The following is a 57,671-nucleotide window of genomic DNA, read 5'->3' on the forward strand; positions in this document are numbered from 1 at the left end:
AGTCGCTTTTGTACTATAACGCACTTCTCCTCCTTTTTGGGCCAATGCGTCATGTAAATTCGTAATCGCTTGAACGCCACCTTCTACATATCCATGCAAAGTTGAAGTTGGCATTGTTTGTAAATGTTCGTACACACCACCAGTAGCTGGATGTGCTAAAATCAATTTCGCTCCATTCTCCATTAGCCAATCTACAACATGACCAGAGTTTTTAATAACCCTAGATAGTAAAGCTCCGTTCACTTGATAATTTCCCGTTGTTAAATACTGGTTATAATACCAAGCTGGGTCAACTGTTTTTCCTTGTTCTTTTTGTTGTGTTGAGTCCGTTCCAAATAATCCACCAGCCATTGTCCCTTGACCCATTGGACTTGCAGTCATTTCAACTACAACTACTTTTGCTCCTAATTCAGCTGCTCTCAGTGCTGCCGCAGTACCTGATGCTCCCCCACCAACAACGACAATTTGTGTAGAAATTTCTTCATCTTCTCCTGTTTTGATGACTTCAACTGCTTTTAACGCCTCAACATCGCCACCTGCTTTTGCAACAGCATCTGCTACAGCATCAATAATTGCATTACTTACTTGTGATGCACCTGAAACAACCTCTACACCTAAACTTTGTGACTCTAAAATGTTTGCTGGAATTTTTTCAATCGCACCATTCGCAATTCCGTCTGTCTCATGATGTTCAACCACTTGAATATCCACAATTTTTTCTTCATCTACGGTTACTTCAACTTTCACGACTCCACCATGCCCTTTTGCTTCACCTGTGTATGTTCCAGGTTGATAGGTCGCAGCTTTAACACTAACAACTGATAATGCATGGTTAACATTCGAATAGTTAAACGTTGTTACATTTGCCGCCAATACACTTGCTAAAACTAAACTTGATAGCATTAATCTTTTTTTCATTTCTACATCAAACTCCTTTGCTCATCTTTGAACAAATAAATGATAGAGCTAGGTGCTGCACTCAAGTCAAGATGATTTTTATCTAAATTCATAATATAATATGAGTAAGTATTTTATTTTTTTGAAATAGTTAGGAGTATTTTTAAACGATGAAAGAATTTCAAATTGGTCATTTCGCCAGCAATCTAGGAGTAACACCCGACTTATTAAAGCATTACGAAAAATTCGATTTAATCCAAAGCAAAAGAAACCAAAAGAATCTATATCGTTTCTACGCATTTTCTGACTCTCAAAAAATTTTTGATATTAAAACTTTACAAAATTTCGGCTTTTCACTTGCAGAAATCAAATCCATTCAAAATAATTCTATGCAAAACATCTTAAATATCTACGAACAAAAACGATTGTTAAACGATAACCAATTAACATTACAAACTCGTTTTCAACAAGAATTTAATCAACAAATTGATTGGTTACACAAAATTCAAGTAGATTCAAACTACTCAAATTGGTCTATTCAAACCATTGAGCCGTTTTATTTCATGCAACACACCAAAGGCAAGGCATTCACGATACAATCGGATGAACACCGACACGCTATTAAAGATTGGATTAATTTATTACCTATAACAAAATCCACTGCTAAATTTCACTATGATACACGTGTCACTCAATATGGTTTTTCATTAACAGAATCTGAAATTCAAGCTTTCAACTTACTTTGCGATAATTCGTATACGCAATTGATACCCGAACAAAGATGCTTTTTATACGATTTTGTCATTCAACCTACTCAACTGAAAAATGAAGATTATTTGACTCACATTTTAGCAGCACCAAAGCAATTGCTCGAATCGTTGAATCTAAGTTTAAATTCTGGATACATCCAAACCTTACTCGTCTTTCGAATTGAACAACAACGCTATAGCTTACAACGACTAATCGTTCCTATACACTAAACAAAGAAAACAGTGGGTTGAGGTACAATAAAGGATTACCCAACACCACTGTTTTTATATCATTAACTTTAACACAGCACCGAAATATTCAACACTGACTACAATGCATATTAATGTCCGTATTTATAAGCACCATAATAAAAAGCACTAACAAATATTGCACCACCTGTAACATTTCCACAAAACACTGGAACAAAGTTAATAAATAACTCTCCCCATGTCGCACCACCTTCGAAAATCGCCGCACCAATGACAAAGAAATTAGCGACACTATGCTGAAATCCAATTGCGACAAATGTCATAACAGGGAACCATGTCGCAAGAAATTTTCCTGCATCCGTCTTTGCACCGTAAGTCAACCATAACGCTAATCCCACAAACCAATTACAGCCAATACCGGAAATAAATGCTTGCATTGGAGTAGCAGCAATCTTTGCACCTGCAACGGCTAGCGTTTCATCTAAATAAACACCATTAGCTGTTAGCCCAACAACATGTCCAAAGAAATATGCCACAAACATTGCACCCACAAAATTAGCTGATGTAATGACAAATAAATTTTTTGCGTAATCAATTGGACGAATTTTCCCGTCAAATAATGCTGCCCCAACAGCCATCATATTGCCTGTTACTAATTCTCCTCCAGCCAACAAAATAACCATTAGCCCCACCGGAAATACACACGCACCAATAAATGAAGCAAAACTCCCCCACTCGTGCGCCACCGAAGAAATAACCCGTATATATGCGAGATACCCTAACGAAATCATAGCACCGCCAACAAAGCCTAATATTAATTTAGCATGCAATGCTTTTTGCGTCTTTTTATAGCCTATCTCAATTGTTTTTTCCAATATCTCTTCTGGTGTATACATTCTTATCACACTCCGTTAACTTTTTCACAATATTTATTATAAAAATAATATATTCCATTTTCAATAGCATTCCATAAAATTTTTCACAGAATATCGCAAACCTTCCAAAAATATGCCGAAAAATCCAAAATCCGTCCCCTAGAATCAAGTTAGCAAAAATACGGTATAACACCACCAATGTTATACCGTATTTTGCATTCAAATTTATTCTTTTACCAATAACGCCACACATTCAATACTCGTCGTTTGTGGGAATAAATCAACTGGCTGCACATATTGCAATTGATAACCTGCTTCTGCAAATAATTTACAATCTCGTGCACAAGTAGCTGGATTGCAACTAACATAAACAATGCGTTTAGGTGCTTGCTCAATCGCACTATCAACAAACTGTTTATCCAATCCTTTTCTTGGAGGGTCTACAACAATCACATCAAAATGAACTCCTGTTTCATTCCATTTTGGCAATACATCTTCTGCTTTTCCAACTTCAAAAGTAACATTTTCAACATAATTATACGCTGCATTTTTATTCGCCATTTCAATCGCTTGCGGCACCACTTCCATTGCATATACCCGCTTAGCTTGCTGTGCCAACGGCAAAGTAATCGTTCCAATGCCACAATAAGCATCTAGCACTGTTTCCTGCCCTGTTAAATCAGCTGCTCGAATAGCTTCTTTGTACAGCACTTCTGCTTGTGGTGTATTTACTTGATAGAAAGAATGTGCAGAAATAAAGTATGTATATCCTAGCATACGGTCTTGATAGTATTGTTCTCCCAACAATACTCGACTTTTATCTCCCATAATCACATTCGTTTTCTTATCTTGTCGATTCAATACAACTGACACAACTTCTGGTATTTGCACCATAATTTCTTTCGCAATTTCCAATTCATTTGGTAATGCAGCACCATTTACAACCAATATAACCATTACTTCGCCTGAAACATGTCCACGTTTCACGATAATATGCCGAACTTCTCCTGAATGATTTAATTCATTATATGCTGTAATTTTGAATTTTCTTAGGACATTCCGAATAAGTTGAATCGCTCGGTCAATTTCAGGGTGTTGTATATGAAAATTATTAACTGGAACAAGGTCATGTGTATTTTTTCTAAAAAAGCCGGTTTCTAATTTCCCATTAATCTCTCTCACTGGAATTTGCGCCTTATTACGATAGCCCCAAGGGTGTGCCATGCCTAATGTCATACGGACTGGCACTTGTTTAAATCCACCAATCTTACGAAATGTATTACGCACTGTTTCTTGCTTAAATGCCAATTGCAAGTCATAACTCATATGCTGTAAAGCCATTGTTCCAATCTGACGTCCGACCACATCAATCATCTCTTGACGGTCATAACTCGGATTTTTAATCTCAACTAAACGTACGAAACCAAAATTTTTACCAACTTTCATCACTTTAGCATGAACGATTTCGCCCGGAATTCCACCTTCCACAAAAAAAGCAAATCCTTCTACACGAACAACCCCTAAGCCTTCAGACGTCAAATCTTCTACCAAACCAACAATTTCTTGATTCTTTTTAAATAACTGTTTCATCTACTGTTCCTTCCAACCCATTTTCTCTTATTCAGCATACATTAAAATGCAAGAGATTACCAATATTACAATGCAAAAACAAATAAACAAAATTTACTCGCTTTTTTGACGCCGTTGTCAAATTTGACATTTTTATTTTCTTACGACATTTATCACGTCAAATTTACATCTACAAAGTAGAATCATACTTGTAAATTCAAATAAGAAAGGAGAAGTATTATGGAAGTCGAAGTAACAGTAACCGTTAAAATCAAAATTAAACCGTAATCTTTTTCCAAACTCAAAATAACAACTTACAACGAAAGGGGAGAAAGGTTTTGAATCTTTGGTTTATATCCATTGAAATCAAATGTCCATTTTTTCAGCATAAAATTATTTCCCACGCCTTAAAAATTCTATAATAGTGATAAGGCAAAAAGTCAGATGTTACTATAAATCAAATGAGAACGCCAGTAAATTAGCGTTTTTCATTTGATTTATAGCACTTTTTAAACTTTATTACATAACCTGACTTTCTAAATTCTATAGTGGAACGTTAATACACTCCCCATTCCACAAATAACAACCATTTTGATTAAAAGAATCAATAAACATCATATAGATGCCTAATACTAAAGTAGTTATATTACAACTCTGTCATCATCGAATTTAATTGACCGACAATCAATGTTGCACCAATTAACTCGAAAGACTTAATAATTGTTTGCATATTATCGTAAAAAATTTCTTCCCTATTATCTCTATAATTCAGATAATTAAAAAGAAATTCGGACATCATTTTATGAAGAATATTGGTTTGAGGACGAGTCGTTACATTTTTTATTTTTTCAATATAATAGTATGCTAAATGGAATTCCTTTTGATAAATACAAATTAAAATAAAATTAATTAGAATAGTTAAAATCAGTGCTTGCTTTTCAGAATTCATAATTTCTAAATCTTCTGTCAAAATATTACCTATCATCACTTGATTAGCATCAACACTATATATTATCATCACATTTGCATACAAAGTTAGCTTAAAGTCGTCCCAATTTTCAAGATTAAAAATCTTATTTTTTATTTCAATTTTATCTTGCTCAGAAATAGAATCTATATCTTGGTTAATTATTGCCATTACTATCTTTAACAAAAACATTAAAATTTGTTGTTCCTTATTCGGAAGTTTCGATACACAAATTTGATTTTTTAACCTATTTAAAGCATCAGTATCCATAGCATTATAAGCTTGCGTTATTTCTCGTACCCGTCTGTTAAATTCTAATACTTTATCATTTTTATGATACTTTTCATAAAATGACATCAATTTAATTCCATGTAAGTCCAAAATCTCAAACAAATCTTCAGCTGAAATGCGATGATATCCCTTTTCAACCTTAGAATAATAGGAAGTCGTTAAAACATTTGCTGCCATTTCTTGCTGCGTTAAACCTAAAGAACGCCGATAACTTCTTAAAACTTCTCCTATTTCCATACTCTCTCCTGTTCTAGCTCATTCAGATTAGTTTTTTGCACTTATACCCTTAAATTCAAAGAACCACCTAATTTATTAACCGTTTACAATCCATGAAACATCGACTTTAACTGTTCTACAACTGATGTTGCATCAATCAACTCGAATGAGGTAATGATATGCATCATATTTTCATAAAAAACAGTTTCCTTTTTCTCTTTATATTCTAAAAAATTATGATAAAACTCATTCATTAATTTGTGCACTACATTTATTTGTGGACGAGTCGTCACAGATTTTATCTTTTTGATATAATAACGTGCTAAATTATACTCTTTATTATAAAAACAAATCATTATAAAGTTTATTAAAATAGATAAAACCTTAGCTTGTTTAGCTGAACTCATCTTTTCCAAATCTTCTAATAAAATACTCCCTATCATCGACTGATTAGCTTCAATATCATATATAACCATTATATTGGCATATAAAGATAACTTATATTCGCTCCAATTTTCTAAATCAAAAATTTTATTTTTCATCTCGATTTTATCTTGTTCCGAAATGGAATCAAAATCTTGACTTATCATCGCACTAAATGCCTTTAATAAAAAACGCAATCGCTGTTGCTCATCTTTTGATAGTTTGCTCTGCAACAATTTGTTTTCTACATCATCTAATAAATTACTATCCAACTTATAATACGCTTGGAATAATTGATGCATCAGTCGATTATATTGCGATTCATTCTTATTTTCCTGATACTTTTCATAAAATGACATCAATTTAATTCCATGTAAGTCCAAAATCTCAAACAAATCTTCAGCTGAAATGCGATGATATCCCTTTTCAACCTTAGAATAATAGGAAGTCGTTAAAATATTTGCTGCCATTTCTTGCTGCGTTAAACCTAAAGAACGCCGATAACTTCTTAAAACTTCTCCTATTTCCATAATCTCTCTCCTATTCTGGCTCATTCAGATTGACTTTTGCACTTCGCATTAACTCTTCTTCATTTTGTCAAATATGACATTTTGGCCCTGTTTTTCAAAAGTATATATTATTATAAATTTAAAATCAACGAAATGAGGAATACGAATGAAACGGATATTTTTAACTTTTTGGCGTGAGTTTAGCAAAGTTTCTCTGATATTAATCATACTTAGTTTATGCCGGATTGCGTCTAGTTTTTTACAAGGGAATATACTTAATAATTTGGTCAATTTAAACTTCTCACAATTTACATATAGTATTTCCTTATTGTTCGCCACTTTTATCTTATTATTACTAACTACCTATATTCAAATTCGGTACCAAGCTACTACTACTCAAAAAATTGCGACAAAATTACGGACGAATATTATGGATTCTGTCACAAATGTTTCCTATTCAACTTATCACGAACGAACTAGTGGAACCTATGTATCTTGGCTTTCCAATGACATTCAGCAAATTGAAGACCGAGCCATCGAACCGAGTTACGACTTAATCGCTGGTATATTATCAACGAGTATCTCTATCATCGCACTTTTTACTATCCATTGGTCATTGATTGTACTAACTTTAACCGAGACAATCTTACTATTACAATTACCTAAACTATTTCACCAAGAATTAGGAGAAAAATCATTAGCTGTTAGCCAAGAAAATGAACAATTCATCTCAAAAGTTAGCGATTATTTTTCAGGTTATGACACCCTATATGCTTTTCAGCGACTACCGTATATCCGTAAGAAAGTACACGATGACTCCGTCTTACTCGGTAACACAAAACGTCATTATGCTAAATCTTACGGAAAAATCGCAATCGCAGGTGGGCTTGGTAATATTATCAGCCAAGTATCCATTATGGCTTTAACCGGTTATTTAGCTTATAACCAACATATTAGTATCGGTATGATTATTACAGCCGGGGGACTTGGTTCAACAATCTTTAATACCATAGGTACACTCAGCCAATATATTGCTACTATTCAAAGCGTTCAGCCAATCTTAGATAAATTCGATGCTTTAGAGGCTCAAAAACAAGAACGAATCGCAACTTCATCAATTGAAGAAACTCAAAACACGATTTTTGAATTGAAAGATTTAAACTTTGCTTACGACTCAAACAAAATACTTAATCAGCTCAATTTTACATTCGAAAAAAATAAAAAATATGCCATAATTGGAAAAAGTGGTAGTGGTAAATCCACTTTAGTCGACATATTAACCGGAAAAATCAGCAATTATTCCGGCTCTGTCCTATTTTTCAACCACGAAGTGAACACGCTATCCAACACTGATATTTTTAATAAGATTTTGTATATCGACCAAAATCCACATGTTTTCAACGACACTATTCGCAATAATTTGTGCCTTGGCGACACCTATTCAGACGAGCAATTGATTACGGCTCTCAAAACAGTTGATTTAGCTGATTTACTATCAACCTTACCGAATCATTTAGATACTTTAATTGGAGAAAATGGTACTACCCTATCCGGTGGTCAGTTACAACGCATTGCACTTGCCAGAGGAATACTGCGTAATCAAAACATTATCATTCTTGATGAAAGCACATCAAAATTAGATTCTAAAACTGCTCTCCAAATTGAAAAGCAGTTAATCGGCAATGACAATCTATCCATTATCATGATTTCGCATCATCTAGACGATACAATTATTCAATCACTTGACGGCATTCTTCAATTATAATACCTGCCACTTAAAAAAACTGTGCGTAACAACACTTCAGTTGCCACGCACAGTTTCCTTTTGTTCTATTTTCCTACCTTAAATTTCAATTTAAACGCAATATCAGTTGGTGATAATAAAGTCACTCGTAATTGAATGTCTGCAGACTGGGCAACAGCTTGTGCAATGGACAACCCCATACCACTTCCACCTGTTTCACGACTACGAGCAGTATCACGTCGATAAAATCGGTCAAATAACTGTTTACATTCACTCTCCGTCATCGGTTCGCATTCATTTCGAATCCACAATTCATGTGTATCTTGGTGATAAGACACTTCAATCGGCTGCGTGCCTACATGATATTTAACAGCATTCTCTAACAGAGAAGAAACTAATTGCCTTACACTTACTTCGTCCGTATATAAAGTAATGGATTCCGAAATATCTACAACAAGATTTTTTTCATTTTCTTCTATTAACGACTGCATATCTTGCACAATATCAGCAACCACTTCATTCAAATGAATCATTACTAGATTTAAAGTCGCTTTCCCTTCATCAAACCGGGCCAATAATAGCATTTGCTCAATAAGATTATTCAACCGTTTAATTTGATTACGATTACTGTGCGTCCATTCATTTTTAATACCGATCATTTCAAGTACATCATTGTTGGTCGACAACACAGCTAATGGTGTTTTAATTTCATGACTGGCATTGCTAATAAATTCTTTTTGTCGTTCAATATTATGAATCAATGGCTGAATCGCTTGTTTAGAGAAAAATAATAGCAACAAGTAAACAATCATTAACAATGAGATGAATATCAGTGACGACAAAATCGCAAAATGAATAATTGTTTCCAGTTCATGATACATATCGATATACGTTACAGCAATACGACCGTCTGTTAATTTCCGTTTAACAAAGCGATACGACCCTGACCAACCACGTTCTTTTTCTTGCTTTACAATTTTCGTGGCTAATATTTGTGCGTTCACTTCAAATACTTCATCATTCCAGCCAACTACCGTTTCAGATAATTTTCCGTCAGTATCATACACTACATAAAAATAATTCGTCATTTGACGTGTAGATTTTTCTGTACCTAATAAACTATTACCAAAGTTAAACCAATTTTCAAAATTAAAACTATCCCGACGATTCTGATTGTTGGACGCAGAACCTTCATAATTTGTATCCAGACCGGTCAAGCCTAATTGCCAATCCACAAAACTCATCACTCGTTGCTCTTCCAATTGAATATTTTGCATATAATTAAAGGCATTTAATAAAATAAACAAAATCATCATTACCAAAGAAAATGATCCCATGGAAACCAACATGAATCGTCGTTTCATTTGTTGAATCATGCGTCAACCTCTAGCTTGTAGCCTAATCCTCTTTGTGCACTTATTTTAACTTTAGATTCCAATTGTTGTAATTTTTTTCGTAAAGAAGAAATGTTCACCCAAACCACATTAATTTCTGCTTCTGATTCTAAGCCCCAAATACGATCCATTATCAATTCTTTAGATAATACTTGATTACTATTCAAAAAGAACATTTCCATTAATTGAAACTCACGATTATTTAACGAAATACTTTGCCCATTAGCTTGGAGTAGATAATTACTGCGATCCAAGGTCACATCGCCAACGGTTAAGGTATCCGATACATAAGTCGCTGGACGTCTTAACATTGAGCGAACTCGCGCTAACAATTCAGGCGTGTCAAAAGGTTTCGTAATATAATCATCAGCTCCAGAGTCTAATCCTGTCACTTTATCTTCTAATTGATTTTTAGCTGTTAATAATAATATCGGTGTTTGTGCACCACGTTTGCGTAAGGTATCTAATACTTCTAAACCCGATTTTTTCGGCATCATAATATCTAAAATCAAGCCGTCATACTCGGCACTTTCTGCATAAAACAGTGCATCTTCACCATTATGAACAACGTCTACTTCATAACTATGGTGTTTTAGTATCGCAGCTAATGCTCTTGCTAAATCCTTTTCGTCTTCTGCTAATAATAATCGCATTTGTATCCCCCCATTCTAGTCTCTTTCAAGATACGCGACCGAATTAAAATTTACCTAAAAATCCATACTTCTCATACTATGCAGATCAATTTGTCTTTGTTGATTCATTATATCAAATTTTGATATAGTGTGTACACAAGCGATGACAACTGTCCTGTCATTCTAATTAATCTATAAAATGGAAAGGATTAATAATATGAACCACCTAACCCATAGTATTCAACAAAAATATTTATCAGAAAAAAGTGGTCATGCATTTGACCATATATTGCGTGTCGCACATTTAGCACAAAAAATCGCCGAGAAAACCGATGACCTTGACTATTTATGGACACTCGCTTTGCTCCACGAAGAATTCGATGACAAATTGAATCAAACGCAGTCCCATAACACTTTCATTCAACAATTACAAGATTGGCAAGTTCCGGAAACATACTTCGATAATTTGCTACATGATTTGCCGACAATTGGTTTTAAAGGTGGCTTTACAGTTCCTGAACGATCACGTGCAGCTCAATTGGTGACAGATGCCGACATGTTAGATGCAATTGGAGCGATTGGTATTGCACGAACATTTCAGTATAATGGTCAAGTAAAACACTCTCCTTTTTATGACCCAAACTTAGCTGATGTCACATTGCATTCACTAGACGATTATCGAACAAAACAGCGCAATGCAATTGCACATTTTGACGAAAAATTATTACGCCTAAAATCGTTTATCCAAACTGAGAAAGCAAAAGTGATTGCCGAACAACGACACCAACGCACACTTCAATTTGTCAGCGACTTTTTCGATGAATTAGAAGAATCCGGAGTAGATGTCAGCTTACGATTCGATAAACAATATTACGAAAATTAAGGTGCTTAAGCAACACAAAAAATCAGTCCCAAACTTATTGCAGGACTGATTTTTTTCATACTTCCCAACGATGTTTTTGGATATCTACATGCTCTACATCTTTGAACGCAACTGCTTCTTCCAATAATAATCTTTTCTGATTAACAAAATGGGGTGCTAGTCGACCGGCTGCATTCACCACTCGATGACAAGGATAATCGCCATAATAATCCGACACACTTAATATCTTGCCAACCAAACGTGCATTTTTCGGACGATTAATGAGCGCTGCAATCTGACCATATGTCGCCACCTTACCCACTGGGATTTCAGCCACAACAGATAACACTTCATAAACTAACTCTTCCGTTAAAACTTTTGTTGCCATATTTTGTACGCACTATGGATTAACCAATTGAATTTTCACATTGCTACTACCCTTTAAGAGTTTCACTACTGGACATCTTGTCAAACTCGTTTCCAATATGGACGCTGCTTCTGCCTTATCTACATGTGGTATCTCCACATTCGCAACAACAAAAAATTGATAACCTGGATTATCTTGAGCTAAATCAATCGCAACCCTTACCACAGCTTGATGCTCATAACCACGACGTTTTTCTTCTGCCTCAATAGTTGCATTTAAACAAGTTGCTAATGCCAAACCTAATAATTGTTCCGGATTCGTACCCGGAATACTTTTCATCGGACTCGACACCGAAACCGTTAAGCCTCCCGGTTCATTAACATACGACACACCTTCAATACCATCTTGATTTATAACTTCTGTATGATAGAGTGATTGATACGTCATTTTCTTCACTTCCTTTTTTGTATAGTGTAACATAAATTAAGGAATAATAAACGTAATAACTGATGTGCTTCATGAAAGTTTCTCTAAAATCTCTCTTTCCAATCCCCTTTTATGATATAATTTACGCATTAGAAAGTTTGTAACATCATACAAGGAGTTGGTTATGATTATAGTCATTGGTGGCATGATTGGTGCTGGAAAAACAAGCGTAGCTAAAGTTATCGGCGAACAGTTGCATTCTGATGTTTTTTACGAAAATGTGGAAAACAATGATATTTTACCCTTATTTTATACAGCTACCCCTGAAGAACAAGAGGCAAAACGTTATCCATTTTTACTACAATTAGATTTTTTAAATAGTCGATTTTACGACATTAAACAAGCATTTCATCATCGTAACAATGTTTTAGACCGTTCTATTTATGAAGATTGGTATTTTTGTAAAGTCAATAATGATTTGGGACGTATTTCCGACATGGAGTTTAAAATATATGAAAAACTATTAAATAATATGTTAGAAGAACTTGATTCTCTTCCACAAAAAGCACCCGATTTAATGGTCTACTTACATGGTTCATTTGAAACGATTATGGAGCGTATTGGATTGCGTGGTCGAGAATTTGAACAAGATGAAAGTCTACGAAATTATTACTATAAGCTTTGGTTGGGTTATGATGATTGGGTTACGAATCACTATCATGCGTCACAAGTATTAACCATTGATATTGATAAATTAGATGTCGTCAATCGTCCAGAAGACATTCCTGTCTTAATGAAAATGGTCGAAGATAAATTGAAGTCGCTAGATGATACAGCTGAAATATAAAATAACAATTCAGCTACGAAACAACCAAATACCGAACCAAGATGCAAAAAGCAAGTCACTTCAATTCAACAAAGTGACTTGCTTTTATAAGTCTTTCTTACCCTATTGCTCGTGCAGCTGCAATCGCAGCTTCATAATCCGGATGCGTATTTACATTATCTAAGTACTCAACATAAGTAACCTTATTCTGTTCATCAGCCACAATTACTGCCCTTGCTAATAAATGCCACTCTTCCATTAAAGCTCCATATGCTTTGCCAAAATTATGGTCATAATAGTCCGATAACAGAATCGCATTTTCAATTCCAGCAGCACCACACCAACGTCTTTGTGCAAACGGCAAATCACATGATACTGTCAAAACTACCGCATTCTCCATATCCGATAAATCTTGATTAAATCTTCGTGTCTGCGTATCACAAATTCCTGTGTCAACAGACGGAATGATACTAATCACTTTTTTCTTCCCATTAAAATGTTGTAGTGTTCGCTCTTCAAATTCAGAAGTTACCAATTTAAAATCAGGTAAACTATCCCCAACTTGTAATGCTTTACCCACAATGGTTACTGGCTGCCCTTTAAACGTTGTCATAATAGAATCCCTACCTTTTTAACATTTGTCACTATTTTTATCATATCACTCGACACCTAGAAAGGATAGTATAAAAGCACTCTGCTATATTTGTCATTCATTCAAAATAGTGCTAGACTAAATATAGAAAGCATTAAAAAAATATTTTGGAGGGATTTATATGACAAACAAGCAGCGAAAAAATCATGGTATACAGTTGATACTATACATCATTCTATTTGTCATCTTAAACTTTGTTATCAATGGAATTGTTATCCACTTCTTTCATGCTTCAACTGCCGAAATCATAGCAAAATGGATCCACCATATATTTAACTAGCACTTAGAATTAAAAGCATAAACTCCACGAGACCTTTATAGGTAAAAGTCTCGTGGAGTTTGTTTAATCATTCATTATCAAACCATTCATCACAATTTCAACCAATTCAACTAAGGCTTCTCGATAGGTAAGACCACTGTCATCTAAAGAATCAGACGACATAAATGCCTCGAATGCAGCTGTTAATATCATTTTCAATACATTTATATTGATTGGTCTTATCGTTTCCTCATGAATCCCTTGTTCAATTAAAGCAAAAATTGGTTCCCAATCAGCTTCAAAATGCTGTTGTAAATTAAAATTAACCGACGGATACATCTTTTCTAAATTTTTCAGCTCTCTAAAATCAATCTTTTCAAATTCTTGTGGCATCGCAATTAAAACTGATTTCAATTTCTCTACCGTACTTAAACTACTTTCTAAAATCCGACATTTTGTCGCTTGAATTTTAGCGAATCCATATTCAACCACTGCATTAAAAATAGCTTCTTTCGAACTAAAATATTGATAAATGGTCTTTTTTGAAATTCTTAATCGACTCGCTAATTCATCTAATGTAAATTTAAAACCTTGTTCTTGAAACAATTGAATGGTTTGTTCAATTATTTGTTGTTCCAATGGTAACATTAACCTACACTCCTTCTACCTACCCCGACATATATATTCACTACACTGATACAACTACTTTTACATCGAAACTATACCCGTTTATGCAGTTTCGATTATATCAGCTCATATCCACCTATTCAATCCAATAATGATATTATCGTTTATAATAGAGCTTTATTGACAAAATATAGCAATTAGTCAACTATATATTTCATAAATTGAAAACGGTACATTACACTTTAAATCAAGCAATATCCAGACAAAGATTCTCTAAATAAATATAAAAAATAGTGCATATTACTTAAAATTCTATACAATTTATGTTATTTTATTAAGGTGCTACTTTTTATTTGAAAAAATTCTAATTAGAAAGGAAGGAATAATTTGGCAAAATTTTCAAAAAAAGATTTTATTAAACTTTTTATAATCACTTTCAAATTATCAGCAGTGACCTTTGGTGGTGGCTTCATTATTATTCCATTAATGAGACAAAAGTTTGTTGAAGAACTCCATTGGTTAGATGAAGATGAAATGTTGGATTTAACTGTTATTGCCCAATCTTCACCCGGCTCAATTTCTGTTAATGCTTCTATCTTAATTGGATATCGTGTAGCTGGAATGTTAGGTGCTTTAACTGCAGTACTGGGAACTGCCTTGCCTCCACTTATTATCATTTCGATTGTTTCCTTATTCTACCGAGCATTTCGTGATAATTTATATGTCCATTTAGTCATGAAAGGAATGTTACCTGCTGTCGCTGCCGTTATCTTCGATGTTGTCTTTCGAATGGGTAAAAATGTACTAAAAGATAGAGAAATCTTACCGATTATCGTGATGATATTGAGTTTTATCAGTGTGCATTATTTCCATGTTAACATTCTTCTTATCATTTTAATTTGTGCATTAATCGGCGGTTTGAATACCTTGTATCAGCAAAAACGGAAGGGGGATATTCAATCATGATTTACCTCAGACTTTTTTGGGCTTTTTTCAAAATTGGTTTATTTAGTATCGGTGGTGGCTATGCAGCTATGCCTCTCATTCAACATCAGACTATTGATGTCAACCATTGGCTGACCATGACGCAATTTGGGGATATTACAACCATTGCCGAAATGACCCCAGGCCCAATTTCACTCAACTCTGCAACATTTGTGGGAATCCAAGTCGCAGGTATCCCAGGGGCACTTATCGCTACTATTGGGTGTATTTTACCGTCCAGCATTATCGTCATGACTTTCGCTTTTTTATATTATCGCTATCGTGGATTTTCAATTGTCAATGGTATCTTACTTGGACTACGCCCTGCTGTTGTTGCCATGATTGCCTCGGCTGGTATCGCATTACTCAATATGGCACTATTTGGTCAACAAGATTTACCTCAATCTTTAAATCAATTTGATGTGCTTAATGCTTGTATCTTTATCGGAGCTTTACTATTATTACGTTTTACAAAACGCTCTCCAATTCACATTATGTTACTTGCAGGATTAGTGGGATTAGTATTGTCGTTGGTGTGATAGGTAATGAAAAGAGACTGAGAAAAGGTCATATATTACAACAAATAAACGTATATACTGCTATTCAATTAGCTTTGCCATTTTATTTGTTGCAATAATTAGACTTTTTTCAGTCTCTTTATCTAGTTTAACCTTATTCTATTGTTAATACACTCGAATGACGTTGCCTTCCGTAATACCATTTTCATTATAAGCATCTACTCTTACAAAGAATGGTTCGCCCTTAATCAAAGCACCAATTTTTTGAGTATGCTTTTCTGTTATCAAGTAGCTATTATATAATTTCTCTGGATGATTTCCAAATAAGATATTATATCCTAGAGCAGTATTATCGCTAGATGAATCTACATGGATTTCAACATCTAAATCACTTATTTTTTCCACTGTATATTGAGGAACCAAAGGTTGTATACCATTACCTTGTCCGAAAATTCTCAATCCAGATATAGCTGCTTTTTGTTCATAAGGCAATGCATTAATTGTTAGCTTTACATACCTTAATTGTAAACCATCTTCCTTTACAATAAAATCATGCGGCAAATCCGTTTTAGCATCCCATTTATCTTCAATTACAAAATAACTCACGCCATCTAAAGAGCCTTCCAGCTTCCATTGCGTACAATAATCCACTTCATCAATATATCTCGCTTGTGTTCCCATTCTAATTTCTCCAGGTACGGGAATATCCAAATTATCATCAGCAAAATTAATTTGCATTGCATTTACTGTCATTATCTCTCCTAAGTCCACCTGCAACCATTCACCTGATTGATTGGTCTTAGCTCTCCACCAAGTTTGAATATCTTCTTCAACTACGTTCTTAGGTTCTTTTCCATCTTCAAAACTTGATGCTGAAACTTGTTTACCTATATGCAAAGGGTACCATTCCGGTTTTTGCCAATTCGTAACTTTTCCATCTTCAACTAAAATCGGCCAATCCCCATATAATTGATTGCAAAATAGTTGTCCATTCTTATCATAACCAGCTGGCCATAGACCTACTCGCCGTTCAAAATTATGATTCATACTAATCCTCATTGTTGCAGCGTGCCACCAATTTCCATTTTTATCTTCTAAAGTAGACCCGTGTCCAGCACCTGGAATAAAGCCTCCTGGTTTATAGGAATAAATTGGTTGTTCAGCAATTTTATATGGACCTAATGGCGAATCTGCAATATAAACGCCATCCCCATAGCCATTATACTGCGTTCCAGGAAAAGCATATTGCATATAGTACTTATTATCATGCTTAGTTAACCAAGCCCCTTCAATAAAAGGTCGCTGCGAGAACATTCCTTTTATAGCAGTTTCATACAATTTCATCTGCTGTGGCATATTTTCTTTAGTAAATCCTTGACTAGAGATATACGCTTCGAATTTTTTTTCAACTAAATCATTCTCTAATGGGAATAAAGCATGGTCTTCTCCTATTCGTTCATAACCTTTTGTGAATGCATCTCCATCTAAGATAGCTACTTTCTCTGATATCGGCTTCATTGTCTCAGGGTCTAATTCACAACCCCAGATAGGTTCATCATTCGTACAACCCCAGAAAAAATATATTCTTCCATCATCATCTACAAACAAATTTGGATCCCAAAAGTCAAATGTTCCTTCTATTTTTTCATATGGACCTTCAATAATATCTTTCGTGCGGTAATAATCACAATTTTCTCCCTTTTTAGAAGCAGAAAAGTATACATACTCGCCCAACACTCGTACATCTGGTGCATAATCATATAATGGCAAGTAATCTGGCAATCTTTTTGCCTCCCAATTCACTAAATCTTCTGAGACCCATACGCTTAAATTCATCGATACAAACATATAATATAAACCATTATAATATATCAATGAGGGGTCGGCTGCTTCTCGATTAATTTGTAATTTCCCTACTCTTTGATCAAGATTAAATTGATATCGATAATTTATATTTAAAGGATTACAATAATATTGTTTTGTCATCAATTTCACTCCATTTCATTATAATTTTATGGACACCAGGATTTAATACCTCTGATTTTCCATTTGGTAATATGAATCTAGCCTTATTGTTTACTGGTATTTCGATATCAAAGATTAGCTTTTCATTCTCAAACTGCCAACCACTTTTCACCAAGCCAACAGGTGATGCATACGACGCCTTAGCCATTTCCAACAATTTATTTGGATTAGGTTGAATAACTATTTCATTTCCAGATATATTGATTCCACATACGCCCTTAAACAACCATCCGCTAATAGCACCATAAGCATAATGATTTAAAGATTCCTGCGGCTTTCCATTTTGATTAATTCCATCCCATGTTTCCCAAATAGTATTAGCACCTTTATTTATCGCATATAACCAACTTGGATAAGTATCTTGTAACAACAATTTATAAGCGGTATCATAATAACCATATTTAGTTAAAGCAGAACATAAATGCGGCGTCGATAAAAAGCCAGTATTTAAATGATAGTTATTTTCTATTATCATTTTATTTAATTCATTCGCTGCTTCTTGAAGCTTATCTTCTGGTAGCAAATTAAATTGAATGGCTCTTACATATTCATGCTGTCTATCAGATTTAATAATGCCATTGTTTGTAAAAGCATATCGATAGGCTTTTTTAGCATTTTCCGAAATTAACATATACTTATCAGCCTCTTCATTTCGCCCAAGAACTCCTGCTATTTCAGCCATTAAACGACCTGAATAAGCTAAATAGGCAGTTCCTATTGACTTCCGTGGATTCATCATCGCCTGTTGTGCAGTAATCCCTGGTTCACTCCATTCGCCATAATCCATTCCGTTAAGTACAGTATATTTCGAAAACTCACCGTCTAATTGTTCATCAGTAGTCATTTGTGCTCTTCCATATAAAAACGCATACCATTTCTGCATCATTGCATAATTTTCTTTTAATAACGAAATATCACCAGTACGCTTATACATTTCATAAGGCGTAATAATCACTGAATCACCCCACCCCACCGACATACATAACAACTCTGTTATATAACTTCCAAAACTATTTTTGGGGCTAATATTGGCAACTTTACCATCCTCATATTGGTTAACTTGACATTCCAATAACCATTTTCTAACTATAGGCAAACAGTCCATTAAATATAGTCCTGTTTCAATAAATAATCCGATGTCTCCTGTCCAACCTGCCCTTTCTCGAGTTGGACAATCAGTCGGTATATCACAAAAATTCCCTTTCATACTCCAAATGCTGTTTTGTACTAATTGATTAAGCTGCACATTAGAACTCTCAAAATGTCCTAAAGTTTCCATTTTAGAATAAACCGCAACAGCAGTAAATGTTGCATTTGTTAAATCAACATCCGTTTCAATCTTAGCATATTGAAATCCCATTATAGTAAACGACGGTTTGTAATAATTGTAGCCATTTTTACAGATTAATTCGATAATTTGTAATATGCCACCCTCTTTATGACGATCACGTTCTTGAAAATTTTCCTGTGTGAAATTACCATTTTCATCCAATGCCTCACCACACACTAACCTTATCACTTGACCTTCTTTTGCATCAATCTCAATTTCAGGATATCCAGCAATATTCTGTCCAAAATCAATAACTTTATCTCCATTTGGAGTCGTAATAATTTTCCCTACAAATCGTTCATTTTCGATAATCGGAACAGTATTCATACCTTTCAATTTTAGATAATTATTTTCAACTTTAACTTCATGCCAAGCTTCTATCTTACTTAATCTCGCATCGTATATTTCCCCATGCTGCATGTCATTTTGACGTATCGGTCCATTTTGACTGGCTTGTATATCTTGATTCGCTTCACAAATCACTTCCCCATTTGTTTCAACCCTGAACCAAACACCTATATCTTCACCAAAAATATTTCGATCTCCCGAAACACCCGATGTACTTCGATACCAACCGTCGCCTAAGGCAATTAGTAACTGATTATCTCCCTCTTTGAGATAGGAAGAAATATCATAAGTTTGTATGCTAACATGGTAATCAAATGAAGTAGTCCCCGGTGCTAATACCATATCTTCAATTCTTTCTCCATTTATCCAAACAACATACAGTCCTTTTGATGTTATGTATAACCGACTATCTCCTAATTGTTCTACCGTAAAACTTTTTTTCAAATAACTAGCCGGTTGATGTACTTGAAAGTCTCCTGTAATAGTTTGTTGTGGAAACGGCTGCACTGTATTATTTTCTGACTCTTCTGCCTTTTTTTTCCAATTTAAAAATGTATATCGATTAATTGAATCCTCTAGCGAATAATTTTCAATATTGAGTTTATCAATTTCTGGATTAATCCACTGTATAGTAAGATTTTGAGTATCTAATCCCGTTTCGAAAAAAGAAAAGTGACTCCATTCCCCTACTTTTAGTTCCTCATTCCACAGTCGTATTTTCCACGCAAAAACAGTTTTATGCGGTAAATACTCTTGGTATAAATACGACATATCAGAGGAATCTACTTTTCCACTATCCCAAAACAATTCATCCTTAATAAATATTTGAATTTGCCATGCTGTTTGAAATGAATCTTCTTCACAATTCCATGAAAAAAATATTGAATCTGCATCGATTCCAATTGGATTAATCATATGATTAGTTTTTAATCGGATTCCTTTCATTTTTATCTTCCTCTCCGATATATTTTATTGGTATGTAAATAATTTTAATTTTAGTAATTTATATTCATTAAAGCTCAAACGACTCGCCTCGTCTCCATTCAACCGCTTAGTAGGAATCCATCTATTTTTCATAAAGATTCCTTCTTCTAATGAAATAATATCTACATTAGGTTTATCCACATCATTCGAAGCAAAATGCAACATACATCCATTAGCAATAATATAAAAAGTTTCCTCATCTTCTTGCAGTATCAAACACACCCCATCTTTTCTATTAATAATAGGTATATTCATGAGAACATTAAAGATAATATCTCCAAATAACATTGCCCCATTGCTAATACTCTCTGCCGATACAACAGTTATATCATTAGAATTAAAACTTTCTGAACTCACCGCCTGTAATTCATTCGTTCCGTATTTACTAATTAACAGTGGCATCATATCATTAAGTGTTCTTGCCACCCATTGATATTCCAACACATTTTGTGGTTGCTTTAATAACGGATCACTTGTATCTACTCCAAATAAATAAGCAGATATATCATCAAATGGTTGCCCCATATCTTCAAAACCAAACGGAGCAAATCCCGCTGCATGGTAATGTCCAATTGTATATACTAATCTCGGAGCTGCATGCGAATGTGTAGCTGTCTCCGGTATAAATAGTGGATTATCCAATTTCAGATACGAATCACAAACTTCAATAAAATTAGGTACATAGATATCCGGAGCATAAACATCTATTGAGGGTGCTGCATATTTCCACACTTCCATCATTTTAGCAATAGGTCCTCCACTAGGATACACCCCTGCATCTTGCCCTTTATCTAGCCAGCAATTAACAATAAATGGTAAGGAATACTCCTTTTTACCAGCTGCTGCTACCTTTTCTACATAACTTGCGAATTGATACGCTGAAAATACTTCTCCTGCTACCTTGCCAAATATTTCTTCCCAAGTACCCACATTAGGGGCTTTTTCAACTATTTCCTTTATTGTTTTATCCATTGAAGCACTATTAGCCTTCATGTGTTTTATAAATTTCTCCGGAACAGTTTGTATAAATAATTCATCTGCCTTATCAGAATGTTCTCGATCACTTCCCTGCAAACCAACCTCATTCTCAACTTGAATTCCAATAACAGTTCCTATCTCACCGTCAATCTCTTTAATATGTGCCATAAATTTACTAAAGGCTTGTGCATCTGCCTTACATGTTTCTTCCCCCAGATAAGATAATGTGGTATAGGGCATATTATAAAATTGTTTTAATGATACTTTATTTTTTCCTTTTTCAACCTGAGCTCTAGGAAATCTTTCTAAATCTCTTTTTACCCATTCTGGAGCATACATAGATTGTGCATTTTTCCATGTGCCAAACCATAGAAATATTAAGTGCAGTTGATACTCTCTAGCTTGACTAATCAATGCATCAATTAAATCAAATTCGAATCTCCCTTCGATTGGTTCAATCAATTCCCAATATGCTGGTACAAGTACAGTATTCAAACCTAATGTTACCGCTTTTTCAAAAATAGATTCCATCGTTTCTGCACTTGATGCATTCGAATTGTGAGTTTCTCCTGAAATCGCTATAAATGGCTTATTATCAACTGTAAAAACAGTTCTTGTTTTATTCATATTACTCACCCCTTTTTAATTTTTTGGAAAATCCGATTAAGATGTTTTGCTGTTTCAGGATCAGTATCTCCACTTTGTTTCAACAAACTAATTAGGGTCATTCGTCCCATCATTCTTTGTAACGCTGGATTATCCTTAACTCTTTCCGCTACTTCTCCTCTACTAGCAGTATTCTGATTCATCATTGCATCAAGTACACTGCGAGCTTCAGGATGTTTCCTTATTTCTGCAAGTGTATCATTAACTGAATAAAATTCTGGGTCTATCTCTTCGTCATCAAACCAATTTAATACCGCTGCTTTTTTATTCAACACATAATCTAAATTGGGTTCCGATACCTTATTTATATTAATGCAATCAAAAAATTCACCTGATTTGGCCTCAATCACATGTTGGAAACTGATAGGGACTTCAAATGTATAGAAACATTGATTAGCTTTTCGCTCAAATAATTTTCCATCAACATATAAATCTACTGACTCCAAATTAGAATAAACTTTTATCTCCGTTATCTCTTCGACCCTGTCCTTATATCTTCTTCCGCAAATATGAACAAATGGTTCTTTACTCCATACTGACTTATACGCATAAAATGCGTCTTTTTTGACTTTTCTATCAAAAGTTACTAATCCTTTTTGATTTAAACCATGTTCTCCACCCTCATCTCTTCCATCCGCTGCAAAATCAAACATATTCCATACATATGTAGACCACAGCCAAGGTCTATCTTCAATCATATTAATCATATGCTCATGATAAATAGACTGATAACTTTCCGTATAATCCCCTTTTTCAGGCTTTGAAGATTGGAACTTAATATTTGCGTCAGCACCATACTCTGAGAAACCCATTGCTTTATCAGGGTATTTTTCGTGAAATTCATCGAAGAAAACGTTCGTATCTTCCAGTTCACCTAAATACCAGCCATAGTATAAATTATATGCATTGATATCTGGAATATCCAATATTGGACTATCTGTTTCTAGCATAAAAACATTTGCCATTGTAGTTGGACGTGTTTTGTCTAGCTCGTGACAAAGATTATTTAAAATCCGATGATTTTCCAATAATTCTTCATTTACTATACTCGCAGCCGTTATCTCATTAGAAAGTCCCCAACATACAATAGAAGGGTGATTATAATTTTGAACAACCAACTCTTGCATTTGAGAAAGGGTATTCGATACACCATTCTTCATATGCATAGTAATATAAGGGATTTCCGCCCAGACACACATTCCTTTTTCATCGCATAAATCATAAAATGATTGAGAATGCTGATAGTGTGCTAATCTGATTGAATTAGCCCCAATTTCAGTTATCAAATCCATATCGATAATTTCTTGCTCAATAGAGATAGCATTACCTATTCCTTTAAAATCTTGATGTCTCGACACTCCACGTAATGGATATGCTCGCCCATTTAACATAAATCCTTTCTGCGGATCAACTTCAAATTTTCTACATCCAAATTTTGTAGATATGGTTTCACCATTCTCTAACTTTGCCTCTAATTCGTACAAGAAAGGATCATTAATACCATCCCATAATCTTGCATTATTTAAAGTAATCTTACCCTCTGCTTTATCATTTTTTACATCTAACTCATATTCTTTATTCAAGAAAGAAACTATTATTTTCTCAGCATTTTTTGTCCAAGCCTCAATACTAATCTCAACAATTTTTCCCTCTAAATCTATTACTTTCGGTGTAACTTTCAATCCATTAGACCCAAAGTAATCTAAATCAAAGTGCATTTCCGGTACAATCACCAAATGAACGTCTCTATAAATTCCACCGTAAAAAGTGAAATCTGCCGTCTGAGGATACACATGATTCTTCTCATTACTCACTTGCACTAATAATTCATTATTAGTATCAATATAATCAGTTATATCCAACCTAAATCTTGAATAACCACCTTCATGACTCCCTGCTATCCGATTATTGATAAAAACATTCGCAATCATACCCACGCCGTCAAATTCTAAATAAACTCGCCCATTAGATGGTATATCAATCTTTCCAAGTTCACGGCGATACCAAGATGAGCCACGAAAATAATCATTGCCGCCATCTTGTCCATCAATCGCATTCCAAGTATGGGGTAGCGTTACCTTCTCCACCTTGCTCCATTCTCCTGGCATAGACTCCTGACCTTTAATAAATTCCCAATTTTGATTAATATTTACTCTTTTCATATTTCACCTCATAATATATTGAATAATAATGTCGGCAACTATTTTTCATAGCTACCGACATATGAATTACATTTTATTATTGTTTACTTCAGTAGTTTACATATTTTTACTATTAGAGAGTGCTTCTTTTTTCACCGCAATTCTCTCTTGAACACGAACCATTTCATCCATGGTTAAATCACAGTTTTTCATTGCAATTAAAGTAACAATCCAACCTAAAATAGGCAACCCATATGTTACTGCCATCGCAATAAGAAATACTCCTGTTGTCATTTCATCGCCAGGTTGTGGAACAGTTGATGTATAACCGATTGCTGCTATAGCAAATGTAGAAATTAAAGCACCAAAAGATGAAATAATTTTATCAATCAAGCTATAAGTTCCAGAAATAACTGCTGGAATATATTTTCCTGTTCTATCTAACTCGTAATCAACAATGTCTGCCATAAATGAACTATTTGAGATAGTAACACACATTGTACAGCCCAAAACTATAATTCCTAAAATAACATATATGGCTGTTTCCAATCCTTTATTAGCAATTTTACTTGGATCGATGAGAACGAAAAACACTACAGTAACAATAGATGCGATAATACTCGCATAAGTCCAAGTTACAATCCCTTTTTTAGCACCATTTTTCCCAACATATTTTGCACCTATTATTGCAAAAAGAATGGAAGGTATCATAGAAATCAATCGCAAGATACTTGATAGCCCCATATCTCCTATAATTATCCCATATAATAGCGTTGTAATTACGGCTTGTGAGCCGGCATTTTGTGCAATTTTATCCGATGCTGCTGCTGCAATATAAGCTCTTAACGGTTTATTATTTTTAAGTACGTCAATCATATCTTTAAATTTTAACGGTTCAGTTTGACGGTTCGTTCCTAAAAAATTTTCTGGCTTATCAATACCACTAATACCAATACAGCATAGGACATTTCCAACAAATGCTAAAAATAACACTGATCTCACTGCCATAGAAAGGTATGCAGCATTAAAAGTTCCTCCCGCTCTTTGTAAAACGACTACGTTTAAAAAGATACTTAAAGATGTCGGAACTAAGAAGTTAAATAAAGTGGTCCAAACTCCTACCATTGGTCTTTGCTTTGGATCATTAGTCAGTAATGCAGGTATCGTTTGAATAGTCATATTAATCAGTGTATATCCTATTACATAAAGTCCATTTAGCAAAACAAATACAAATGTCCCCATTTGTTTATTGATTAAGCCTTCAAAAATTAACCAAATAGCTACAGATTCAATAATGAATCCACTCATAATTAAAATGCGCAGTTTCCCATATTTCGTTTGGACTCTGTCATATAAAAATGCCAACATAGGATCAGTTATTGCATCAAAGATTCTAGATGCCGTTAAAATCACACCAATTACTGTTGTTGAAATACCAAATCCAATGCTTGCAGCATAACTCACTTGATTCATTAATATATATATAGCCATTCCACCTAAAGCATTAAACGAATATAATATTATTTGCCAAATTTTTGCTTTTCTATAAATCGCTCTACTTTCTTGTGTTTCATGTTGCATCGTTGCTTCCATATAAATCCCCTTTCGTGTTATCGCTTTCATTAATAGTAATTATAATTTACCACGATTTATCAATTTGGGGTAGAAAAAATATGAAAATAATAGAAAAAATATGCTATAATATTATTATTAATTAATACGCTTACAAAAAAAACAGGTGATTCTCATGCTTTCAACACTTTTCTCAAAGTTAATTTCCAACTTATTAAAGGTCACAGTATACAAAATTGAAGATGAAAATATATTGCAAAATATTTCTACGCAATATCAGTCTACTCATTACAGTCGTTCTATGTTCCATGTCTCATCATTAAAATATTTAATTTCACACGTGCCAGAATATTCATTTACCGAATTTATAGATGAATTGAATGTCTGTATTCTTTTCTTTTATTTTGCGTCTGAACTCTATATGATTGGTCCTTATATGAAAGTTAGCCCAGATCGTAAACAAATTGAAGAATTTTTAATTAAAAATAAACTACCTGCGTCTTTTTCAATATCAATGGAGAATTATCTATCTAATATACCCATATTATCCTCCTACCGTATAACAGATACATTAAATTCCATTATCAATTCTTTCAATTCTGAGTATCCGAGTTTTAATTTTGTACGATTTGAATATAATAACAATAAAAAGAACTCTTACCAAAAGAACTTCGCAAAAGGAAATATTGACTACACAAATATTTATCAAAGGTATGAACTTGAAAACCAGTTAATGCTAATGATAGAATCTGGAGATATAAATGCTGTTCAACATGCATTCAAGGACGTTACCAATTTTTCGAAAAATATTTTTGATAAAATCAATAGCACATATGCATATAACTATTATAATGTCTACACTGCAAATGCGATGATTCGTGTGCTAGCAAGAAAAGCTGCCGAAAAAAGTGGTTTATCCGTCATCATTATTGATCAAATTACACAAAAAAATATTCAAAATTTAAAATTTAATTCAACTCAAGAATCATTGACGACACTTATTACTGAGCTAACTCAAGCTGTTCATGATTATTTAATTCATAAAAAGGATTATAATCCTATTATCTCTAATATTACTGAGTTTTTAATGTTTCATTATTCTGAAGAAATTTCTCTAACTGCCCTAGCAAATAAATTTAATGTCTCTGATTCCTACTTATCAAAATTATTCATCAAAGAAACTGGTGAAACAATCAAACAATATATTGCCAAATTACGCTGTAAAAAAGCAGCAGATTTATTAATTGAAACCAATATGAAAATCTCTCAAATTAGTGAATTTGTCGGCTATCTTGACAACAATTATTTCATAAAAGTATTTAAAAAATTATATAACCAAACCCCTTCTGAGTATCGAAAAAAAAGAACCCAAACCTAAGTCTGTTAAACTATGGGCTAACGTTTGGGTTCTTTTACTTATTTAGAAATATTTCGATTTCTCTCAATCATGTTATCTTTACGATTCAAATTCATACAAAGCCTCAACCTTATCCTGCTGAATGCCTTGTTTTAATTTCTCAACTGCTTCTCGACCTAACAATGTTTCTACAATTTTGAATGATTCATATATCGCAACGGCTGCTCCACGCCCGGTAATGACATTATCGTCCACTACAACAATTTGATTATCAACATACTGCTTTGCACTCGTCAATTCAGCCGAAAAAGTCGGGAAACTCGTTACGCTCTTGTCCTTAATCACACCAGCTTTTTCAAGCACAATCGGTGCTGCACAAATAGCCGTCACTAATTTTTCTTGCCGATTAAATGCTTGCACTAACTCAATCACTGTCTCATTATCACGCAGATTTGTCGCTCCAGGTAAGCCTCCTGGCAAATAGATACCGTCATAGTCATCAACTGAAATATCTTTAAGTAATTTATCTGCAATCACTGTAATCTGGTGCGACCCTGTTACTTGCAGCTTATCAGTTATGGCAACCGTATCGACTTCAATTCCTGCTCTTCTTAAATAATCGACTGGCGTTAACGCTTCGATTTCTTCAAATCCGTCAGCTAACAAAACTAAAAACTTCTTCATAAAACATCTCCTTTACTCGTTTGCATATTGCCCTTACTAATTTATTGTACCATTCAATAATTAAATACTACAATATTTAGTGCCGGCTCCTAACAAAGCTGTCCAATGAGCTGATAAATAATATTAATTCCCTTTCCCATACACAAAAAGCCCCTGCCTTTACAACAGAAGCTCTATACTTTTTATTCACTACGCCAGTTTGGCAATTCATTTAGTGGTAACCTTATCTTGCCATCTATTCTTTATAAATTCAACAATTGATTTAGGTCTCCTATCCCTCGAAAATATACCTTTTAAATTTCCATCAATTCTTCTAATATTACTAGCAGTTGAAAAATCAGCAAAATTCCATAAATGCTCTCCAATTACATAATCCAACTTATCAAGTATTTCAAATGTTCTTTTATAAAATTCTATTTGAAACTCCTCAGAATAAGGCGCACTATAAATGCTATGGATACCAGGCACAGTATCTACACCAAATTCAGTTATCATAATTGGCTTTTCAGGATAAAGACTATGCCACTTTTTGATTTCATCTTCTAATTTTAATATCGATAAATCTAATTCACCATGATCAATATACCAGCCATAGTATCTATTTAAACAAATTATATCTGTAAATTGAGTAATTTGATCTGACTCAGGCGTTGCGTTGACAATATTAGGCACAATAACTGGGCGCTTTTCATGATCTAATTCTCTGATTTGATTAAATAATGGCTCAAAATATTCTTTAGCACCCTTTTGATGCCCAGCCGGTTCATTCGCAATTGCCCAAGCTATAACAGAAGGATGATTTTTGTCTCGTTTAACCAGTTCATTAATTACTGATATATGAGCATCTTTCGTTTTCATTTGTTCCCACGTATTAATATCATTCACATTTTTAGTGACATCTGGATTAAATCTGGAGTACAAGCCCACCCCAGGCACTTCGTCAATCACAATAAACCCATTTCTATCAGCAAGTCTCATTTCTTCTTCTGAATAAGGATAATGTGATGTTCGATAGGAATTTGCTCCAATCCACTTCATCGCATTATGATCAAAATTCATGATTGCCTCATTCATTCCTTTACCTAAAACCGGAAAATCTTCATGTCTTCCAAATCCCTTTAAGTAAATCGGCTTATTATTTATTAAAAGCTGATTATTCTTGATTTCAATTGTTCTAATACCAAATTCCTCACTATAGGTATCAATTAACTTATCTTCTTCATCTAGCAATCGCACTTTTAAAGTGTATAAATATGCATTTAATGGCTCCCACTTATTAGTATTTTCAATAATTAAAGATGCATGTTTAGAATAAGCTGAAGCAATTGTTTTGCCCTCTTCATCTATAATTTCTAAGCTTATCTTATGATATTCCCCAATAATTGTGATTAAAGGAGATATCATAGTTCGATTTCCCTTAACATCATAATCGATAACAATATCTTTTATGTAAGTCTTAGAAGTGGTATAAATAGATACCGGTCTATTGATTCCGCAATAATTATAAAAATCAAACATTGGAATGACTTTTTCATTATTTCCTGTTTTAATGTGGCATCCTACCGGAAGTGTCGTTTCATCTAAAATATTATTAACAACTACTTCCAATAGGTTCTCTCCACAAATAACATAATTCGTTATATCTACTTCAAATGGAGTGAATCCGCCATAATGCTCCACCAGAAAATTTTCGTTTAAAAAAACTTTTGCAGATTGAGTAACTGATCCAAATCTTAGAACTATACGTTCATCTATTAAATTAGGATTCATAAAAAACTTTTTCTTAAAATGGAAATCCCCAACATGATTTCTAATATCTACATCTAAAATTTGATCATTTAATGATGCCGGTACAGCAATCGTAAACTCCTTTACCGTACTGTTTTTTTTATTCTGTATCTCAACATTCCATATTCCTGAAAGATCAAACTTAATTCTTCTTTCATTTTGAACTGGGTATAACATTATTTTTCACCCTCTATTAAATTTTCTTCTTGAACTGCTAGGTTATCTGCATGTTTAAACCAAGGTAACCACAAAATAGGTGAGATGATTAACTGAACAATTAATTGCCAAATAATTAATCCCATACTACCGCCAATTGAAGCGTGGAATCCTAAAGGTAGTCCAAAAACTGCTTGCGCTCCAATTGCAGGGGCTAAAATACCTAGTTTAATTAATATAAATGTTAAAATTAGATTGATTGAATTATTGAATACAAATGGTACAAAAAAGTTGAAATTCAAAACTAATGGAGTACCGAAAATAACGGGTTCCGTAACCCCAAACAATGCAGGCATAATAGCAATTTTTCCTAGTTCTTTATATCGCTTACTTTTACCCACAAATATCATTAATAATACAAGCCCTAACGCACTACCACCCCAACAAACAATATTTATTAAAGGCTGAGTTACGATATGAGGCAATTCTTTTCCTGCTTGAAAGGCATCAAGATTTTCAGCCGCCAATGATAACCAAATTGGCCCTACAATCGGTGAAATAACATTAGTTCCGTGAATACCGAAGAACCAAAGTAATTGTTGAAATGCAATAATAAATACTACTGCAACCATTGATCCACCTAAACCATTTAATGGTGCTTGAATTACTGTATACACAATTTGATGAATATTACCGAATGACGTCAGATTAAATAAAAAGGCTAATACAGCTGATAAAACACCTATAACAACAGTAGGAATAAGATTTTCAAACGACTTACTTACCATAGGTGGAACACCATCAGGCATTTTAATTGACCAATTATTTTCTTTCATCAATGCATATAGTTTAGCTACTGAAAGCCCAATAATAATGGCAGAAAACATCCCAGACGTTCCTAACCATGTTAATGGTAAAGCCATAATATTAGAATTTTCTTTAGCAATTAAATCTAATGGCGTTAAAATTAAGAAAGACATAATTGCAACTAAACCTACTGTACTAGCGTCCACATCAACGTCAAATTTTGATACTAGATTTTTTGCAATTAAAAACACTAAATATAATGCAATAGAACCAATAGTTAAACGATAAATTATTCCAAAGTATGGTGCAATTCCAATCGAAGCAAAAAATTCAGAAACAAATTTTACGGGAAATGCTTGAAAAATTACAGCAAAAGAGCCTAAAATCATTAACCCTATCAATGTCATCATAGAATCTGATACCGCTTTAACATATTTATTATTTGAAAAAGCTGTTACAGATCTCATTATTGATTTAAATAATTTATTATCCATTTCTATCACTCTTCCTATCCAATTAATTTTAGTGCATCTTCAAGAACTTTTGCTCCATTCATCATGCCATAATCCATCATATTTATTACCTCTACTTTAATTCCCTGAGGTTCATATTGTTTTCTTATCTTTTCTTCAATAAAACTCATTTGCGGACCAATTAATAATATATCTGTATGTCCTGTGTACGTTGCATAGCTTGATTCCGCCATCGCAGTAATTTCAACTTCTACACCTTTTTGTTTTGCAGCTTCTTTCATTTTTTGCATTAACATTGATGTAGACATCCCTGCCGCACAAATTAATGTTATATTTACCATATCCGTTCTCTCCTTACTTGCTTTTATATAATTCGACAAATTCTATTGCCATATCTTTAACCGTCATAGCATTCATTAAATGATCTTGTGCATGTATCAATAATAATGTGATATCTGTCTTCTCTCCTCCGGCTTCTTTAGTTAATAATTCTGTTTGGGCATGATGTGCTTTTACTAAAAACTCATTACATTCAGTTAATAATTTTTCTGCCTCCTCATATTCTTTTCTTTTTGCTGCATAAATAGCTTTCATCGCTAAACTTCTTGCATTTCCACCATTCACAATTAATCCCATAATAACATCTGTTTTTTCCATAATATTCTCCTCTTGCTAACATCTTGACAAGTTCATTTTAGTTGTATCCTAATAAATACTCTAGTGTAAAATATACCTCTTTATAAACGGTATTCTTTGGATAGAAATTTTATAAAAATAACTCCTTACAAAATTTTTGTAAGGAGTCATTTTATTTATTATTCTAATATTTCAATTAATGTTTCAAAACGACGTTCGCTAATTAATTTCTGTATTGCATTATTATCAAAAAATACTTTACTCGTTTTATCATAAAAATCCTCTAAATTTGGATCCTCTTGTGTCCCTACAGATATTAAAAACACCACTTGAACCTCATTATTTTTCCATAATATCGGCTTGTTTAAGATTGCTACTGCAACAAATGTTTCTTCACTCATTAACTTATATGGATGTGGGACTGCAATATAATTCCCAAAATCTGTTTGACCCAACTCCTCTCGTTTCAGTACAGCCGATTCAAAACCAACTGGAAGAATGCCATAACTGCTAATATGACAGCACATCTTAGCAATCACTTCTTCTCGAGTTATTGCTTCCAAATTTGGAATAAATAAATTTGTTGAATAATAACTCAATACTTTATCTCGACCACTGCTTTCAAAAAATTGTCGATACGTCAATATTTCATTCATATCAATAAAAAGATTAATTTCATAAATTGGAATTGGATATTTTTTACTTAACGGCACTGTTGTAAAAATATAATCTATATCATTCGCTGTAAAATTAAAATCATCTAGCTCATTGATATTACATTCAAAAATATTATTAATGTATTCACCAAAAGCTTGCAGATACTTATACTTAAATAATTGAGCACTACTTTTACCTGACACACATACTAAAATAATATTTTTCTTATGAATTTTATGCCCTCGCATTTCTGTTGCAAGTGCAAATATAATAGCAATAAATGCTATTTCATCATCTGATATTTCATAGTCATAAGTTTCAGAAAGAACAGTACAAGCAGTTGCTGCTATAGTATACTGAAATGGATATTCTTTTTTTATTTTTTCTTTCAGAGGATTTCCGATTGGGATATGGTAACGCAATCGAATATCCATTGGTACCATATGTTGATTAAGAGACATACGCAACTCTAAATTATTCCGAAAATTAATTGCAAATGCTTCAAAAACTCGAGTTAACATTTTAAAAACTAATTCATCTACTTTACTAGAAATGATAAAATTAGGGCCATATTTGCTATATGAATCAGATGATAGTAGTGCACTAAAATGAATTGTAAAAAAATGTTTCTCTATCTCCAACAGCTTTATCTGAAAAATCGATTCTATAATATCGCAGTAATTTTCCATAATGATGCGAGTAGCCTCACTAATATTTTTATATCCGGATATTTCATCAATTGTAAATCCTGTTTGAATTCTCTGAGAACTTACAATAATGGTTTTTACAAAATTTTCCATTGCTACTTCTGACATAGATACCTTATGCCTTATATTACCTTGAACAAGCATAGCCATTAAATTTTCAGCCAATAACTTATTTTCATAAAATTCAAATAAGTTATTGACTAAGCAAGTCCTCTTACTAAATTCTTTTCCTATTACTCGTACTCCATAATTAGGACGGCGCTCTAATTTAAGCTGATAGACATTTAATATCTCCTCGACTCTTTTCAAATTACTCGATATTGTATTTCTCGAAATATAAAATTTCTCAGCAATTTCATCTATCTTATAATAATCATTCGTTTCCAATAACAATTTCAACAATAATTTTTGGCGCTCTTCATTTGAAGAAGGTATATTTTCAACTGATTTTCCTCGTTCTATACTTAAAAATAACGTTTCATTATAAATATCTAAAATATAACCATAACGTCTTTTTGCTCGAATGACTGCCCCGTAATCTTCTAAGAATAAATTCAATTCTTCAACTCTATTTCGAAATGTTTTTTCACTTATACCTATTTTTTCAGCTAATTCTTTAGATGTTTGATATTCATCTACCGAAAGTAAATTTAATATTTCATACAGATTAATATTCATTAACTCACCTCCTATAGATATTTCGCTTTATATTATCAATTATTAGGTATTATGTCCACTTGATTATTTACCACTATGAATACGGTAATATTTCAATTAATTAATAATATACTTTACCGTTCAGTGAGATTTAAAAAATAGTTTAAATAACACTATAAATACTTAATAATATTATTACGAAGAACAGAAACTTCTTCTATGAAAATTTAATCATCCTTTCCCTACATACAACACAAAAGCCCCTGTCTTTACCACAGAAGCCCTATACTTTTTTATTCACTACGCCAGTTTGGCAATTCATTTAATGGTAAAGCAAAGCGTGTCTGTAACCATTTATCAGCCGACACAATCCATTCAGCAGCAATTGGATTAATTTCCGTCTTAGCTGACGCAGTCGCTTGAGTCGCTAATGCCAGTCCATGCTCCCCTTGTTCATAAATATGCACTTCAAATGGTATTTGCTTATCTGCTAAAGCAGTCGCCATCCTCGTTGTATGTCCTACCGGCACTAAGTTATCCCCTGCTGTCGCCCATAAAAACATCGGTGGTGTCGTTTTATCCACATGATAAGTTGGACTCATTGCTTTAAGCATCTCTTCATCCGGTTCCTCCACACCAAATAAAGCTAAATTACTCACTTTAAATAATGTCTGTGCCATACTATCCTGCTGTGCTGTAATATCTCTCATAAATACATAATCAGTAACCGGATACCCCGCAATAATCGCTGCCGGTTTTACTAAGTCCACATCGAAATATTCAGTAATTACGGGTTTATTATAATTTACTGCATAATTGAGTACATTGTGTCCACCAGCTGAAAAACCACATAATGCAATTTTATCCGTATCAAGTAGCCATTCTGACGCATGTTCATGTAAAATCATCATCGCCTTAGCAATATCATGAATTGGCGCTGGATAAACTGATTTTTCTCGCAATTCAAATGTTTCACCACCAAACACTTTAGCGATTTCACTCGGATGTTCTAAAAATACTGAATAACGCAACACGAAAGTATGGTATCCCATTGCTGCAAATCGTAACGCAATCGGTTCAGCTTCACGGTCTGAACAGTTTAAATAAGCACCGCCTGGACAAATTAAAATCCCTGGTCGTTTTTTCCCATTTAGCATTTCAGACGAATCTTCTAAGACATATGCTGTCAATTTAACATCTGGATGTTGCTCATCTAACATAAACTCTTTTACTAACATTCTCGCTCGACTCCTTTACGTTCTTTCTATTTATTGTAATAAAAGCACTATACTTTCTCTATACTCTGTTTTCAGATACTATATTGTCTTTTCACTGTTTTTCTATACCAAATGTCCTTGAACACGATTTAAATCAACTTGGACTACAATTTTATCCTCAACTTTTACTGTCCAATTTTTACCTTGTTTCACCACTTCAATCAAACCAGCAGCTGACTGATAACACATTTCAAAATTCTCTACAATCTCGACAGATGGAGCAATCTTAATTTTAGAAAAACCTGGTGCTATCGTTTTTAATCCGACAATTTCTCGAATCATCCAATCCAGCACACACCCAAAGGCATAATGGTTAAACGAAAAAGTCCCCACTACACCATTAGGCTGTATGCCTGCCCATGATTCCCAAATTGTCGTAGCACCATGATTCACTTCATAAAACCAAGACGGACATTCTTCCTGTAAAAAGACCGCTTTCGCTAATTCAACATAACCGTATTCACAAAGTACATCAAGCAAATACGGTACAGATAGAAAACCTGTATCTAATCGCCGACCATTTGCTTCAATTAATGCAACTAAACGATTCACCAATGGTTTCTCCATAACTGGTGGCACCATTTTAAATGCTAATGCTAGCACATAACATCCTTGATAATCTGCTGTTAAATAGCCTATTTCCGTTACAAACACTTGAGTAAAAGCTGCTTTAACATTCGCAGCATAATCACGATACGGCTGACCCTCGTCACCTAATAGTTCAGCAATCTGAGCTAATAATTCAGCAGAATGTGCTAAAAATGCTGTCGCAACCAAATCTTTTGTAACTTCTGCTGTTTTCATCGGATTCGGATCTTTCATCATAAAACTCGGAAACATCCAATCACCATAATGAAATTGCGTATCCCAAATATAACGACTCAATCCCTCTTTATCCCCCGCTGCACTTGATTGTCCAAATGCAAACCATTTCTTCATCGCCTCATAATTTTCAATTAAAACTTCTTTATTCCCATACCGTTGATACAAAGTCCAGGGCACCATAATAATCGCATCACCCCACCCAGCCGAAGCGTCTGCTCCTGTAAATGCCAAGTTTTTCGCATCAAGTGGTTCAGGAGAATAATCGGCAATAGCACCATTCTCACGTTGGTCAATTCGGACGCTTTTAAGCCACCGCTGAATCAATTGATTGGTGTCCATGAAAAAAGTTGAGGCAGGTGCAAATACTTGCATGTCACCCGTCCAACCTACTCGTTCTCTTTGTGGACAATCTGTCGGAATCGATAACATATTCCCTTTTTGACTCCATAAAATATTCGACAATAAACGATTCACTTTCACATCATTCGTTTTAAAGTATCCTGTTGTTTCCATTTGAGAATAAATTACAATGGCTTTAATATCTTCTAGTTCCAAATGAGTCAAACCTGTTATTCTCACATAGCGAAACCCATGAAACGTAAAATCTGGTTCTAAGATTTCTTTGCGTCCACGCCCAATAAAAATATCTCGAGCCTCTTTATTACGACCTACTATATTATGAAAAAATAAGCCAACTTCATTCAACACTTCTGAATGCTCAATCGTAATTTCTTGACCATTTGCTAAATCAGTCGATAAACGTACTCTCCCAGCAATTACTTGACCAAAATCAACAATATACGCATCATTTTCCCGCCAAATTTTTTTAGCCTCTAACATTTCTTGCCGATATACCATAGGGCCTTCTTGCAATGTTGATCGTTTGTAATCAGCCTTGATTTCAAAGACGACTTCTGGTAACTCCTCTTCGCTAATTTGCCAATCCGTATCTAAACGTAAATCTTGCTTTTCACCAATTTGAATATCAGCATACACATGTTTTCCACGTCCTGCCGTAAACGAATTATCCGTCCCAATGATAAATTGCGTTTCATCTTCAAATGTTACTACCAAATCGGCTAGCAATGCTAACTGATTGCCAAATTGAGTACTGCCACCTTGCACACTGATACGCCCAGCATACCAACCGTCAGCTACTTCCACTGCTAGAACATTTGTCCCCCTCTGCACTAAATCCGTTACATCATATTGCTGATACATTAAAAATTGTTGATAATTCGTATAGTCTGGTGTAAAAATAGCATCGGTTACTTCTTTTCCATTAATCATCGTATGATAAATACCTTGTGCTGTTATGAATAATTTTGCTTTTTTAATTCGTTTATTCATCGAAAATACTTTTTTAAAATACACAGTAGGATTCAAGCGTTCTTCAACTGGTGTTTGTTCAGTTTTTTTACCAGCAAACATATCAGCTAATGAGAATACCGGTTCTTCACTCACTATTGCTAGGTCTGTTGAAATCCAGCGACCTACCCATGATAATTGGTTGTTTCGCATCATAATTGCTCCTTTTCTGACTCGCTCACGCTATAAAATACTCGATTACAGTAATTATATTAATAGGGGCAACAAAATAGAACAATGTTCGTATTTGATTAAAAACTGTGATAATATGATATTAAGGAGTGAATAGAATGATTCATCAAACATTATTTAATAACCTACCCACCTTTGAAACACCCTATCCTCAACTTCCTTATATCTATACAGATGATGATTTTATGCCTTTTACTAAATTAAATGACCCAGCAAATTTGTTTGACTTTTCGACTATCTTAGCAAGGGCTGGTCTACCCTCCAATGCACAACTGGCTCTGTTAATTCACGAACTAACAGAACCAACTCACTTACACTATCATGATTATATTGAAGTATGTTATGTCGCTAAAGGTCGTTTACTACACATTCTTGGTCATGAGCCAATTATCATCAATGAAGGGAGCTTATGCATTATTCCAAAAAACCGACAACATTTATTAGCCCCTTTAGAACAAGCCGTGCCTCTAGTGATTAACATATTGATTCATTCTGACCTTTTCCATAAAATCAACCAATTATCACAGCCACTAACAATACTAGAATCAGATAATAACTTACTTACCGCTATTACATTATCTGATATCAATGCTGAAGTTTCTTTTCAGAACTTTATTACGAACTATATTCAACATAATTTTAATAACCATTTGTCTGTTATTGCCTCGCTGATTCAATTTTTATCCCAATTACAAGATTTGAATCATCCAGCTAATTCATTTTCACACAGTTCGTTAACAGCTAACTGTCTGCAACTAATTCAAGCAAATCCAGCAACTGTCACGCAAACATATTTAGCAGATACCTTAAGCTTTAGCCCAAGTTACTTATCACGATATATAAAAAAAGCAACTGGCAAAACTATCTCTGAACTAATATCAGAAGAAAAATTACGGCTAGCACAAAACTTACTAACTACGACATCACATTCAATTACTGACATCGCCTATCAAGTCGGTTACTCAAGCGAAAGTCATTTTTTCAGATTATTTAAACAACGCTATGGTATAACACCTAAACATTATCGTAATTTAATGTCAAAATAAGCTATTTATTGCTATTACAAATCAGAAAGATATTAAAAAGAAGCTGGGCAAAAAGTTCTTACTTTCTACCCCAGCCCTACTGTTCTTTGTATTTCAAATCTCTATAACCGATTAATCGCATAAACTAAAATATCTTCTGCAATTAAATAATTTTTCTCAACTTGAGCTAGTATTGTTTTGATACCAACTTTAAATCCCTCTGCTTTTTCAAGGACAGCCATATGCTTAGCCATTTTTGCATTCGGGCTTGCTGAATGCTTAATTTCAATTGGATATAACACACCCGAATCTTCAATAATTAAATCAATTTCTTTCTTATCTTTATCACGATAAAAATAAATTGGATAGTGGCTCTTACCTTGATTACTATACGATTTCAAAATTTCAGACACACAATAATTCTCTAAAATCGCACCTGCAAATGCACCGTTCTGCAATGTTTGAGGCGTCGTCCACCGCCCAAGATATGCGACTAATCCTGTATCAAAAAAATATAAAACAGGGGCTTTCGTTACACGTTTTAACTGATTATTAGAAAAAGTATTAATAATGTATACCATACCACTTGCTTCTAATATTCCTATCCATGATTTGATCGTTTTTTGGTCAACTCCAACCTCCTGAGCAATACTCGCATAATTTACTTCTTGACTAGTTCTCGCTGCTAAAACTGAAATAAACTGATTAAAAATATTTAAATCTTGGATTGCCGTTAACTGTCTCACATCTCTTTGAATAAAAGTAGATAAATAACTCGCATGGTACATTTCCCAATCCACATCTGGTCGATGATATAATTCTGGCATTGCTCCTCGATGAATCATATTCCATACTTCAGAATAATCTACTGCTGTTTCCTTTTCTTTGATTGCAGTAACAGACGGTTTAAAAGATTCTACCTCTGAATTTCCTATAATCTCTTGTGTCGATAAAGGCTTTAATTCCATAATACCTACCCGTCCTGCTAAACTCTCGCTTACATTTTGCATAAGTGAAAAAGTCTGTGAACCTGTTAGTATAAAACGTCCTACCTCATCAGTTGAATCAACGATTCGCTTAATCTCAATAAATATTTCGGGGCATAATTGCACCTCATCAATAATCAACTTCCCGGGATGATTAATAAAGAACAATTTAGCATCTGATTTCGCTAAGCTCAATTCGTTAATATCATCAAATGTGATATACTCATACTCTTCACCATACAAATACTTCAGCATAGTTGATTTTCCTACTTGTCGTGGTCCGGTAACTAAAACAATCTTAAACGTTGAAACTAATTTTTTTACGAGACTTTCAGCTGTTCTTTTTATATATGCCATTCTATCCCTCCTTATTCCGATTAGCTCGAGTTTGCTAAATCTACACTTCAGAAATCACTTCTGCATGCTACTCATGCATCAATATCTCAAGCCAAAATACTCTCATCCACATTATTTTTTTCTTTTTAAAACTAATATACCTCACAAATCTATTTTAGGTAATTTCCCATACTTTTTCAACAAAAAAACCGTCCAAAATGGAATTCAATTCCAGATTGGACGGGTTTTTGTCAGAAATCTTACTTTCTACTTAATAAGCTTGATATTAATAAAAGTGGCTAAAAATTAATAGTTATTTTATCCTATTTATGCTCGATTATTTCACATATAAATGCATTGGATAAGTAGCATATTCTGTTGTTGGAGCTTTTTCACAAGTTACAAAACCTGGTTCAGCTGCCAATACACTTGGAATACGGTTCACAATTGTACCACATGTTAACGCTACTGTATCTGGTTTTTTCAATGTGAATTCCATATCTGGTTCGCCTGTAATATACCAATCACACATATCTCCGTCCTCAGGACGGTATACTTTACCAATACATTCTACTTCCAATTCAATGCCTTGGTAAGTTTTCACAACTGTCACAGCTGACATACCAGTTGATTGTCCAGCAGGAATAACACGACCTAATGTTTCAGAATGAATATCTTCTTCTAATGTATAAGGAACACTCTTTTGAGAAATAGACGAAATTGTCCAATTCATTTTTGAACAGATTGCTTCAGCCGCATTCCACATATATGAAGGGAAACTTTCTTTTGAAGCAATTTCTTTATCAAATTTGTCCAAATCATAACCTGCACCATGTGCTTCAGCTAAAGCTAAACCATAGTCTTCCACATTATAAGACACAATACCTTTAATTTTCTTCACTTGATTCATACCTGCTAACATTAAGCATGGCATATTAATCCAGTAGATATCTTGCATACCTGATCCCATAATCGTAACGCCATTTTCTTTAGCAATGCGATCTAGACGATTTGTTTCAGCTGGTGATGTATTCCATGGATAGATTGCTTCCTCACATGTTGTAATCACATTGACTTTATTTTTCAACGCCAATTCAAAAAATTCATACGTTTCAGGCATATAAGAGAAAATTGTTACGATAGCTATATCCGCTTGACAGCTATCAAATACTGCTTGAGCATCATTTGAAATGACTACACCTGTCTTATAACCTAATTCAGCAAAATCACCAACATCTTGACCTACAATTGCTGGGTTGCTATCAATTGCCCCTACAATTTCAACGCCGTGCTCTGCTAAATAACGAAAGATGACTTTCGACATTTTTCCACAACCATATTGAATTGCCTTTACTTTGTTTAATGCCATTTGAAACACTCCTTATTTGTATTTTTTATCACAATTGAAGTATAATGTCTATAGTAACTATAGAGTCAAGGAGGGTTTTGGAATTTGGATAATTTATTAAAAATAGGAGAATTTTCCCATATTAACAATATTTCAATACAAACTTTAAGATATTACGATGAAATAAATTTACTAAAACCTTATAAAGTTGATAAATTCACAAATTATCGCTATTATCACATCAACCAATCAGCTTTAATCGATACTATTCAATATTTACGACAACTGGATTTTTCTATTGAACAAATAAAACATATTTTAACCGATGAAAACCCAAATCGTATTTTGAATGAAATCAAATCTCATGCAGACCAATTGATTCAAGAACATCAAAAATTAACTCAAAAATTAAAGGAATTAGATTTATATCAACAATCAGCTCAGTTATATATTGAGTATAATCATTGTCCGCAACTTACTTTCGAATATTTACCTAAGCGAGAAGCACTTACCTACAAACTAGACAATAATATTTATCAAATGAATGATGAAGGCTATGAAAAAAGCTTACGAGCATTTAAAAACACATTAGTCAATGAGCAAATTATTCCGGCGCCTTTTATGCGAATTGGTACTATTATGGAACAACACCATTTTTGTGACAAACATTGGTACTCCAATACAATGTTTATCATTAACGATCAATTAAGTCCCACTAAAAAACTCATATCGCACCATTTTCCAAAGGCTCTTTATGCAATTAGCTATTGTCACTCGTTTAATGAGGAATTACAGTCGCTTAATCATTTTTATCAAGCTATTAAAAAAGCCGGCTATAAAATAACCGGTGACTATATTTGCGAAGTGATTTATGAACACCCTAATTTAACGGAAAATAAACGCCATATGTTTATTCGTCTACAAGTGCCAGTGAAAAAGATAGCAACGGATTAATCCTCTCCATGAAACTATGCGACAATTCAATAACTGTCTGTATTGTTCAAAAAAGTATATATTTAATTATTATTGTAGTAGATTCGAATTTACTTTTTGATAAATATTCACCTTGACCATGCCTTCTTTAAACTGAGAGCGTGGTCTTACTTCTTGTTTTATTAACTGAAAATTATTTTTTGCAATAACTGCATTACTACCCAGATTCTCCACCTCAGCTTCAATGAAAATCTTGGAATACCCCAATTCAAATAAGTAATCAGTGACAACTGAACATGCCTCTGTCATGAAACCCTGATTCCAATATTTTTTACCTAGGGCATAACCAATCACTGGAAATTCGTCCCAATACTCTACAATATCAATCATACCCATTAATTCAGCCGTTTCTTTTAATTCAATACCATAACGAACTGTCTGCTCATCTTGGTAAGCTGCTAACCACATATCTAGTATTTGTTGCGTAACATCAATCGATTCATGTGGATTCCATGTTAAATATTTAGTCACTTCCGCATCATTCGCCCAGCCATAGTAAATTTTTGACACATCGTCTTGTCTTAACTTTCTTAGTCGTAATCTTTCTGTTTCAAGTTCTTTCATTGGGGAACCCTCCTCGTATTCTCATTCTGTTTGAATGTCTTGACAGTCACTGAGCAAAACTGTTGAAACGCTCTGACACTTCTACGCCCTCTACTCTGGTGCTTCAAGACTGTTCATCCGTATCTACTTTATTTTTCAGTTTTTTTGTAGTATAACACTACGTTGATGGGCTGACAATATGATTTTGCTTTGATTGGTTTTCATGAGACAAATGTAAGGTTTGACAGTGATTTGTTTGTGATGGAATATCGGTGCCTCTTAATTAATTGCATTGTATCCAGTAGGGCATAGGTGCCCCTTGACGATGCTTGTTTCCTTTATAACGTGATGCATTTGTCCCTTGACTGATTTTATATTCGCTTTTTATTCCAACAAATGCATCTAAGAATGCGATTTCCCAAAATCTCTCCTTTTCGTAAATTGTTTAGCAAAACTTTACACTACATTAAAATATATCTGATTCTCAACCATTTTGTGAAATGTTACACTAATGATAAAGGAGGCATTTATCATGAAAAAATTAACAGATAAAATTACTTTACGCCGTGGTGCAACACTCAATTCCCGTATTATCCAATCCCCGATGCTAACAAATAGTGGTTTGGATGAAAAAGTCACTGAAGACACACTTAAATATTACGGTGCTCGCTCTCAATCTGCTGGCATGGTCATTGTAGAATATACTAGTGTAAGTTTAAATGGTGGTCCTTCACGTTCTTGGGCTAAAGACCGTGAACAATTAGCTATTTATAACGACAGTTTTATTGAGGGTCACGTAGAATTAGCTAAAAATCTTAAAAAAGATGGCAATAAAGCCATTCTTCAATTAGTACACTCAGGACGTGAAGCGCAGTATCGTCATGTATTAGGCGGTCGTGTAGAAGTCCCTTCTGTATTAGATTTTCCTTGGATTGATTACCCACTCCATGAATTAACAGAAAATGAAGTATGGCAAATTGTCAAAGATTTTGGTTCAGCTACAAAACGTGCAATCGAAGCAGGCTATGATGGTGTTGAAATCCACGGTGCAAATCATTATTTACACCAAGAATTCTTCTCTGCTTTCTCAAATAAACGAACTGATTACTGGGGTGGCAGCCTAGAAAAAAGAATGAATTTTGCTATTGAAGTTGCACGAGAAGTCTTCAAGGTGGCAAACGATTTAGCACCAAAAAATTTCATTATTGGATACCGGATTAGTCCCGAAGAAATTCATGGCGAAAACATTGGCTATACATGGCATGAATCTACTCAGCTCATCGGTAAATTAACCGAACTATTCGAATTTGATTATATTCATTTATCAACCAATGATTATACAAAAACTCCAGCTGATTCTGATAAAAATTTTGCTGAGCTATTCCAACCTAGTGTCAAAGAACCTGCTCTATTAATGATTGCTGGAAATATTTTGACCTATGAAAAAATGAATGACGCTTTAAATTACGTGGACCTTGTCAGCTTAGGCCGCGCAACATTAATTGACCCTCAGATTGCCTATAAATTATCCAATGGTAAAGAAGATGAAATCTATACTGAGTTTAATGAAGAAAGTGTTAACAATGCTCACTTAACACCAGGATTGATTGATTTATTAGCAAATGCCGAATATTTTGGAGTCCCTGGTATAAAATACTTACAGACACTCACTACAACAAAACTAGATGATGTCGTAACACATGACGGTACACAATAATCGTTTCATCGCATAATAGTCAAAATCGCAAAAAACGGGTTTTATCCGTACTTTTGCGATTTTCTCTTTTATTCAATGTTGCGCATTTCCGCTTCTATGGCTCGACTAATCTCATTTAATAAACGTCTTGTTTCGTCGGATAATGTTTTATTCGCGTTCGTCAACCAACCCATTTTAAAATTATCATTTAAAATATGGCCGATATCAATTGTCTGCAGATTTTTTATTTTATCATCATTTGATAGTTGACTCTGTACCACTCTCGCAAAACAAATTGTATTCAATTGATTGATTGCTTCTTCCATTGCCCAAGCATCATCAACTCTTAGCACCCGTACAAGCGGCCCGCACTGAAACTGTAATCGTTCAAAAATCGCATCATGCAACTTATCATTAAATAGACAAAATTTCTGAGTTTTTAAATCGGCTATCGTTATTTTTCGATTTAAATGTGCAAGTGGATTATCAAGGCTACATAAAATCACCAATTTACTGTCAATAACCGGCGTAAATGTCATATTCTTTAACAGTTCCTCGTCATAACTATTAACAGCTATAAAACCAGCATCAATAGTTTGATTCGTTACATTTTCAACAATTGTGTCTAATTCATGGCAACTAATGTCTAACGAAATTTGTTGTTCTTGGTATTGTTCGATAAACACATCTATAAACGGCCGTAACATTGTATTCATATATTGAATCACAATCGGTTTTATATTTTTGGGATTCGAAATGGCTTTTGCTAAATTCTCAAGGTGATTTTTTGCCTTTAAAATTTCTGACATAGCAGCGAGCAATTGTCTTCCTTCTGGTGTAATAATTGTCCCCTTAGATGAACGATTAAATAATTTTATGCCTAACTCATCTTCTAGCTGCTGAATAGATAAACTCAAACCAGGTTTCGTTATATGTAATACTTCGGCTGCTGCTTGCATTGAACGATATTGGGATAATACTTCAACATGTAATAATTGCTCAAAGTTCATATCGCACCTCCAACCCTTTATAAGTCCACTTTACTGTATTGTTGGGGTAAAAGCAATCATTCACACCACTTATAATATTTCTCCTTCATTTAAAAGCAAATAATCACTCTGGACTTCAATCAGCATATATTAGTATACTTACTGCACTGTCTCTTTAATAACCACATTCATCTATTAAAATTACCCGATAACATTCTTCCCTGGCAATAATTCAATGACCTCTCCTGTCTTCAGTACAAACTTAGCGTTCGTTCTCACTGGTACAGTTACCGTCGTTTGATAGGCATCATTTATTTTCTCCCACCGAACGGATATCTCCCCATTCGCTGTCATCAGACTACCTTCTACCCAATCTAAATGACTCGTATAATGTGGTTTAATCATATACATTGCTGAGTCGTCATGCACTTCTGGTAAATTAATACCTAACAACTTTTCAATAATAAAATCTTCAACTGCACCGTAAGCATAATGATTCATCGAATTCATGTCAATCCCACTAATTTTACCGTCAGGCAGTATTGAATCCCAACGTTCCCATGTTGTTGTCGCACCCATATTCACCTCAAAAAGCCAACTTGGTGCTAATTCTTTAAATAATAACTGAAACGCCTCTTTCTCAAGTCCATTTTCTAACAAAGCATGGGGCAAAGCAGGTGTCCCAGCAAAACCTGTCGTTAAAAATCCGTCATGCTCTGCCATATTATTTGCTAAACGCTGAGTTAAATCCTCTCTTGCTGCTTCATTAGGATACAATTTGTACTGCAATAACAAACTCAATCCAGTTTGACTATCAACACATGTTGGTATTTCTTGTCCACCAAAGTGTTTAGCCATTCCTTGTCTAATTTGCTCTACTTCGGATTGTAATGTTACAGGTTTTAAATTCAATTTATTATCAACAAAGTAAGTTTCAATAATAGCTTTTCGTATCTCTTCAGCTAATTGTCGATAACGATTCACCCTGCTATCACTTAATATCTCTAATGCTTTTGCTGTATAATCTGCTGAAATATAATAATAAACAGATGCAACTAAAGCTGAATCAGTCGCTCCAAAAACTGACCCTTTGATACCAGAATCTAACGCTAACCAATCTCCTAGTTGCCACCCGAAATCCCAGAGCCGTCTTCCACCACGTGCTTCATCTTGTTGATAAATATAATCCACCCAGTCAGTCATTGCCTCAATATGGTGAGATAATAACCCTTTATCTCTAAAGTGTTTATAGAGCGTTAGTGGCAGAACCGTACTTGCGTCTCCCCAGATTGCAGCACCCGCACTTGTTAAAAATGGATTTAATCCCTCTCTTGGTGCAATTTTCGGATAAGGTGCAAAAAATGGCACTGCTCCTCCTAATTCTTTTTGCTCCAACCGTAAATTAGTCATAAAATGCCCTAAAAATGCTCGAGTTTCCATATTATAGGAAGCTGTATTCGCAAACACTGTAATGTCGCCAGTCCAACCCATACGCTCATCTCGCTGTGGGCAATCTGTTGGAATACTCAAGAAATTATCTTTTTGACTCCAACGAATATTACTTAATAATTGATTCAACTTCGTATGCGAAGAATTAAAACGGAAAGTTTCGTCCATTTCACTATGCAACACTTGAGCATTAAAATGAGTAGCTTCTTCCTCTGTTAACCCCTCTACTTTTACATAACGAAAACCGAAAAATGTAAAATGTGGCCGTATCACTCTATCCTGGTCATTATGCAGTAGTGTAAAAGTTTGTTTGGCTGTTCTGAGATTTTCCGTATAAAACTGACCGTCTTGTAAAATTTCGCCAAATTGGAAAGTCACTCGCTCTTTTCCAGCAGGTAATAAACCTGTTATCCACCCCGTAATCTCTTGACCAAAATCTAAAATCAGATTATTCGCTGCATCTCGAAAAATCTTAGGCGTCAATGTTTCCATAACACTCACCGGCAAATCCATACGAGCTGTCAAAAGATTTTTAGTATCTTGTAAAATCATTGGAGTTAAAGATTTTTCCTTAGCTGAAAAATCAATCACTTCACCGTCATAAATAGAATTGTCTTGAATAATAGAACTTGTAACTGTCCAACTATCATCAGTAATGAATACTTCTTGACTGTTATCAGTGTAGGTGACATGTAATTCAGCAATGAGTTTTTGCTTATCACCATAAATATTTTCAAAGCCACCTTCAAATATAAAACGACCGCGATACCAACCATTACCCACGATAAAGGTTAATTGATTATCTGATTTCAAATCATTTGTAATGTCATAAGTTTGGTATTGATTAATTAAATCATAACTATGGTAGCCGGGATTAAGATATTCTCGTCCTACCTTTTGTCCATTTAATTCAATCTCATATAACCCTAACCCTAGAGCATAAAGACGTGCTTTTTGAGCTGGTTTTGATAACTGAATAGTTTTAGAAAAATTAACACTTGGAAGAGTCTCTTCTTCATATGAAATCCATTCTCCTAGCCAAGATTCATCTTCTTTAGCCGTTTCAAATCGACTTATTTGCGAACAATTTCCTGCAGATACTCTCCAATAATAACAAGTATATGGTTCTAAAAAATCACGAGCCGTTGTTAAAGTATTAAACGTATTATCCGTCTTTTCTGCCCATACAATTTCATCAAACTGCAAACTCTTTGATACTTCAACCGTAAATTCTAAATCATCTATCGGTTCTTCTGCACTGAATTCCCACGAAAAAGTCAAATAATCATACTGATAGCCAAGTGGTTCTTTAACACCATTCACTTTAAGATTATGAATTTTCATGTCGAAGTTCCTCCAAAATAGTATTTTGACAAAATGGATTAATCGGTGAAATACCTTTAAACGTTGACTCACCTACCACTTTTTCAATCGTTGCCTCAATGAAATGATTATAATTACAGTAACTATTGACAACTGTATCCACCATTGGTAAATCATAAAGATGATACGGATTCCCTAAACTAATCAAAGCTGTCGGCAACTCTTTCACAAACCAAGGCAAATTATTCCCTAAACCAAACAGAGTATGCCAATTAATACGTGCAACGGTTTGATTACTTGCATTTTCAATATTCGCAACATAAAGAACCGCATCATACTTGGCAGTAAATCCTGCTACTGTATCTAAATCATAAAAATTCGTTTCAGGCTCATAGATTGTCACTTCAAAGCCTCGTTTTTCTAGTTCTTCAGTTACTTTAGCCGTCACACGAGCATTAGAATCAAAGCCACCTAATATTTGAACTAACAGACGTTTATGCACTGCTACTTTTAATGGGAATAACTGTTGCGTATCTTTAACTAAGGTCACTGAACGGTCAGCCAAATCTTTTTGCTCCTTAGAAAAATCTTCAAATTGTGCCGTACCATGATGCACTCCTTTATGAAGACCTAATGAGGCTTTTGCTGCTAAAATGCGAGTAACGGCTTCGTCCAGACGTTCGTGCGTCAATATACCATTAGCTAGCCCGTCTTTCATAAATTGAAAATCTTCTTCTAAAACACGATTAAATAATAGCATATCGCAACCAGCTTGAATGGTATAAGGAACTGCTTCACTTCGCTTCATTGCTGCACCAAAACCAACCATTGGTGTCGCATCAGTAATCGTTAATCCATTAAATCCTAATTCTTCTCGCAATAAATTTTGTAAAAGTTTAGAGCTAAGCGTCGCTGGCATTTCATCTCCTGTATAAGCTGGTAAGGCAATATGCCCAATCATGACTGCCTTAGAACCAAAGTCAATTAATTCTTGATAGACTCTACCAAATGTTTTCTTCCATGCTTCAACGGATAATGAATTAATTGAAGTTAATAAATGCTGGTCACGGTCATCTACACCGTCTCCAGGAAAATGCTTAATTGATGTCATCAAGCCATTATCATGAAATGCTTGAATATATGCTTTACTGCTTTCAATAACATGTTCTAATTGACTACCATAAGTTCTGACATTCGTAATCGGATTTTTAAAATTATAATCTACGTCAACAACCGGTGAAAAGCCCCAATTAACACCGACTTCTTTACCGGCTCTAGCAGCAATTTTTCCAAGCGTATAAGCATCTTCAGCATTACCGGTTGCAGCTACAGCCATTTGACGACCGAAAGCTATCCCTTCAAACGCTGCTCCGTTTCCTCCGTCTTCTAAGTTAGCAGTAGTCAATAACGGAACCTTGCTGTGCTCTTGCATATATTTATACGTTTCATGCACTTCAGACGCTTCACCCGGTCTGAAAAATAGCCCTCCAATACCCAGTTGCAATAAATGGTTTAAATATTCCGGCTCTTTACTATAACCAATTGGCAAAAATAATTGTCCAATTTTTTCATCTGTCGACAATTCATTTAATGTATTTTCTACCCATGTGATAGCCTCATCATCTAGGTAAAATGGATTTGTTTTTAAATTCAAAGGTTGTTCCTCCTATTCTGGTTAGCTCAGGCAGGCTCAACATCCACTTCAGAAAATCCCTATGTGCGATACTCGCTCTCCGGTATTTTCTTCCAGTGGTTTGAGCCTAAACGCCCTCGCTCACACTATGTTCTATTCTGGTTAGCTCAGGCAGGCTCAACGTCCACTTCAGAAAATCCCTATGTGCAATACTCGCACTTCGGTATTTTCTTCCAGTGATTCAGTTTAAGCCGCTCATTGTTTCCTATTGATTAATAAATTAAGGAGAGAGCCTAGCTTCTCTCCTTTTTTAGTTTACTAAGCATTATCACTACCCGTTAAACGAGATTGAATATCTTTCAAAATTTCTGGCATTTTATTATCTAAATCATAGAAGAACATTAATACAATCGTGATAACTGTAAAAATAATCGGAATGTATGCAAAAATTGCCTTAATTGAAAATAATGCCGCTGCTGTTTGTGTTGGTGCTTTCGCTACATAACCAGCCATTGCCATAATAATACCTAAAATCCAACCACCAAGTCCAGAACCAACTTTTTCACCAAAAGTAGCGGCAGAGAAAATTAAACCGTCTGAACGAATACCTGTTTTCCACTCACCGTAGTCTGCAATATCCCCTAACATCGCAAATCCTGCCACTGCACTCGGAGCAGTTCCTAATCCACGAATAATCAGTCCGACACAAATCATCGTAAAGTCAGTTGGGAACAATGCCAAAATAATAAGTCCTACTAAAATAACAAAACTCCCTAATAACATCACATTGCGTTTAGACATTTTCGCCATAAAAATCGGAACAATAAAACTTCCTGCAATAATTGGTGCAAATGATAGCATACCTAACAATGCTACTTTACTAATATCTCCTAAAATCCACTGTGCATAAAAGATGTTAATGCCACCCAAACCAGCATTGATGAAACTAATAAGCATTGACAAAATCATAATAACCCAATATTTATTTTTTAAAAGTGCCTTAATATTATCTGAAGTCGAAACTTTTTGTGCTCTATCTGCACTTAATGCTTCGCTACTTTCAAGAACACGCTCCTTAGAATTGCTATACAGTAGTGTTAATAAGACAATTGAAAGAAGTGCAAATACAGCTGCCATTTTAGTCCATGAAGATGCATCTGTTACTGAACCAAAACTTTCTACAATTTTTAATACTGCACCGTTAACAGCAAACGCACCTACAAAACCAAAAATTGTTCTAGAAGTAGATAGAAATCCACGTTCTTTAGGGTCAGAAGTTGTTGTTCCAATCAAAGTATTATAAGGAACCATTGTAAAAGTATAGACCCCTGCCAAAGAAATTACATAAGTCACAAAAGCATAGATTGCTTTCATTCCCTCAGGTAAAAATGCCGGAGACGTAAAAAGTAAAATAAGTGCTAACCCATACGGTAAAATCATACGCTTAATCCAAGGTCTTGCTTTACCCGTAGCTGTTGCTGTTCGGTCAACAACCGCTCCAGCAACTAAATCTGAAACTCCGTCAAACACCCTAGCGAACAAAAGAATCGTTCCTACTACGCCAATTGTCAACCCCACGACATCTGTGTAAAAATAAGTTATAAATCCATTCGCAGTTGTAATCATTAAATTCGCTGCTAAATTTCCAAATCCAAAAGTTACTTTTTCACTCAAAGATACTTTGGATGATACACTTTTCTCTTTTAACATATTCTATTCCTTTCTGTTATGGCTCACATATTTTTAATACATAGCTTAACTTGAAGATTCTGCTAACACTTCGAAACTTCTATTTTCTTTCACTACTTTCTAAGCAACTTCTGGAATCCCTTGCCTTTAAATTGTTCAACATAAATGATAAAAAGCAAATGAATCTTATACCGAGATTGTTCGAAATAATCATTTTGAATTTTAATTATAATTTCAGTATCTAACTAAAAATCGGTACCAAAATTACTTGATTAATGTTAATCTCTTCAAAAAATTCAGCAGCTTTATTATCATCACCTGATAATTATTTTTATTGACCAATTTGTATTTAATCGCCAAAATATCCATTAGCTCGCTCAATTTTTATATTCTATCTGCCTCCTTACCTGTAACCGTTTCACAATTTTATTTTATAATATTGCTTCTTTTTTACAATGCACTTATTTTAAGATATAATGTACTATCTACAGCTATATTCTGGCAGTTAGCACACATTCACGACAAGAAAGGATAAAGCATGAATCTTAACGAACTAGAAATATATCTACATCATATTAATGTTTTTGAAAAGAAGCAGAGAGATACCGGAATATCTATCAATGATTTCCCAACATTAGGTACTTCCTACTCGGCTTATGTCGACCCTACTTATAATATTATTCGATTCCCTAAGGAAGCTTTTTTTACAGATAATCAAAAAATATTTATCAATCAACATAATCGTTTTGCTCCTATGATTGAACATCTACATGATTTTATTGAAATGACTTATGTATATGCAGGTAGCTGCACTCAAGTTATTCATGGCGAAACTGTCATTCTTCCCCAAGGAAGTCTATGTGTACTAGATAAAGATGTGCCACATTCTATCCACCCACTAGGAGAAGAAGATATATTAATCAATATTCTCATCAATGAAGAAACATTTTCTTCACTCTTTTTATTTCAATTACAAAATGAAGCTAGTTTAATCTCAAATTTCCTTGCCGATGCTTTTAACAAACAGGCAAGTCATGACCAATATATGATTTTTGATACCAATTTAAGCGAACATTTTCATCAACAAATACAACTCTTTTTAGCAGAATATTGGTCCTATCAAAATAAACGTGAAACTTTCCTAGACCATTATATGCAGCTCATATTAATGGAATTAATTCGTATCTTTCGTACCAATAATCTTTCCATGCATCGTGATGCCACTTTTGATTACGGAAAAATTTTGACTTTTATCGATGAAAATCATCAAAATTTAAAACTCCAAGATTTATCCAAAGTATTTGGCTATAACAGCAATTACCTAAGTAATATGCTCAAAAAATATATTGGCAAAAGCTTTCAAGAAATATTACTTGAGAAACGTTTATTAATTGCATCAGACTTGCTCCGTAATACAAATTTTTCGATTGATACAATCGCTAGTGAAGCCGGATTTAACAATACGAGTTATTTTTTCCGTCAATTTAAAAAATATTATCATTGCACACCGAAAGAATTTCGCAAGAAATCTTGATGCTTTTGCATATAGCAAAAAATATTTAAGCTGTGATATACTTGTCATCAGAAATCTTAAATAGCAATCATATAAAAACTAGTCATTCGATTGCTATTACTTATATTTTTAGAAAAGAGGTTTTAATCATGAAAGGTGCTTTATTTGATTTAGACGGAGTCATTGCAGATACAGCTGTTTACCATTTTGCTGCTTGGAGAAATCTTGTCAAAAAACATTTTAATGCCGAACTGCCTGATGAGTTAGAAGAAAAAACTAAAGGGGTTAGTCGTGAAGATTCATTGAAAGTCATTTTAGACTACCTCAATATCGAACTAGACGAAGATGTATTTGATAATTTAGCTGAAGAAAAAAATGATGCTTATGTCAAAGCGTTAGATGCATTGACTGAAAAAGATATTTTACCTGGAATTTCCCAGCTGCTTATCGAACTTAAAAATCATAGCGTTAAATTAGCACTAGCTTCTGCTAGCAAAAACGGTCCCCTTATTTTAGAAAAACTAGGGTTATCCAATCAATTCGATGCTATTGCTGACCCTAGTAAAGTTGCTAATGGAAAACCTGCACCAGATATCTTCCTAGCTGCTGCTCACGCTTTAGGACTAAATCCAGCTGATTGTATCGGAGTGGAAGATTCAGTAGCTGGTGTAACAGCGATTAACGCTGCTGGTAGTGTATCCATTGCGACTGGTGGTTCTGAACTCGACCACGCTCATAAACGTTTTGACAGTACTGCCGACTTGAATTTCAAAGAAATAGAAGACGCTTGGGTAGCATTTCATAAATAATAATGTTCTAAATTCCATATAGCATTAAAGCTGGGGCAAGTAATATATCCAATTGGGATGGATTGCTTTTCCCCAGTTTTGTAATATTTATTCCCCTCACTCACCAACAATTGATAAAGTGCACCTAGTAAATTAGCATCATTCCCCATCGCACATAATTGTATATCAACTGGCGTAATCATTGGTTTAATAAACTCTAACTGATTTAATATCTTATTATATTGACGCTTTATTTCTTCTAAAACAATCGGCTGGGCAATGATACCTCCACCAATCACTACACGTTCCATATCAATCACAGCTTGCACATTATAAACGAGATAAGCAATGTGTAAGCAATAATTTTCAAATATAGGACAGATACGACTATCTTTCTTATTAATCGCTTCAAATACAGCAACACCATTTCTGGTATCTTCTATCTCTAAGTCTGTTGCAATTTTTTTCAATCATCCTAACTGCAGAACCATAAACACCAGTCAAATTCTGGGGTAAAAAGGCTTCACTTGGAATAGTCATAAAACTCAATTCACCAGTTTGAAAATGTTGGCCTTGTAGTAATGCTCCGTCACAAATGATACCACCACCAACACCAGTTCCCAAAATCATCGCCAATCCATTTTGAACACCTTTCAAATTGCCCTGCCATAGCTCAGCTAACGCTGCTGCTTTAGCATAATTAATGACTGTTGCTAATAAATCGAATTTTGATTGAATATGATTAGGGAGATTCAATTCATGTAAAAATGGCAATGAACCATCAAAATAGATGACACCGTCTTTACTATCTACTTTTCCAGGGCAACTAATCGCAATCCCACTAATACGGGCATGATATTTCTCCACAATGCTATCAATAACTGTTAAAAAATCAGTTAAATTATCGGGAGTCATCTGTTTTGATTTTTCAGAGAGTTGCCCCTGTTGATTGATGATTGCATACTTAATTTGCGTGCCTCCAATATCAATACTCAAATAATCTTTTATTGTCATGTTAATGCTCCTTTCAAAAATCTTTATTAACGGCATTTCATCTAGTTAACACTTCGAATAAAACACCTACATCGCTATCCATTTAACTTAATGAACTCGCTAATAGTCAACCAAAAAAGAAAACGTATCCAATATCTGTGGTTCTTATGTTTCCTCCACTCCTAGCATGCTATCTATATTTTATACTGTATTTAGTACAGTTATTTTTCACAAAAATAATCTGTTTGGCTTTATTATTTTTTCAATCATTGCTAGAATAGTGAAGTAATAAAACTACTCACTCGAAAGGAAGACAAAGATGTCATTTAAGAGTACACTTGCACATTCTGCAGGTAAATTGACACGATGGGCATTGACTACTTTTACACGTGGAGGCAGCAGCTTGCCTGGTAAAGTCGCAACTACTATCGACCCAAATATATTAAGTTATTTAGCAAAAGATTATCATGTCATTATCATTACAGGTACCAATGGAAAGACCTTGACGACTGCTTTGACGGTTCAAGCACTGCAAACAACATTCACCCATATTATTACCAATCCAACCGGCAGTAACATGGCACAAGGTATCGTTAGTACCTTTTTATCAGCTCCCACCTTACCAAAAGGTCAAAAAGGGATTGCTATTTTAGAAGTTGACGAGGGATCACTCAAACACGTGGTGAAACATTTACAACCAATCGCATTTGTCCATACTAATGTCTTTCGTGACCAAATGGATCGTTACGGCGAAATTTACTCTATCTATCAATTGATGACAGATGCAGCTAAACAAGCACCGAATGCAACAATTATTGCCAATGGCGACTCACCTTTATTTAATTCAGTGGAATTACCAAATCCACGTATTTATTTTGGATTCGATTACAAACCTGACCATGAAGTGACACCACACTATAATACAGACGGTCTATTATGTCCACACTGCCACAAGATTTTGCAGTATCAGGCCTTAACTTATGCTAATCTCGGCAAATATTATTGTGCCCACTGTGATTTTAAACGTCCTGAATTAACTTATAAAATTACTGAATTAAACGAATTAGCCTTAACACATTCACACTTTAATATTAACGGACATTCATTCCGTATCCCAGTTGCAGGACTTTATAATATTTACAATGCTCTCGCTGCATACAGTGTCGCATCTTTCCTAGGTGTCAAACCGGACGCAATCGCTCAAGGTTTTGCTGGTGCTGGACGTGTCTTTGGTCGCCAAGAAATTTTTGAGATTGACGGTAAGAAAGTATTATTAAACCTTGTAAAAAATCCAGTAGGACTTAACCAAGTACTCGAACTGATTGGTTTAGACAAAAATCCATTTACATTAGTCAGCATTTTAAATAATCGTTATGCTGACGGAACTGACGTTAGTTGGATTTGGGACGGTGACTATGAACAAATTGTTGAGTTTCCAATTGAAAAAGTGATTACTTCTGGTATGCGTGCTGACGAAATGACATTACGTCTAAAAGTTGCTGGTATCAATCCTGACATCATCACACAAGTAGATACCCATGATGACATCATTCAACGTATTCAACAAACTGATACTGAATACGTCCACATCTTAGCAACTTATACAGCAATGTTAGATTTGCGTGATACATTGATTAAACGTGGTTATCTCAAAAAATAATTCACCCTGTTAAGAAACTTGATACTCTCATTATTATCAAGGCATTACTAAACTTAGCTATTTTATAGAAACGAGGTCATTTATGACAAAAACACTACGCATCTGCCATTTATATGGTAACTTACTTAACACCTATGGTGATAATGGTAATTTATTAATGATTCAATACTATGCTCGTGAAAAAGACTATCATGTTGAAACCACTATGGTTAGCTTAGATGATTCATTTAATGCTGATGATTTTGATATTGTCTTTTTCGGTGGTGGACAAGACTTTGAACAAAAAATTATTGCCCAAGATTGCCAACGCTTAATTCCAGAATTAACACGCTATATTGAATCAGACGGTGTTCTGCTTTCAATTTGTGGGGGATTTCAAATGCTCGGTCAATATTATACAACGGCTGATGGCGAACAAATTAAAGGACTTGGCATTTTGCCACATTATACTGAACGTCAAATTAATAGCCGTTTTATTGGTGATATCGAAATTTATGACGAAGTGAATCAGCAAACTTATTACGGTTTTGAAAATCACAATGGTGTCACTCATTTGACCGACCAATTACAGCCTTTAGGACGTGTCTTAAAAGGAAACGGTAATAATGGTGTGGATAAAACGGAGGGTGTCCACTACAAAAATACCTTTGGCTCTTATTTCCATGGCCCTTTACTTGTTCGCAATGAATGGTTAGCTCGCCACATTGTTGACTTAGCTATTCAACAAAAAGAAAAACAATAGTATTCGCACAAAAAGCGAAAAACACCTGCCGGCACAAACCAGCAGGTGTCTATTTGTATATAGTCTAGCCAAACAACAAGTCCATTAATTCTTCTTGTGTCACACGACCAAAATATTTATTCACATCAATATTTTCAAACGCAGCTAAAAAGTCTTCTTTTGTAAAGCGGACATCAATTAAAGCATCTTCAACGTCTTTAATATCCCCTAATCCAAAGAAATCACCATAAATTTTAGCTGAACTTACTTTTCCGGCTACAACATTGAAACGGAAATCAACGAAACCAAAGTCAAATTTCTTACTTTTCTCAATATCAAATGCTGGCGATTCGCCGTAATT

46 protein-coding genes and 1 pseudogene (2 of these 47 running past the window's edge) are annotated in these 57,671 nt (G+C 34.3%); 14 read left to right on the forward strand and 33 right to left on the reverse strand.

The features are described 5' to 3' along the window. On the reverse strand, positions 1-918 hold the beginning of the coding sequence (locus tag JDW14_08905) for an FAD-dependent oxidoreductase (protein ID QQD65378.1). 1,023 nt of this gene lie to the left of the window's left edge; only the first 918 of its 1,941 coding nucleotides appear in the window; its start codon is at positions 916-918; its stop codon lies beyond the left edge, outside the window. Between the two features lie 149 nt (positions 919-1,067). On the opposite strand from JDW14_08905, the gene JDW14_08910 reads away from it, so the two are divergent. Then, positions 1,068-1,877 carry a MerR family transcriptional regulator gene (locus JDW14_08910; GenBank protein ID QQD65379.1) on the forward strand — a complete coding sequence of 270 codons (810 nt, stop codon included), beginning with the start codon at positions 1,068-1,070 and terminating at the stop codon, positions 1,875-1,877. 110 nt (positions 1,878-1,987) lie between these two features. Here JDW14_08910 and JDW14_08915 read toward each other — a convergent pair whose 3' ends face one another. The 4 genes from JDW14_08915 to JDW14_08930 all read right to left on the reverse strand — a co-directional run bounded on the left by JDW14_08915 (position 1,988) and on the right by JDW14_08930 (position 6,727). Continuing rightward, entirely contained in the window at positions 1,988-2,752 is a 765-nt protein-coding gene (locus JDW14_08915; GenBank protein ID QQD65380.1) for a formate/nitrite transporter family protein, read from the reverse strand. Between the two features lie 204 nt (positions 2,753-2,956). Next, the gene (gene rlmD, locus JDW14_08920; protein ID QQD65381.1) at positions 2,957-4,321 is read right to left on the reverse strand and encodes a 23S rRNA (uracil(1939)-C(5))-methyltransferase RlmD; all 1,365 of its coding nucleotides are present in this window, start codon (positions 4,319-4,321) and stop codon (positions 2,957-2,959) included. A gap of 625 nt (positions 4,322-4,946) precedes the next feature. Continuing rightward, positions 4,947-5,795 (reverse strand): helix-turn-helix domain-containing protein, encoded by an 849-nt coding sequence (locus JDW14_08925; GenBank protein ID QQD65382.1) that lies wholly within the window; start codon positions 5,793-5,795, stop codon positions 4,947-4,949. A gap of 83 nt (positions 5,796-5,878) precedes the next feature. Further along, positions 5,879-6,727 carry a helix-turn-helix domain-containing protein gene (locus tag JDW14_08930; protein QQD65383.1) on the reverse strand — a complete coding sequence of 283 codons (849 nt, stop codon included), beginning with the start codon at positions 6,725-6,727 and terminating at the stop codon, positions 5,879-5,881. A 145-nt stretch (positions 6,728-6,872) separates the two neighbouring features. Here JDW14_08930 and JDW14_08935 point away from each other — a divergent pair, with 145 nt between their 5' ends. Then, positions 6,873-8,471, forward strand: a complete 1,599-nt coding sequence (locus JDW14_08935; protein ID QQD65384.1) for an ABC transporter ATP-binding protein — start codon at positions 6,873-6,875, stop codon at positions 8,469-8,471. 65 nt (positions 8,472-8,536) lie between these two features. Here JDW14_08935 and JDW14_08940 read toward each other — a convergent pair whose 3' ends face one another. Then, positions 8,537-9,826 carry a HAMP domain-containing histidine kinase gene (locus JDW14_08940; protein QQD65385.1) on the reverse strand — a complete coding sequence of 430 codons (1,290 nt, stop codon included), beginning with the start codon at positions 9,824-9,826 and terminating at the stop codon, positions 8,537-8,539. After that, on the reverse strand, positions 9,823-10,497 hold the full coding sequence (locus JDW14_08945; protein QQD65386.1) for a response regulator transcription factor: 675 nt from the start codon (positions 10,495-10,497) through the stop codon (positions 9,823-9,825). The genes JDW14_08940 and JDW14_08945 overlap by 4 nt, the downstream gene beginning before the upstream one ends. A 196-nt stretch (positions 10,498-10,693) precedes the next feature. Between JDW14_08945 and JDW14_08950 the strand changes: the two genes are divergently transcribed. Next, a complete protein-coding gene (locus tag JDW14_08950; protein QQD65387.1) occupies positions 10,694-11,359 on the forward strand; it encodes a hypothetical protein in 666 nt (221 codons plus the stop codon). A 55-nt stretch (positions 11,360-11,414) separates the two neighbouring features. On the opposite strand, the gene JDW14_08955 is transcribed toward JDW14_08950, so the two are convergent. Continuing rightward, on the reverse strand, positions 11,415-11,726 hold the full coding sequence (locus JDW14_08955; GenBank protein ID QQD65388.1) for a methylated-DNA--[protein]-cysteine S-methyltransferase: 312 nt from the start codon (positions 11,724-11,726) through the stop codon (positions 11,415-11,417). A 12-nt stretch (positions 11,727-11,738) separates the two neighbouring features. Continuing rightward, a complete protein-coding gene (locus tag JDW14_08960) occupies positions 11,739-12,152 on the reverse strand; it encodes an OsmC family protein (protein QQD65389.1) in 414 nt (137 codons plus the stop codon). A 166-nt stretch (positions 12,153-12,318) separates the two neighbouring features. Here JDW14_08960 and JDW14_08965 point away from each other — a divergent pair, with 166 nt between their 5' ends. Then, positions 12,319-12,978: a deoxynucleoside kinase gene (locus tag JDW14_08965; GenBank protein ID QQD66544.1), complete on the forward strand. Its 660-nt coding sequence runs from the start codon at positions 12,319-12,321 to the stop codon at positions 12,976-12,978. A 97-nt stretch (positions 12,979-13,075) separates the two neighbouring features. Here JDW14_08965 and tpx read toward each other — a convergent pair whose 3' ends face one another. Together tpx and JDW14_08975 are read right to left on the reverse strand one after the other, a co-directional pair. Continuing rightward, the gene (tpx, locus tag JDW14_08970; GenBank protein ID QQD65390.1) at positions 13,076-13,570 is read right to left on the reverse strand and encodes a thiol peroxidase; all 495 of its coding nucleotides are present in this window, start codon (positions 13,568-13,570) and stop codon (positions 13,076-13,078) included. Between the two features lie 382 nt (positions 13,571-13,952). After that, on the reverse strand, positions 13,953-14,516 hold the full coding sequence (locus JDW14_08975; GenBank protein QQD65391.1) for a TetR/AcrR family transcriptional regulator: 564 nt from the start codon (positions 14,514-14,516) through the stop codon (positions 13,953-13,955). Positions 14,517-14,882: 366 nt separating this feature from the next. Between JDW14_08975 and JDW14_08980 the strand changes: the two genes are divergently transcribed. Both JDW14_08980 and JDW14_08985 read left to right on the forward strand, forming a co-directional pair. Continuing rightward, complete coding sequence (locus JDW14_08980; protein QQD65392.1) at positions 14,883-15,461, forward strand: chromate transporter; 579 nt, start codon at positions 14,883-14,885, stop codon at positions 15,459-15,461. Beyond that, the gene (locus JDW14_08985; protein QQD65393.1) at positions 15,458-16,018 is read left to right on the forward strand and encodes a chromate transporter; all 561 of its coding nucleotides are present in this window, start codon (positions 15,458-15,460) and stop codon (positions 16,016-16,018) included. The genes JDW14_08980 and JDW14_08985 overlap by 4 nt, the downstream gene beginning before the upstream one ends. 144 nt (positions 16,019-16,162) lie before the next feature. On the opposite strand, the gene JDW14_08990 is transcribed toward JDW14_08985, so the two are convergent. The 5 genes from JDW14_08990 to JDW14_09010 form a co-directional block, all read right to left on the reverse strand. Next, positions 16,163-17,983: a family 43 glycosylhydrolase gene (locus JDW14_08990; GenBank protein ID QQD65394.1), complete on the reverse strand. Its 1,821-nt coding sequence runs from the start codon at positions 17,981-17,983 to the stop codon at positions 16,163-16,165. Further along, positions 17,961-20,645, reverse strand: a complete 2,685-nt coding sequence (locus JDW14_08995) for a family 78 glycoside hydrolase catalytic domain (protein ID QQD65395.1) — start codon at positions 20,643-20,645, stop codon at positions 17,961-17,963. The genes JDW14_08990 and JDW14_08995 overlap by 23 nt, the downstream gene beginning before the upstream one ends. Before the next feature lie 24 nt (positions 20,646-20,669). Continuing rightward, positions 20,670-22,289 (reverse strand): DUF5597 domain-containing protein, encoded by a 1,620-nt coding sequence (locus JDW14_09000; GenBank protein ID QQD65396.1) that lies wholly within the window; start codon positions 22,287-22,289, stop codon positions 20,670-20,672. A gap of 5 nt (positions 22,290-22,294) precedes the next feature. Continuing rightward, positions 22,295-24,490: a hypothetical protein gene (locus JDW14_09005; protein ID QQD65397.1), complete on the reverse strand. Its 2,196-nt coding sequence runs from the start codon at positions 24,488-24,490 to the stop codon at positions 22,295-22,297. A gap of 96 nt (positions 24,491-24,586) precedes the next feature. Further along, complete coding sequence (locus JDW14_09010) at positions 24,587-26,062, reverse strand: MFS transporter (GenBank protein QQD65398.1); 1,476 nt, start codon at positions 26,060-26,062, stop codon at positions 24,587-24,589. A 154-nt stretch (positions 26,063-26,216) separates the two neighbouring features. Here JDW14_09010 and JDW14_09015 point away from each other — a divergent pair, with 154 nt between their 5' ends. After that, positions 26,217-27,419, forward strand: coding sequence for a helix-turn-helix transcriptional regulator (locus JDW14_09015; protein QQD65399.1), 1,203 nt, complete (start codon positions 26,217-26,219; stop codon positions 27,417-27,419). Between the two features lie 78 nt (positions 27,420-27,497). On the opposite strand, the gene JDW14_09020 is transcribed toward JDW14_09015, so the two are convergent. From JDW14_09020 to JDW14_09055, 8 genes are all read right to left on the reverse strand, one after another. Then, a complete protein-coding gene (locus JDW14_09020; GenBank protein ID QQD65400.1) occupies positions 27,498-28,082 on the reverse strand; it encodes a DJ-1/PfpI family protein in 585 nt (194 codons plus the stop codon). A gap of 207 nt (positions 28,083-28,289) precedes the next feature. Continuing rightward, the gene (gene uidA / locus JDW14_09025; GenBank protein ID QQD65401.1) at positions 28,290-30,047 is read right to left on the reverse strand and encodes a beta-glucuronidase; all 1,758 of its coding nucleotides are present in this window, start codon (positions 30,045-30,047) and stop codon (positions 28,290-28,292) included. Further along, positions 30,047-31,327 (reverse strand): PTS sugar transporter subunit IIC, encoded by a 1,281-nt coding sequence (locus JDW14_09030; GenBank protein QQD65402.1) that lies wholly within the window; start codon positions 31,325-31,327, stop codon positions 30,047-30,049. Before JDW14_09030 ends, uidA begins: the two co-directional genes overlap by 1 nt. Before the next feature lie 14 nt (positions 31,328-31,341). Then, positions 31,342-31,647, reverse strand: a complete 306-nt coding sequence (locus tag JDW14_09035; GenBank protein ID QQD65403.1) for a PTS sugar transporter subunit IIB — start codon at positions 31,645-31,647, stop codon at positions 31,342-31,344. A 13-nt stretch (positions 31,648-31,660) separates the two neighbouring features. Then, positions 31,661-31,963, reverse strand: a complete 303-nt coding sequence (locus JDW14_09040) for a PTS lactose/cellobiose transporter subunit IIA (protein QQD65404.1) — start codon at positions 31,961-31,963, stop codon at positions 31,661-31,663. Positions 31,964-32,121: 158 nt separating this feature from the next. Beyond that, positions 32,122-33,984, reverse strand: coding sequence for a PTS sugar transporter subunit IIA (locus JDW14_09045; GenBank protein ID QQD65405.1), 1,863 nt, complete (start codon positions 33,982-33,984; stop codon positions 32,122-32,124). 272 nt (positions 33,985-34,256) lie between these two features. Continuing rightward, positions 34,257-35,201 carry an alpha/beta hydrolase gene (locus JDW14_09050; protein QQD65406.1) on the reverse strand — a complete coding sequence of 315 codons (945 nt, stop codon included), beginning with the start codon at positions 35,199-35,201 and terminating at the stop codon, positions 34,257-34,259. Between the two features lie 102 nt (positions 35,202-35,303). Then, the gene (locus JDW14_09055) at positions 35,304-37,586 is read right to left on the reverse strand and encodes a family 78 glycoside hydrolase catalytic domain (protein ID QQD65407.1); all 2,283 of its coding nucleotides are present in this window, start codon (positions 37,584-37,586) and stop codon (positions 35,304-35,306) included. A 137-nt stretch (positions 37,587-37,723) separates the two neighbouring features. On the opposite strand from JDW14_09055, the gene JDW14_09060 reads away from it, so the two are divergent. Next, the gene (locus JDW14_09060; GenBank protein ID QQD65408.1) at positions 37,724-38,671 is read left to right on the forward strand and encodes a helix-turn-helix domain-containing protein; all 948 of its coding nucleotides are present in this window, start codon (positions 37,724-37,726) and stop codon (positions 38,669-38,671) included. Between the two features lie 101 nt (positions 38,672-38,772). On the opposite strand, the gene JDW14_09065 is transcribed toward JDW14_09060, so the two are convergent. Then, a complete protein-coding gene (locus JDW14_09065) occupies positions 38,773-39,993 on the reverse strand; it encodes an ATP-binding protein (GenBank protein ID QQD65409.1) in 1,221 nt (406 codons plus the stop codon). Positions 39,994-40,309: 316 nt separating this feature from the next. Then, positions 40,310-41,341 carry a dihydrodipicolinate reductase gene (locus JDW14_09070; protein QQD65410.1) on the reverse strand — a complete coding sequence of 344 codons (1,032 nt, stop codon included), beginning with the start codon at positions 41,339-41,341 and terminating at the stop codon, positions 40,310-40,312. Between the two features lie 84 nt (positions 41,342-41,425). Here JDW14_09070 and JDW14_09075 point away from each other — a divergent pair, with 84 nt between their 5' ends. Then, entirely contained in the window at positions 41,426-42,274 is an 849-nt protein-coding gene (locus tag JDW14_09075; GenBank protein QQD65411.1) for a MerR family transcriptional regulator, read from the forward strand. Between the two features lie 69 nt (positions 42,275-42,343). On the opposite strand, the gene JDW14_09080 is transcribed toward JDW14_09075, so the two are convergent. Beyond that, complete coding sequence (locus JDW14_09080; protein QQD65412.1) at positions 42,344-42,877, reverse strand: GNAT family N-acetyltransferase; 534 nt, start codon at positions 42,875-42,877, stop codon at positions 42,344-42,346. 511 nt (positions 42,878-43,388) lie between these two features. Between JDW14_09080 and JDW14_09085 the strand changes: the two genes are divergently transcribed. Then, the gene (locus JDW14_09085) at positions 43,389-44,573 is read left to right on the forward strand and encodes an NADH-dependent oxidoreductase (protein ID QQD65413.1); all 1,185 of its coding nucleotides are present in this window, start codon (positions 43,389-43,391) and stop codon (positions 44,571-44,573) included. Between the two features lie 68 nt (positions 44,574-44,641). Here the strand turns inward: JDW14_09085 and JDW14_09090 are convergent, their stop codons facing one another. The 4 genes from JDW14_09090 to JDW14_09105 form a co-directional block, all read right to left on the reverse strand. Beyond that, positions 44,642-45,562, reverse strand: coding sequence for a LysR family transcriptional regulator (locus JDW14_09090; GenBank protein ID QQD65414.1), 921 nt, complete (start codon positions 45,560-45,562; stop codon positions 44,642-44,644). 180 nt (positions 45,563-45,742) lie between these two features. Continuing rightward, positions 45,743-48,334, reverse strand: coding sequence for a family 78 glycoside hydrolase catalytic domain (locus tag JDW14_09095; protein ID QQD65415.1), 2,592 nt, complete (start codon positions 48,332-48,334; stop codon positions 45,743-45,745). Further along, complete coding sequence (locus JDW14_09100) at positions 48,321-49,967, reverse strand: glycoside hydrolase family 3 protein (protein QQD65416.1); 1,647 nt, start codon at positions 49,965-49,967, stop codon at positions 48,321-48,323. Before JDW14_09100 ends, JDW14_09095 begins: the two co-directional genes overlap by 14 nt. A gap of 297 nt (positions 49,968-50,264) precedes the next feature. Next, positions 50,265-51,656 (reverse strand): MFS transporter, encoded by a 1,392-nt coding sequence (locus tag JDW14_09105; protein ID QQD65417.1) that lies wholly within the window; start codon positions 51,654-51,656, stop codon positions 50,265-50,267. Positions 51,657-52,173: 517 nt separating this feature from the next. Between JDW14_09105 and JDW14_09110 the strand changes: the two genes are divergently transcribed. Next, positions 52,174-53,169 (forward strand): helix-turn-helix domain-containing protein, encoded by a 996-nt coding sequence (locus JDW14_09110; GenBank protein QQD65418.1) that lies wholly within the window; start codon positions 52,174-52,176, stop codon positions 53,167-53,169. Between the two features lie 128 nt (positions 53,170-53,297). Then, positions 53,298-53,957, forward strand: coding sequence for a beta-phosphoglucomutase (pgmB, locus tag JDW14_09115; protein ID QQD65419.1), 660 nt, complete (start codon positions 53,298-53,300; stop codon positions 53,955-53,957). On the opposite strand, the pseudogene JDW14_09120 reads toward pgmB, so the two are convergent. Then, a pseudogene (locus JDW14_09120) lies at positions 53,948-54,950 on the reverse strand (ROK family protein). The gene pgmB and the pseudogene JDW14_09120 sit on opposite strands and share 10 nt — an antisense overlap. 298 nt (positions 54,951-55,248) lie before the next feature. Here JDW14_09120 and JDW14_09125 point away from each other — a divergent pair. Beyond that, the gene (locus tag JDW14_09125; protein QQD65420.1) at positions 55,249-56,589 is read left to right on the forward strand and encodes a Mur ligase family protein; all 1,341 of its coding nucleotides are present in this window, start codon (positions 55,249-55,251) and stop codon (positions 56,587-56,589) included. A gap of 82 nt (positions 56,590-56,671) precedes the next feature. After that, positions 56,672-57,331, forward strand: a complete 660-nt coding sequence (locus JDW14_09130; GenBank protein QQD65421.1) for an adenosylcobyric acid synthase — start codon at positions 56,672-56,674, stop codon at positions 57,329-57,331. A gap of 64 nt (positions 57,332-57,395) precedes the next feature. Here the strand turns inward: JDW14_09130 and JDW14_09135 are convergent, their stop codons facing one another. Further along, positions 57,396-57,671 carry the end of a lipoate--protein ligase gene (locus tag JDW14_09135; protein QQD65422.1) on the reverse strand. 732 nt of this gene lie beyond the right edge of the window, so only the last 276 of its 1,008 coding nucleotides appear in the window; the start codon falls outside the window, past its right edge; its stop codon occupies positions 57,396-57,398.

The organism is Aerococcaceae bacterium zg-252, assembly GCA_016237705.1.
GTDB classification, from domain to species: Bacteria; Bacillota; Bacilli; order Lactobacillales; family Aerococcaceae; genus Globicatella; species Globicatella yangjingiae.

Coding starts and splice junctions, on each gene's coding strand:
- JDW14_08910 (QQD65379.1), top strand. CDS start 1,068: ATGAAAGAATTTCAAATTGGTCATTTCGCCAGCAATCTAGGAGTAACA.
- JDW14_08915 (QQD65380.1), bottom strand. CDS start 2,752: ATGTATACACCAGAAGAGATATTGGAAAAAACAATTGAGATAGGCTAT.
- rlmD (QQD65381.1), bottom strand. CDS start 4,321: ATGAAACAGTTATTTAAAAAGAATCAAGAAATTGTTGGTTTGGTAGAA.
- JDW14_08925 (QQD65382.1), bottom strand. CDS start 5,795: ATGGAAATAGGAGAAGTTTTAAGAAGTTATCGGCGTTCTTTAGGTTTA.
- JDW14_08930 (QQD65383.1), bottom strand. CDS start 6,727: ATGGAAATAGGAGAAGTTTTAAGAAGTTATCGGCGTTCTTTAGGTTTA.
- JDW14_08935 (QQD65384.1), top strand. CDS start 6,873: ATGAAACGGATATTTTTAACTTTTTGGCGTGAGTTTAGCAAAGTTTCT.
- JDW14_08940 (QQD65385.1), bottom strand. CDS start 9,826: ATGATTCAACAAATGAAACGACGATTCATGTTGGTTTCCATGGGATCA.
- JDW14_08945 (QQD65386.1), bottom strand. CDS start 10,497: ATGCGATTATTATTAGCAGAAGACGAAAAGGATTTAGCAAGAGCATTA.
- JDW14_08950 (QQD65387.1), top strand. CDS start 10,694: ATGAACCACCTAACCCATAGTATTCAACAAAAATATTTATCAGAAAAA.
- JDW14_08955 (QQD65388.1), bottom strand. CDS start 11,726: ATGGCAACAAAAGTTTTAACGGAAGAGTTAGTTTATGAAGTGTTATCT.
- JDW14_08960 (QQD65389.1), bottom strand. CDS start 12,152: ATGACGTATCAATCACTCTATCATACAGAAGTTATAAATCAAGATGGT.
- tpx (QQD65390.1), bottom strand. CDS start 13,570: ATGACAACGTTTAAAGGGCAGCCAGTAACCATTGTGGGTAAAGCATTA.
- JDW14_08975 (QQD65391.1), bottom strand. CDS start 14,516: ATGTTACCATTGGAACAACAAATAATTGAACAAACCATTCAATTGTTT.
- JDW14_08985 (QQD65393.1), top strand. CDS start 15,458: ATGATTTACCTCAGACTTTTTTGGGCTTTTTTCAAAATTGGTTTATTT.
- JDW14_08990 (QQD65394.1), bottom strand. CDS start 17,983: ATGACAAAACAATATTATTGTAATCCTTTAAATATAAATTATCGATAT.
- JDW14_08995 (QQD65395.1), bottom strand. CDS start 20,645: ATGAAAGGAATCCGATTAAAAACTAATCATATGATTAATCCAATTGGA.
- JDW14_09000 (QQD65396.1), bottom strand. CDS start 22,289: ATGAATAAAACAAGAACTGTTTTTACAGTTGATAATAAGCCATTTATA.
- JDW14_09005 (QQD65397.1), bottom strand. CDS start 24,490: ATGAAAAGAGTAAATATTAATCAAAATTGGGAATTTATTAAAGGTCAG.
- JDW14_09010 (QQD65398.1), bottom strand. CDS start 26,062: ATGGAAGCAACGATGCAACATGAAACACAAGAAAGTAGAGCGATTTAT.
- JDW14_09015 (QQD65399.1), top strand. CDS start 26,217: ATGCTTTCAACACTTTTCTCAAAGTTAATTTCCAACTTATTAAAGGTC.
- JDW14_09020 (QQD65400.1), bottom strand. CDS start 28,082: ATGAAGAAGTTTTTAGTTTTGTTAGCTGACGGATTTGAAGAAATCGAA.
- uidA (QQD65401.1), bottom strand. CDS start 30,047: ATGTTATACCCAGTTCAAAATGAAAGAAGAATTAAGTTTGATCTTTCA.
- JDW14_09030 (QQD65402.1), bottom strand. CDS start 31,327: ATGGATAATAAATTATTTAAATCAATAATGAGATCTGTAACAGCTTTT.
- JDW14_09035 (QQD65403.1), bottom strand. CDS start 31,647: ATGGTAAATATAACATTAATTTGTGCGGCAGGGATGTCTACATCAATG.
- JDW14_09040 (QQD65404.1), bottom strand. CDS start 31,963: ATGGAAAAAACAGATGTTATTATGGGATTAATTGTGAATGGTGGAAAT.
- JDW14_09045 (QQD65405.1), bottom strand. CDS start 33,984: ATGAATATTAATCTGTATGAAATATTAAATTTACTTTCGGTAGATGAA.
- JDW14_09050 (QQD65406.1), bottom strand. CDS start 35,201: ATGTTAGTAAAAGAGTTTATGTTAGATGAGCAACATCCAGATGTTAAA.
- JDW14_09055 (QQD65407.1), bottom strand. CDS start 37,586: ATGCGAAACAACCAATTATCATGGGTAGGTCGCTGGATTTCAACAGAC.
- JDW14_09060 (QQD65408.1), top strand. CDS start 37,724: ATGATTCATCAAACATTATTTAATAACCTACCCACCTTTGAAACACCC.
- JDW14_09065 (QQD65409.1), bottom strand. CDS start 39,993: ATGGCATATATAAAAAGAACAGCTGAAAGTCTCGTAAAAAAATTAGTT.
- JDW14_09070 (QQD65410.1), bottom strand. CDS start 41,341: ATGGCATTAAACAAAGTAAAGGCAATTCAATATGGTTGTGGAAAAATG.
- JDW14_09080 (QQD65412.1), bottom strand. CDS start 42,877: ATGAAAGAACTTGAAACAGAAAGATTACGACTAAGAAAGTTAAGACAA.
- JDW14_09085 (QQD65413.1), top strand. CDS start 43,389: ATGAAAAAATTAACAGATAAAATTACTTTACGCCGTGGTGCAACACTC.
- JDW14_09090 (QQD65414.1), bottom strand. CDS start 45,562: ATGAACTTTGAGCAATTATTACATGTTGAAGTATTATCCCAATATCGT.
- JDW14_09095 (QQD65415.1), bottom strand. CDS start 48,334: ATGAAAATTCATAATCTTAAAGTGAATGGTGTTAAAGAACCACTTGGC.
- JDW14_09105 (QQD65417.1), bottom strand. CDS start 51,656: ATGTTAAAAGAGAAAAGTGTATCATCCAAAGTATCTTTGAGTGAAAAA.
- JDW14_09110 (QQD65418.1), top strand. CDS start 52,174: ATGAATCTTAACGAACTAGAAATATATCTACATCATATTAATGTTTTT.
- pgmB (QQD65419.1), top strand. CDS start 53,298: ATGAAAGGTGCTTTATTTGATTTAGACGGAGTCATTGCAGATACAGCT.
- JDW14_09125 (QQD65420.1), top strand. CDS start 55,249: ATGTCATTTAAGAGTACACTTGCACATTCTGCAGGTAAATTGACACGA.
- JDW14_09130 (QQD65421.1), top strand. CDS start 56,672: ATGACAAAAACACTACGCATCTGCCATTTATATGGTAACTTACTTAAC.